Annotated in this window: 49 protein-coding genes, 3 tRNA genes and 1 rRNA gene; 19 read left to right on the top strand and 34 right to left on the bottom strand. The window is 62.4% G+C overall.

The window, feature by feature from the left end; all coding sequences use genetic code 11:
- The 5 genes from MUW49_RS19705 to MUW49_RS19725 all read right to left on the bottom strand — a co-directional run.
- Positions 1 to 90 (bottom strand): 16S ribosomal RNA (locus MUW49_RS19705); the annotation flags it as partial.
- Positions 91 to 492: 402 nt separating this feature from the next.
- Complete coding sequence (gene gmhB / locus MUW49_RS19710) at positions 493 to 1,035, bottom strand: D-glycero-beta-D-manno-heptose 1,7-bisphosphate 7-phosphatase (protein ID WP_113979299.1); 543 nt, start codon at positions 1,033 to 1,035, stop codon at positions 493 to 495.
- Positions 1,036 to 1,148: 113 nt separating this feature from the next.
- Positions 1,149 to 2,333, bottom strand: coding sequence for an elongation factor Tu (tuf, locus tag MUW49_RS19715; RefSeq protein WP_005306325.1), 1,185 nt, complete (start codon positions 2,331 to 2,333; stop codon positions 1,149 to 1,151).
- A gap of 172 nt (positions 2,334 to 2,505) precedes the next feature.
- A tRNA-Gly gene (locus MUW49_RS19720) sits at positions 2,506 to 2,580 on the bottom strand.
- Positions 2,581 to 2,618: 38 nt separating this feature from the next.
- A tRNA-Tyr gene (locus MUW49_RS19725) sits at positions 2,619 to 2,703 on the bottom strand.
- A 263-nt stretch (positions 2,704 to 2,966) separates the two neighbouring features.
- Between MUW49_RS19725 and coaA the strand changes: the two genes are divergently transcribed.
- Positions 2,967 to 3,905 (top strand): type I pantothenate kinase, encoded by a 939-nt coding sequence (gene coaA / locus MUW49_RS19730; RefSeq protein ID WP_029314861.1) that lies wholly within the window; start codon positions 2,967 to 2,969, stop codon positions 3,903 to 3,905.
- 76 nt (positions 3,906 to 3,981) lie between these two features.
- Here the strand turns inward: coaA and birA are convergent, their stop codons facing one another.
- Complete coding sequence (gene birA, locus MUW49_RS19735; RefSeq protein WP_010675963.1) at positions 3,982 to 4,947, bottom strand: bifunctional biotin--[acetyl-CoA-carboxylase] ligase/biotin operon repressor BirA; 966 nt, start codon at positions 4,945 to 4,947, stop codon at positions 3,982 to 3,984.
- Positions 4,944 to 5,981 (bottom strand): UDP-N-acetylmuramate dehydrogenase, encoded by a 1,038-nt coding sequence (gene murB / locus MUW49_RS19740; RefSeq protein WP_109422364.1) that lies wholly within the window; start codon positions 5,979 to 5,981, stop codon positions 4,944 to 4,946. Before murB ends, birA begins: the two co-directional genes overlap by 4 nt.
- Before the next feature lie 125 nt (positions 5,982 to 6,106).
- Between murB and MUW49_RS19745 the strand changes: the two genes are divergently transcribed.
- Both MUW49_RS19745 and MUW49_RS19750 read left to right on the top strand, forming a co-directional pair.
- Entirely contained in the window at positions 6,107 to 6,760 is a 654-nt protein-coding gene (locus tag MUW49_RS19745) for a TrkA family potassium uptake protein (RefSeq protein ID WP_010675965.1), read from the top strand.
- Positions 6,757 to 8,112 carry a TrkH family potassium uptake protein gene (locus MUW49_RS19750; protein ID WP_041211921.1) on the top strand — a complete coding sequence of 452 codons (1,356 nt, stop codon included), beginning with the start codon at positions 6,757 to 6,759 and terminating at the stop codon, positions 8,110 to 8,112. Before MUW49_RS19745 ends, MUW49_RS19750 begins: the two co-directional genes overlap by 4 nt.
- Positions 8,113 to 8,184: 72 nt before the next feature.
- Here MUW49_RS19750 and MUW49_RS19755 read toward each other — a convergent pair whose 3' ends face one another.
- Entirely contained in the window at positions 8,185 to 10,194 is a 2,010-nt protein-coding gene (locus MUW49_RS19755) for a DNA topoisomerase III (RefSeq protein WP_109422365.1), read from the bottom strand.
- A 298-nt stretch (positions 10,195 to 10,492) separates the two neighbouring features.
- Here MUW49_RS19755 and MUW49_RS19760 point away from each other — a divergent pair, with 298 nt between their 5' ends.
- On the top strand, positions 10,493 to 11,623 hold the full coding sequence (locus MUW49_RS19760) for a NapC/NirT family cytochrome c (RefSeq protein WP_109422366.1): 1,131 nt from the start codon (positions 10,493 to 10,495) through the stop codon (positions 11,621 to 11,623).
- Between the two features lie 22 nt (positions 11,624 to 11,645).
- The gene (torA, locus tag MUW49_RS19765) at positions 11,646 to 14,126 is read left to right on the top strand and encodes a trimethylamine-N-oxide reductase TorA (RefSeq protein ID WP_113978510.1); all 2,481 of its coding nucleotides are present in this window, start codon (positions 11,646 to 11,648) and stop codon (positions 14,124 to 14,126) included.
- Between the two features lie 221 nt (positions 14,127 to 14,347).
- Here the strand turns inward: torA and MUW49_RS19770 are convergent, their stop codons facing one another.
- The 4 genes from MUW49_RS19770 to MUW49_RS19785 all read right to left on the bottom strand — a co-directional run bounded on the left by MUW49_RS19770 (position 14,348) and on the right by MUW49_RS19785 (position 17,365).
- The gene (locus MUW49_RS19770; protein ID WP_010675970.1) at positions 14,348 to 14,809 is read right to left on the bottom strand and encodes a hypothetical protein; all 462 of its coding nucleotides are present in this window, start codon (positions 14,807 to 14,809) and stop codon (positions 14,348 to 14,350) included.
- A gap of 101 nt (positions 14,810 to 14,910) precedes the next feature.
- Positions 14,911 to 16,257: a sensor histidine kinase gene (locus tag MUW49_RS19775; RefSeq protein WP_010675971.1), complete on the bottom strand. Its 1,347-nt coding sequence runs from the start codon at positions 16,255 to 16,257 to the stop codon at positions 14,911 to 14,913.
- A gap of 31 nt (positions 16,258 to 16,288) precedes the next feature.
- Positions 16,289 to 16,945: a response regulator transcription factor gene (locus MUW49_RS19780; RefSeq protein WP_005332666.1), complete on the bottom strand. Its 657-nt coding sequence runs from the start codon at positions 16,943 to 16,945 to the stop codon at positions 16,289 to 16,291.
- An 87-nt stretch (positions 16,946 to 17,032) separates the two neighbouring features.
- The gene (locus MUW49_RS19785) at positions 17,033 to 17,365 is read right to left on the bottom strand and encodes a hypothetical protein (protein WP_244813111.1); all 333 of its coding nucleotides are present in this window, start codon (positions 17,363 to 17,365) and stop codon (positions 17,033 to 17,035) included.
- Positions 17,366 to 17,428: 63 nt separating this feature from the next.
- Here MUW49_RS19785 and MUW49_RS19790 point away from each other — a divergent pair, with 63 nt between their 5' ends.
- Positions 17,429 to 17,677: a PepSY domain-containing protein gene (locus MUW49_RS19790; RefSeq protein ID WP_045522788.1), complete on the top strand. Its 249-nt coding sequence runs from the start codon at positions 17,429 to 17,431 to the stop codon at positions 17,675 to 17,677.
- 10 nt (positions 17,678 to 17,687) lie between these two features.
- Here the strand turns inward: MUW49_RS19790 and MUW49_RS19795 are convergent, their stop codons facing one another.
- Together MUW49_RS19795 and msrP are read right to left on the bottom strand one after the other, a co-directional pair.
- On the bottom strand, positions 17,688 to 18,341 hold the full coding sequence (locus MUW49_RS19795) for a protein-methionine-sulfoxide reductase heme-binding subunit MsrQ (RefSeq protein WP_113978506.1): 654 nt from the start codon (positions 18,339 to 18,341) through the stop codon (positions 17,688 to 17,690).
- Positions 18,342 to 18,432: 91 nt separating this feature from the next.
- Entirely contained in the window at positions 18,433 to 19,443 is a 1,011-nt protein-coding gene (gene msrP / locus MUW49_RS19800; RefSeq protein ID WP_069784976.1) for a protein-methionine-sulfoxide reductase catalytic subunit MsrP, read from the bottom strand.
- A 371-nt stretch (positions 19,444 to 19,814) separates the two neighbouring features.
- Here msrP and MUW49_RS19805 point away from each other — a divergent pair, with 371 nt between their 5' ends.
- A complete protein-coding gene (locus MUW49_RS19805; RefSeq protein WP_042014355.1) occupies positions 19,815 to 20,288 on the top strand; it encodes a DUF1097 domain-containing protein in 474 nt (157 codons plus the stop codon).
- 60 nt (positions 20,289 to 20,348) lie between these two features.
- Here MUW49_RS19805 and MUW49_RS19810 read toward each other — a convergent pair whose 3' ends face one another.
- From MUW49_RS19810 to MUW49_RS19825, 4 genes are all read right to left on the bottom strand, one after another.
- Positions 20,349 to 21,629: a sigma 54-interacting transcriptional regulator gene (locus MUW49_RS19810; RefSeq protein WP_010675978.1), complete on the bottom strand. Its 1,281-nt coding sequence runs from the start codon at positions 21,627 to 21,629 to the stop codon at positions 20,349 to 20,351.
- Between the two features lie 54 nt (positions 21,630 to 21,683).
- Complete coding sequence (locus MUW49_RS19815; RefSeq protein WP_039039694.1) at positions 21,684 to 22,193, bottom strand: hypothetical protein; 510 nt, start codon at positions 22,191 to 22,193, stop codon at positions 21,684 to 21,686.
- Positions 22,194 to 22,298: 105 nt separating this feature from the next.
- Complete coding sequence (locus MUW49_RS19820; protein WP_045522797.1) at positions 22,299 to 23,711, bottom strand: HAMP domain-containing sensor histidine kinase; 1,413 nt, start codon at positions 23,709 to 23,711, stop codon at positions 22,299 to 22,301.
- A 102-nt stretch (positions 23,712 to 23,813) separates the two neighbouring features.
- Complete coding sequence (locus MUW49_RS19825) at positions 23,814 to 23,906, bottom strand: YnhF family membrane protein (protein ID WP_010675981.1); 93 nt, start codon at positions 23,904 to 23,906, stop codon at positions 23,814 to 23,816.
- A gap of 125 nt (positions 23,907 to 24,031) precedes the next feature.
- Here MUW49_RS19825 and folK point away from each other — a divergent pair, with 125 nt between their 5' ends.
- Complete coding sequence (gene folK, locus MUW49_RS19830) at positions 24,032 to 24,577, top strand: 2-amino-4-hydroxy-6-hydroxymethyldihydropteridine diphosphokinase (RefSeq protein WP_010675982.1); 546 nt, start codon at positions 24,032 to 24,034, stop codon at positions 24,575 to 24,577.
- Positions 24,578 to 24,635: 58 nt separating this feature from the next.
- Here folK and MUW49_RS19835 read toward each other — a convergent pair whose 3' ends face one another.
- A complete protein-coding gene (locus MUW49_RS19835) occupies positions 24,636 to 25,340 on the bottom strand; it encodes an SDR family oxidoreductase (RefSeq protein ID WP_039039618.1) in 705 nt (234 codons plus the stop codon).
- A 159-nt stretch (positions 25,341 to 25,499) separates the two neighbouring features.
- On the opposite strand from MUW49_RS19835, the gene MUW49_RS19840 reads away from it, so the two are divergent.
- Together MUW49_RS19840 and MUW49_RS19845 are read left to right on the top strand one after the other, a co-directional pair.
- Positions 25,500 to 25,904, top strand: coding sequence for a CBS domain-containing protein (locus MUW49_RS19840; RefSeq protein ID WP_029314862.1), 405 nt, complete (start codon positions 25,500 to 25,502; stop codon positions 25,902 to 25,904).
- Between the two features lie 248 nt (positions 25,905 to 26,152).
- The gene (locus tag MUW49_RS19845; RefSeq protein WP_043153932.1) at positions 26,153 to 26,917 is read left to right on the top strand and encodes a transporter substrate-binding domain-containing protein; all 765 of its coding nucleotides are present in this window, start codon (positions 26,153 to 26,155) and stop codon (positions 26,915 to 26,917) included.
- 101 nt (positions 26,918 to 27,018) lie between these two features.
- Here the strand turns inward: MUW49_RS19845 and asnC are convergent, their stop codons facing one another.
- Complete coding sequence (gene asnC / locus MUW49_RS19850; RefSeq protein ID WP_041214272.1) at positions 27,019 to 27,480, bottom strand: transcriptional regulator AsnC; 462 nt, start codon at positions 27,478 to 27,480, stop codon at positions 27,019 to 27,021.
- A gap of 154 nt (positions 27,481 to 27,634) precedes the next feature.
- Between asnC and asnA the strand changes: the two genes are divergently transcribed.
- Entirely contained in the window at positions 27,635 to 28,627 is a 993-nt protein-coding gene (gene asnA / locus MUW49_RS19855) for an aspartate--ammonia ligase (RefSeq protein WP_113978594.1), read from the top strand.
- A gap of 227 nt (positions 28,628 to 28,854) precedes the next feature.
- Here the strand turns inward: asnA and MUW49_RS19860 are convergent, their stop codons facing one another.
- From MUW49_RS19860 to rluD, 4 genes are all read right to left on the bottom strand, one after another.
- Positions 28,855 to 29,679 carry an MBL fold metallo-hydrolase gene (locus MUW49_RS19860; RefSeq protein WP_052816171.1) on the bottom strand — a complete coding sequence of 275 codons (825 nt, stop codon included), beginning with the start codon at positions 29,677 to 29,679 and terminating at the stop codon, positions 28,855 to 28,857.
- 60 nt (positions 29,680 to 29,739) lie between these two features.
- The gene (clpB, locus tag MUW49_RS19865; protein WP_113978597.1) at positions 29,740 to 32,313 is read right to left on the bottom strand and encodes an ATP-dependent chaperone ClpB; all 2,574 of its coding nucleotides are present in this window, start codon (positions 32,311 to 32,313) and stop codon (positions 29,740 to 29,742) included.
- A 250-nt stretch (positions 32,314 to 32,563) separates the two neighbouring features.
- A complete protein-coding gene (gene pgeF / locus MUW49_RS19870) occupies positions 32,564 to 33,301 on the bottom strand; it encodes a peptidoglycan editing factor PgeF (protein WP_113978599.1) in 738 nt (245 codons plus the stop codon).
- A 119-nt stretch (positions 33,302 to 33,420) separates the two neighbouring features.
- On the bottom strand, positions 33,421 to 34,401 hold the full coding sequence (gene rluD, locus MUW49_RS19875) for a 23S rRNA pseudouridine(1911/1915/1917) synthase RluD (protein WP_113978600.1): 981 nt from the start codon (positions 34,399 to 34,401) through the stop codon (positions 33,421 to 33,423).
- 116 nt (positions 34,402 to 34,517) lie between these two features.
- Here rluD and MUW49_RS19880 point away from each other — a divergent pair, with 116 nt between their 5' ends.
- Positions 34,518 to 35,273, top strand: coding sequence for an outer membrane protein assembly factor BamD (locus MUW49_RS19880; RefSeq protein ID WP_029314864.1), 756 nt, complete (start codon positions 34,518 to 34,520; stop codon positions 35,271 to 35,273).
- A 72-nt stretch (positions 35,274 to 35,345) separates the two neighbouring features.
- Here MUW49_RS19880 and MUW49_RS19885 read toward each other — a convergent pair whose 3' ends face one another.
- The 5 genes from MUW49_RS19885 to yqhD form a co-directional block, all read right to left on the bottom strand.
- Positions 35,346 to 36,653, bottom strand: a complete 1,308-nt coding sequence (locus MUW49_RS19885) for an L-serine ammonia-lyase, iron-sulfur-dependent, subunit alpha (RefSeq protein WP_161957724.1) — start codon at positions 36,651 to 36,653, stop codon at positions 35,346 to 35,348.
- A gap of 26 nt (positions 36,654 to 36,679) precedes the next feature.
- Positions 36,680 to 37,351, bottom strand: coding sequence for a PAS domain-containing protein (locus MUW49_RS19890; RefSeq protein WP_025202524.1), 672 nt, complete (start codon positions 37,349 to 37,351; stop codon positions 36,680 to 36,682).
- A 326-nt stretch (positions 37,352 to 37,677) separates the two neighbouring features.
- The gene (pntB, locus tag MUW49_RS19895; RefSeq protein ID WP_010675995.1) at positions 37,678 to 39,162 is read right to left on the bottom strand and encodes a Re/Si-specific NAD(P)(+) transhydrogenase subunit beta; all 1,485 of its coding nucleotides are present in this window, start codon (positions 39,160 to 39,162) and stop codon (positions 37,678 to 37,680) included.
- Between the two features lie 11 nt (positions 39,163 to 39,173).
- Positions 39,174 to 40,700 carry a Re/Si-specific NAD(P)(+) transhydrogenase subunit alpha gene (locus MUW49_RS19900; RefSeq protein WP_010675996.1) on the bottom strand — a complete coding sequence of 509 codons (1,527 nt, stop codon included), beginning with the start codon at positions 40,698 to 40,700 and terminating at the stop codon, positions 39,174 to 39,176.
- A gap of 506 nt (positions 40,701 to 41,206) precedes the next feature.
- Positions 41,207 to 42,367, bottom strand: coding sequence for an alcohol dehydrogenase (yqhD, locus tag MUW49_RS19905; RefSeq protein ID WP_010675997.1), 1,161 nt, complete (start codon positions 42,365 to 42,367; stop codon positions 41,207 to 41,209).
- 118 nt (positions 42,368 to 42,485) lie between these two features.
- Here yqhD and MUW49_RS19910 point away from each other — a divergent pair, with 118 nt between their 5' ends.
- The 3 genes from MUW49_RS19910 to MUW49_RS19920 are packed head-to-tail and all read left to right on the top strand — an operon-like array spanning position 42,486 to position 44,372.
- A complete protein-coding gene (locus tag MUW49_RS19910; protein WP_113978604.1) occupies positions 42,486 to 43,409 on the top strand; it encodes an AraC family transcriptional regulator in 924 nt (307 codons plus the stop codon).
- A 1-nt stretch (position 43,410) separates the two neighbouring features.
- Positions 43,411 to 43,932: a lipocalin family protein gene (locus MUW49_RS19915; RefSeq protein WP_039039627.1), complete on the top strand. Its 522-nt coding sequence runs from the start codon at positions 43,411 to 43,413 to the stop codon at positions 43,930 to 43,932.
- Positions 43,929 to 44,372 carry a GNAT family N-acetyltransferase gene (locus tag MUW49_RS19920; protein ID WP_042015636.1) on the top strand — a complete coding sequence of 148 codons (444 nt, stop codon included), beginning with the start codon at positions 43,929 to 43,931 and terminating at the stop codon, positions 44,370 to 44,372. The genes MUW49_RS19915 and MUW49_RS19920 overlap by 4 nt, the downstream gene beginning before the upstream one ends.
- Before the next feature lie 141 nt (positions 44,373 to 44,513).
- Here the strand turns inward: MUW49_RS19920 and MUW49_RS19925 are convergent.
- Both MUW49_RS19925 and MUW49_RS19930 read right to left on the bottom strand, forming a co-directional pair.
- Positions 44,514 to 45,367, bottom strand: a protein-coding gene (locus tag MUW49_RS19925) for an IS5 family transposase (RefSeq protein WP_244813112.1) whose coding sequence is annotated in 2 segments (ribosomal slippage) — positions 44,514 to 45,025 and positions 45,025 to 45,367 — 855 coding nt in all. Because the reading frame shifts where the segments join, the coding sequence is not laid out codon by codon here.
- Positions 45,368 to 45,430: 63 nt separating this feature from the next.
- On the bottom strand, positions 45,431 to 47,320 hold the full coding sequence (locus tag MUW49_RS19930) for a methyl-accepting chemotaxis protein (RefSeq protein WP_210538334.1): 1,890 nt from the start codon (positions 47,318 to 47,320) through the stop codon (positions 45,431 to 45,433).
- A 653-nt stretch (positions 47,321 to 47,973) separates the two neighbouring features.
- Between MUW49_RS19930 and MUW49_RS19935 the strand changes: the two genes are divergently transcribed.
- Entirely contained in the window at positions 47,974 to 48,468 is a 495-nt protein-coding gene (locus MUW49_RS19935) for a class IV adenylate cyclase (protein WP_244813113.1), read from the top strand.
- 56 nt (positions 48,469 to 48,524) lie between these two features.
- On the opposite strand, the gene MUW49_RS19940 is transcribed toward MUW49_RS19935, so the two are convergent.
- Positions 48,525 to 49,895 carry a phosphatidylserine decarboxylase family protein gene (locus tag MUW49_RS19940; RefSeq protein WP_210538333.1) on the bottom strand — a complete coding sequence of 457 codons (1,371 nt, stop codon included), beginning with the start codon at positions 49,893 to 49,895 and terminating at the stop codon, positions 48,525 to 48,527.
- A 209-nt stretch (positions 49,896 to 50,104) separates the two neighbouring features.
- A tRNA-Trp gene (locus MUW49_RS19945) sits at positions 50,105 to 50,181 on the bottom strand.
- Between the two features lie 202 nt (positions 50,182 to 50,383).
- Between MUW49_RS19945 and MUW49_RS19950 the strand changes: the two genes are divergently transcribed.
- The 3 genes from MUW49_RS19950 to pyrI all read left to right on the top strand — a co-directional run bounded on the left by MUW49_RS19950 (position 50,384) and on the right by pyrI (position 52,602).
- Positions 50,384 to 50,926, top strand: a complete 543-nt coding sequence (locus tag MUW49_RS19950; protein WP_210538332.1) for a hypothetical protein — start codon at positions 50,384 to 50,386, stop codon at positions 50,924 to 50,926.
- A gap of 274 nt (positions 50,927 to 51,200) precedes the next feature.
- On the top strand, positions 51,201 to 52,121 hold the full coding sequence (gene pyrB, locus MUW49_RS19955) for an aspartate carbamoyltransferase (protein WP_161957725.1): 921 nt from the start codon (positions 51,201 to 51,203) through the stop codon (positions 52,119 to 52,121).
- A 16-nt stretch (positions 52,122 to 52,137) separates the two neighbouring features.
- The gene (gene pyrI, locus MUW49_RS19960) at positions 52,138 to 52,602 is read left to right on the top strand and encodes an aspartate carbamoyltransferase regulatory subunit (protein ID WP_010676006.1); all 465 of its coding nucleotides are present in this window, start codon (positions 52,138 to 52,140) and stop codon (positions 52,600 to 52,602) included.
- A 54-nt stretch (positions 52,603 to 52,656) separates the two neighbouring features.
- Here the strand turns inward: pyrI and MUW49_RS19965 are convergent.
- Positions 52,657 to 52,795: transposase (locus MUW49_RS19965; RefSeq protein WP_210537942.1), on the bottom strand; the 139-nt coding region annotated here is incomplete at its 5' end.

Here is a 52,795-nt window from a genome sequence, read left to right on the forward strand (position 1 = left end):
TAGCAAGCTACTTTCCCGCTGCCGCTCGACTTGCATGTGTTAGGCCTGCCGCCAGCGTTCAATCTGAGCCATGATCAAACTCTTCAATTTAAGTTTGGTTGCCTGTTAAGGCGGCTCAATGAATTGCTGAATTAACTGCTGCAACTAAAAAGTTGCTTTGGTCACTTCATCAGACATTGATATCAAAAATTGTTTTTGATGCTCTATGCTGTGAGTGCCCACACAGATTGCTTGATTCAAATTGTTAAAGAGCGACGCAGCTTTTGGCTGCTGCGGGAGTGGCATTCTACTCAACCGCCTTCTCGAGTCAAGCCTTATTTTACGAGGCTTTTTCGAGGTTACCGACGAGGTTGTTTGCGTTGCCGCTTGCCCTGTCGATGGAGGCGCATTATAGGGAGCAAATTCGTTCTGACAAGGAGATAATTGCAAAAAGATGGCTTTCATCGTTCGATCGCTCACAAAGCCACCAAAAAGCATCTTAATCCAGCGAAATCAGCCTGCGACAGGCGCTGCAACGGCAAAATCATGCAGGTTGTCGTAGATGGCATCGGCCAGTTCAATCCCCGCATCAGTAATCGGCTTACCCGTTCTGACCATTATCTTGTGACCGACCTTGGCATTGATGGCCGCCTTCAAGTCTGAAGGTTTGTCACCCACCATATAAGAGCGGCTCATATCGATACCGAGCTCCCGCTGGGCAAGCAACAACATACCCGGTTCGGGTTTGCGGCAGTCGCAGGGGGCACCGTGGGCCGGGTGATGGGGGCAGAAGTAGATACCATCGAGATCCACATCCCGATCGGCCAATGACCAATCCATCCACTCGGTCAGGTTCATGAAGTCATCTTCAGTGAAGTAACCACGGGCAATGCCGGATTGGTTGGTCACCACGACCAGCAAATAGCCTTTTTTCTTCAGCAATTGCATGGCCTCAATCACCCCGGGCAGAAAATGGAAGTCATCAACCTGGCTGACATAACCCGTGTCTTTGTTGATGACACCATCGCGATCCAGAAAAATGGCGGGTTTACTCACAGCAACTACCTCTATAGATGATTTCGCAAAAGTATCTCACAGGCCATTTAAAGCCCCAAAAGTAAAAGGGGTGGCCGAAGCCACCCCTTTCATGTGTGTATATAAAGTATCGATTAAGCGATAACTTTGGCTACAACACCAGCACCTACGGTACGGCCACCTTCACGGATGGCGAAACGCAGACCGTCGTCCATCGCGATCGGGGCAATCAGGGTAACAACCATCTTGATGTTGTCGCCCGGCATTACCATCTCTACGCCTTCCGGCAGTTCGATGGTACCGGTCACGTCGGTAGTACGGAAGTAGAACTGCGGACGGTAGCCCTTGAAGAACGGAGTGTGACGACCACCTTCTTCTTTGGACAGCACGTACACTTCAGATTCAAACTTGGTGTGCGGCTTGATGGTGCCCGGCTTGGCCAGTACCTGACCACGCTCTACGTCTTCACGCTTCACGCCACGCAGCAGTGCGCCAACGTTCTCACCTGCACGACCTTCGTCCAGCAGTTTGCGGAACATTTCAACGCCGGTACAGGTGGTCTTGGTGGTATCTTTGATACCAACGATTTCCACTTCTTCACCAACCTTGACGATACCGCGCTCTACACGACCGGTTACTACGGTACCACGGCCTGCGATGGAGAATACGTCTTCGATAGGCATCAGGAACGGCTGGTCAATCGCACGCTCCGGCTCCGGAATGTAGGTGTCCAGGTGGCCAGCCAGTTCCAGGATCTTCTCTTCCCACTGAGCTTCGCCTTCCAGCGCTTTCAGTGCGGAACCACGGACTACCGGCAGGTCATCACCCGGGAAGTCGTACTCGGACAGCAGTTCGCGAACTTCCATCTCGACCAGTTCCAGCAGCTCTTCGTCATCTACCATGTCGCACTTGTTCATGAACACGATGATGTACGGAACGCCTACCTGACGACCCAGCAGGATGTGCTCACGAGTCTGCGGCATCGGGCCGTCAGTCGCTGCTACTACCAGGATTGCGCCGTCCATCTGGGCAGCACCGGTGATCATGTTTTTAACGTAGTCGGCGTGACCCGGGCAATCTACGTGGGCGTAGTGGCGAGTTGCAGTGTCGTATTCTACGTGGGAGGTGTTGATGGTGATACCACGCTCACGCTCTTCCGGTGCCTTGTCGATCTGGTCGAAGGCGAAAGCTTTACCACCGAAGTGCTTGGCCAGCACGTTGGTGATGGCGGCGGTCAGGGTGGTTTTACCGTGGTCAACGTGGCCGATGGTACCCACGTTAACGTGCGGTTTATTACGCTCAAATTTTTCTTTAGACATGATCGTCCCTCTAAACTAACGCTGAGTACGCGGTGGCAAGCTAACCACAGAACAGTTTATATGATGGATTTGAATCAAGGGGAGTAGAGAGGTTGGTGCTGACAGGCTGGTTCGATTGCCGAACTCACCCTAAGGTGTGGCTCTCAGAATTACCTGAGCCATATCAGCATCTTGGAGCGGGCAGCGGGAATCGAACCCGCATCATCAGCTTGGAAGGCTGAGGTAATAGCCATTATACGATGCCCGCATTTCTCTAACCCAAAGAACTCAAACCGCAGAGAAATATGGTGGAGGGAGAAGGATTCGAACCTTCGAAGGCAGAGCCGTCAGATTTACAGTCTGATCCCTTTGGCCGCTCGGGAACCCCTCCAGTTGCATAAATGCCACAACGGTAATTCTGCTTGCACCCGTTGTTTTTGTCGCTTTTGCTCGGCAAATAGACGACAGACATCCAAGCGTCGCGCATTTTATGGTAAGGATTTTGGGGATGCAACCATTGCACCTTGCAAAATGTGCATTTATGCCGGGATCCAGGCAAAAAAACGCTCCTTCTCCGTCCCGACCGGACGCGTCCCTTGTCGCTCCCGATCCCTTGGTGTATGGTCGCCCTGCCCAAGAAACAGTGATGACACCATGACGACAGAGCATAACCCCTATTTGCAATTCACCCGCGAACAATGGGCGTTATTGCGCGATGCGGTCCCCCTGACCCTGACCGAGCACGATCTGCAGACCCTGCGCGGGATCAACGAGAAGGTGTCATTGCGGGAAGTGGAAGAGATCTATCTGCCCCTCTCCCGTCTCCTCAATCTCTACGTCAAGGCCAAGCAGCGCCGCAGCCGGGTGTTGGAACAGTTTCTCGGTCAGTCCCGCGGCAAGGGCACCTATATCATCAGTATCGCCGGCAGCGTGGCGGGGGGAAAGAGCACCACGGCCCGTATCCTTCAGGCACTGCTGGAGCGCTGGCCGGAGCACCCCAGGGTGGAGCTGGTCACCACCGACGGCTTCCTGTTTCCCAACAAGGAGCTGGAAGCCCGTGGCCTGATGCGCCGCAAGGGGTTCCCCGAGTCTTATGACATCCGCCATCTGGTGGAGTTTGTCGCCAATATCCGCGCCGGCCACGAGAAGGTCGAGGCCCCCGTCTACTCCCACCTCATCTATGACATCCTGCCCGACGAGAAGAAGGTGGTGGAGCAGCCGGACATCCTGATCCTGGAAGGGCTCAATGTGCTGCAAAGCGGCATGGACTATCCCCAGGACCCTCATCGCGTGTTCGTGTCGGACTTCGTCGACTTTTCCATCTATGTGGATGCCGATGCCGAGCTGCTGCGCACCTGGTACATCGATCGTTTTCTCAAATTCCGCAGCGGCGCCTTCTCGGATCCCGACTCCTATTTCCACCACTACGCCAAGCTGGCCGAGAGCGAGGCGACCGAGATCGCCAACAACATCTGGCAGGATATCAACTACCTGAATCTGCAAGAGAACATCTTGCCGACCCGGGAGCGGGCCAACCTCATCCTCACCAAGGGCAACGAGCACGCCATCGAGCAGATCAAGCTGCGCAAGTGACCACTGTCGCTGTGCATACATGAAAGAGGGGGCCCGCAGGCCCCCTCTTTCATTCAGTCCTCATGAGCGTATGGGCTCAGTCCCCCCGCCGCAAGGAGAGTTCCCCTCCCAGATAGAACTTGAGCCCCTCTTCCGTCTCCAGACGCAGGGCTCCGCGTTCGTCGATCCCCCGGGCAATCCCGCGGATCACCTGCTCTCCCATCAGCAGCTTCACCGGCTGGCCGGCGAAGTGGTCGAGCCGGTTCCAGCTCTCGACGAAACTCGCCAGTCCCGTCTGTTCGAAGGTCTGCATGGCCTGCTGCAGGTGCAGCAGCACGCAGGCGGCCAGCTCGTTGCGATCCACCAGCTCGGGCTGGATATGGCGCAGCTCGGACCAGGCCTGATCGATCTTCTCCCCCTCCCGACTCGGCATCGCCAGATTGAGGCCGACTCCGATCACCAGATGGCAGCTGGCACCCGCACTGCCGCTCATCTCCACCAGGATGCCCGCCAGCTTGCGGCCCTGGTAATAGAGGTCGTTCGGCCACTTGAGCTCCACCCCGGGATAACCGAGGGACTCCAGCGCCTCGACCACCGCCACGCCGACCGCGAGACTCAGCCCCATGGCGGCCGCCATGCCCTGCTCAAGCCGCCAGTACATGCTCAGGATCAGCTGGCAACCGAAGGGAGAAACCCAGGGTTTGCCACGACGTCCCCGCCCGGCGGTCTGGCACTCGGCCAGACAGCTTTCCCCGGAGCTCAGGGTGTTGACCCGCTCCAGCAGGTACTGGTTGGTGGAGTCGATGACTGGGAAGCAGTGCACCGGTGCCATCGGTGCCTCTGCCTGCAGCCGCCCCTCGTCATAGAGGGCCATGGGCACCGCCAGCCGATAGCCCTTGCCGGTCAAGCTGAAGAGATCCAGCCCCAGATCCTTGAGCGCGGCCATGTGCTTGCTCACCGCCGCCCGGCTGATGCCAAGGCGCTCGCCCAGCTGCTCACCGGAATGGAACTGGCCATCGCTCAGCAGGGTGATCAGGGTCTGTCTGACGGGGGTCAGGGTCATGCCAGTACCTCGTCGAGCCAGGTTTCACCACTGCGCCCCATGAAGCGCACCTCATGTTCCAGCACCACACCGAACTGGTGTTCCACGCTGTCGCGGACGTGGGCCGCCAGCGCGATGAGCTCCATGGCGCTGGCGCCCCCCAGATTGACCAGCACCAGCGCCTGCTCCTGATGGACGGCGGCACGACCGATGGCAAACCCCTTGAGACCGCACTGATCGATGAGCCAGCCAGCAGCCAGCTTTGCCTGCCCTTCTGCTGCGGGGTAGCAAGGCATCTGCGGGTATTGCTGTTTCAGGGTCTCGGCCAGGGCAGCGTGCACCACAGGGTTTTTGAAGAAACTGCCCGCGTTGCCCAGCACCGCCGGATCCGGCAGCTTGGCCATGCGGGTGGCACAGACGGTGTCGAAAATGGCCTGTGGCGAAGGGGTATCCCCCAGCGCCGCCAGCGGGCCATAACCGGCGACCGGACGCCATGCCTTGGACAGGCGCAGACCGACGGCGGTGATGAAATGGGAGTCCTGATAGTCGTGCTTGAAGATGCTGTCACGGTAACCGAACCGGCAATCGGCCGCCGCGATGCGCTCAACCTCGCCACTCTGCCAGTTGAACGCCTCCACGTAGGCACAGACGCTGGCCAGCTCGACCCCGTAGGCACCGATGTTCTGTACCGGGGCCGCCCCGACCGTCCCAGGAATGAGTGCCAGGTTCTCCAGCCCGTGCCAGCCCTGTTGCAGGGCGTGGCATACCAGCTCGTGCCAGTTTTCACCTGCCGCCACGTGCAGCAGCCAGTGCTCGGACTCCTCGTGCAGCGTGATCCCTTTCAGGCCGTTGTGGATCACCAGACCGGCAAAGTCATCGCAGAACAGGATGTTGCTTCCTCCTCCCAGCACCAGGCGCGGCAAGGTGGCCAACTCCGGGTTGGTCCGCAGTTGCGCGAGATCATCCGGCCGGGTCACATCGGCCAGCCAGAGGCAGTGTGCATCCAGGCCCAGAGTATTGAGGGTCGACAGGGAGGCGTGGGGGGTGAGTTTCATCTGTGTGTTCCGACAAGGACAAGGGCGCAGTTTACCCCAGATCCCCCGGCACAAAAAACCCGGACACTTTTCGGACTCAGGGCTCTGGAGTAGAGTAACCCCTTCATCCCGCTGAGGAAGCATGCATGAACAATCAATTCGCCGTCATCGGCCTGGGCCTGTTTGGCAGCGCCTTGTGCGAAGAGTTGCAGCGCCAGAATGCCGAGGTACTGGCCATCGACATCGACGAGAGCAAGACCCGCCAGATAGCCACCCTCTGCAACCACGTCATCGTGGCCGATGCCACCGACGAGGCCACGGTCGCCGAACTGGGCCTGGCGAATTTCGACATCGTCTTTGTCGCCATCGGCGACAACCTGGAGACCAGCATCCTGACCACGCTGGTGCTGAAAGAGGCGGGCGTGAAGAAGGTCTGGGTCAAGGCCCGCGACAAGTTCCACGCCAAGATCCTGCAGAAGGTAGGCGCGGACAAGGTGATCAACCCGGAGTGGGACATGGGCCGCCGGGTGGCCCAGAGCATGCTGGACAACCGGCTGTTCGACTACCTGGAGCTGGGTCACGACATGGTGCTGACCGAGTTCGTGATCGGCTTGCAGCAAAACACCCGCACCCTGGCCGACTTACGCCTGCTGCAGCAAAGCGATTTCCAGCTGTTGGCCATCAAGCGGGGTGAGGTGCTGCACAACGTCCTGACCGGCAAGATGGAGCTGCAACTCGGTGACATCCTGATCCTGGCCGGCAACAAGCACGCCATCGATCACTGGCTCGACACCCTATGATCAACTGGCGCAGCAACTACGCCTTCACCCTGCATCGGGAAGATAACTCCCGCTGGAGCGAGGCCAAGCTCATCCTGGGCAGTTTCCTCATCATCCTGCTGGTTGGCACCCTGTTTCTGGTCCAGCCCTCCAGCCACAAGGGTGAGGTCACCGTCATCAACGCCCTGTTCACCGCCACCTCCGCCATCAGCGTGACCGGCCTCGGGGTGGTGGATACCGGCACCGCCTTCACCCTGCAGGGGCAGATCATCCTGTTGATATTGATGGAGATTGGTGGTCTCGGCCAGATGACCATGACACTGCTGCTCATCGCCATGTTCAGCAAGCGGGTCGGGCTGCGCCAGCAGGTGCTGGCCAAGGAGGCACTGGGCCAGGAGGGATCCGTCAACATCGTCCAGCTGGTGAAACGCATCGTCCTGTTCGCCCTGATTGCCCAGCTGATCGGCACCGCCATCATGGCCATTCGCTGGGTGCCCGACATGGGCTGGGGCCACGGCCTCTACGTCAGCTTCTTCCACGCGGTGTCGGCTTTCAACAACGCCGGCTTCTCGCTGTTTGCCAACAACCTCATGGACTACCGGGATGACCCCATCATCAGCCTGACCATACCGGCCCTGCTGATCCTGGGGGGGGTAGGCTTCACCGTCATCGTCGACCTGGTGCGCAACCGCCGCTGGCGCAAGCTGAAACTGCACAGCAAGCTGATGCTGCTGATGACCCCTGCCCTGCTGCTGCTGGGGACCCTGATGTTCTGGCTGCTGGAGCACAACAACCCTGGCACCCTGGGCAACGCCTCCTTCGGGAGCCAGTGGCTGGCAGCCTTCTTCCAGTCGGCCACCGCGCGCACGGCGGGCTTCAACACGGTGGATATCGGCCAGATGGTACCGGCCTCCCTGCTGTTCATGATGATGCTGATGTTCATCGGTGCCGGGGCAACCTCCACCGGGGGCGGTATCAAGGTCACCACCTTTGCCGTCGTCCTGCTGGCGACCCGGGCGTTTCTGACCAAGCGCCCCCATGTCACCGCCTTCGGCCGCACCCTGTCACCCCAGATAGTGACCCGCTCCCTGGCCATCATCATCGTCAGTACCATGGTGCTGATGCTGGCGATGTTCCTGCTGATGCTCACGGAGTCGCAATCATTCGACAAGATCATGTTCGAGACCATCTCGGCCTTTGCCACCGTGGGACTGTCCACCGGCATCACCGCTTCTCTGAGCGAACCGGGCAAACTGATCCTGGTGCTGGTGATGATCTGCGGTCGTCTGGGGCCCCTCACCCTGGCCATCATGCTGGCCCGCCCAGTGGAGACCCGCATCCGTTATCCGGAAGAGAGCGTCTACACGGGGTAAGCCGCTCCATCCATGCAAAGAGGGGCCACTGGCCCCTCTTTCTTTTCTATGTGATCACGGCGCTCGCCAGCCTCAGGCAGCCTTGCCCCTGGTCGTCCCCTTACCAGTGCTCTTTCCAGGGCTCTTCCCCGCACGAGCACTCTTGCCCGTGCTCGTGCGGGGGCGTGCGGCGGTGGACCCAGTCCGCTTGCGGCGGGCAAAGCGTTGCTTGCTGTCACCGGGCGCCGCCTTGGGCAGCGCGCTGAAGCTGGCGCCGGAATCCTGCCGCGCCCCCTCGATCAGGCCGTTGAGCTGCTCGGTGAGCGGCCCCATGAACTGCTGGTAGCTGCCGTGACGTTCGGCGATCTGACCCAGACTCTGCTCCCACAGTGCCGTCATGTCCGGTGTCGTGGCGGTCGTGGGCAGCACCTGGACCAGGGCTCGCCCGGTCGGGGTGGCCTTGATGCTCTTGCCCTGGCGCACCAGGAAGCGGCGCTTGAACAGCAGATCGATGATCCCGGCCCGGGTCGCCTCGGTGCCCAGACCGTCGGTCTCCCGCAGGGTCTTGCGGATCTCGGGATCCTGCACATAACGGGCGATGCCGGTCATGGCGGCCAGCAGGGTGGCATCGGTAAACGGCTTGGGGGGCTGGGTCATCTTCTCCAGCAGCTCCCCCCGCTCGCACAGCAGTTCCTCCCCCTCTTTCAGGGCAGGCAGGGTTCCCGCCTCCTCCTCGTCATCCTCTTCCACTCCGAGCAGCGCCTTCCAGCCCGCCTTGAGGATGCGGCGCGCCTTGGCCTGGAACAGCCCTCCGGCGATGCGCAGCAACACCTTGCTGTCGTTGTACTCGAACGGCGGGTAGAACTGCAGCAGATACTGGCGGGCAATCAGGCCGTACAGCTTCGCCTCGTCGGCCCCCAGGCTCCCCTCGTTCCCCCTCTTCTCGGTGGGAATGATGGCGTGGTGGGCATCCACCTTGCTGTCGTTCCACGCCTTGCTGCGGATCCTGCCATCCGCTTCGGCGACCGCCCTGGCCAGCGCAGGGGCCGTGCTGGCGATGGCCTCCCGCACCTGGCCGGCCCGGTTGAAGTGCTCGCTCGGCAGATGGCGGCTGTCAGATCTGGGATAGGTGATGAGCTTGTGCCGCTCGTAGAGGCTCTGGCAGATATCCAGCACCCGCTTGGCATCCATGCCAAAGCGCTTGGCAGCGTCGATCTGCAGGCTGGAGAGGTTGTAGGGGAGCGGCGCCGCCTGCTTGCGCGCCTGCTCCTCCACCGCCTCCACCCAGGCAGGCTGCCCCTGGATCCGCTCCACCACCTTGGCGGCCAGCGCCCGGTTGAGCACCCGTCCCTCCTCATCCTGCCAGGGCAGGCAGGCCTCCGATGGCAGCCACCTGGCGGTAAAGCGTTCGTTGCCCTGGGTCAGCAGATGGGCCATCACCTCGTAGAACGGCTTGGGGACGAAGGCCTCGATCTCGAGATCCCGGCGCACCACCAGACCGAGTAAGGGGGTCTGTACCCGGCCCACCGACAGCAGCTCGCTGCAACCCCCCTTGCGGCCAAGCAGGGTATAGGCCCGGGTCATGTTGATGCCATAGAGCCAGTCGGCACGGCTACGGGCCAGCGCCGACACCGCCAGCGGCACGAACTCCTTGTTGTCCCTGAGCTTGTCGAGGGCGCGGCGCACGGCGGGGGGATTGAGATCGCTGATGAGGCAGCGCTGAACCGGTTTGGTCTTGGGATAACCGAGAAAGTCGATCACCTCGTCCACCAGCAGTTGCCCTTCCCTGTCCGGGTCACCGGCGTTGACCACGCAGTCCGCCTGCTTGATGAGCCCCTTGATGACGGCCAGCTGGGCCTTGGTCTTGGGTTTGGCCACCAGCTGCCACTGGGTCGGGACAATGGGAAGGGATTCCATGCGCCACTGCTTGTAGGCGGCATCGTAGGCATCGGGCTCGGCCTGCTCCAGCAGGTGGCCGATGCACCAGGTCACCACGTCTCCCTGCGCCGTCTCGATGAAACCATCCCCCTTCTTGTGCGGTTTGGGGAGGACATCGGCGATGGCGCGGCCAAGGCTGGGTTTCTCGGCGATAAAGAGTCGCATGATGGATACACCTGAATACTGTATATGTGAACAGTATACAATCCTCTCGCCACAAACCCCAAGCCCCGGGGTGGCGTACTGCCTCCTCGCCCCGGCTTGGGCATCGCTCTCACCACAGCACATCCCGCTCCCACTGGATGGGTAAAGTGAGATTTAAATTCAAAAAATCATGACAAAACAAATAACAAAACCAAAAATCAATTATATGTCGAAATTAAAACCATGACCGAGGTCAACCCTTTGAATCTTGGGACTACTACTATATTGGTAATACCCGAATTCGAAGGACACCGTCACCATGCTTGGAAAACTGTTGAGAAAGACCTGGTTCTGGCTTCTGCTGCTCGGGGCCCTGCTGGGGATCGCCGCACTGGGCGTCACCGTCACCGTGCTGCACAAGACCAGCTCCACCGAGTTCTGCGTCTCCTGCCACTCCATGCAGACCCCCCTCGCCGAGTATCAGGGCAGTGTCCACTTCCAGAACGTGAAGGGGATCCGCGCCGAGTGCGCCGACTGCCACATCCCCAGTGAACCCGCCGCCTATCTCTGGACCAAGATCCGCGCCGTGAAGGACATCTATCACGAGGCGATCGGCACCCTCGACACCCCGGAGAAATACGAGGCCCACAAGCTGCGCATGGCCCAGACCGTGTGGGATCAGCTCAAGGCCAATGACTCCGCCACCTGTCGCAGTTGCCACAGCTACGCCGCCATGGACATCCTGGCCCAACGCCCCAATGCCCGCGCCGAGCACCCGGTCGCCATCAAGGAGGGTCAGACCTGCATCGACTGTCACCGCGGCGTTGCCCACATCATGCCGGACATGAGCGGCCTGGCCGCCGCCGGTGCCAGCGAACTGGCCGCCGCCGCGGCCCAGACCCCGGCAACCGTCACCACCCGCTATGCCATCGCCACCACCCCGCTCTATCTGGATGCTGGCGCCAAGACTGACGAAGGCACCCTGATGCCCTCTACCCAGGTGGAAGTGCTGGCCAACGACAACGGCCGCGCCCAGGTGCGCATCGACGGCTGGCAGCAGGACGGTGTGAGCGAGGTGTTCTACGCCGCCCCCGGCAAACGGATCCTGAGCGTGCTGGTCGGCGAGGCCGCCAGAAAAGCCCTCGTGACCGGCAAGAGCGAAACCGACAGCGCCACCAACCTCACCTGGCATCAGGTCAGCCTGACCGCCTGGGTCGACCAGAGCCAGCTCATCGGCGACCAGGACAAGCTGTGGCAATACGCCTCCACCCTGATGTCCAACAACTGCACCGGCTGTCACGGCCTCACCGCGCTGGATCACTTCAACGCCAACCAGTGGATCGGCGTCATCAAGGGGATGGAGTCCCGTACCTCCCTCACCCCGGAGCAGGCGCGCATGCTCACCCAATACGTGCAGAAACACGCCAGCGACATGAGCGCGGCCCATTAAGGCAGGAACAGAGGACTCTCCCATGACTTTTTTCAATGACCAACAGACCAACCTCTCCCGCCGTACTCTGCTCAAGGGGCTGGGGGCCTGTGCCGCCCTGCCCCTGCTGGCTGGTCTCTTCCCGAAAAGCGCCCTGGCCAAGGCCGTCAGCACGGCCCTTGAGCAGTTCCCCACCCTGGTGCCCGCCCAGAAAGGCATCCTGACCGGCGCCCACTGGGGAGCCTTCGAGGCCATCGTCTCCGAGGGCCGCATGGTGCGGGTCCAGCCGGTGGCCGACGATCCGGCACCGAATGACCTCATCGACATGGCGCCGTTCCAGGTCCACGCCAAGAACCGCATCAAGTACCCCATGGTGCGCAAGAGCTGGCTGGAGCACGGCCCGGGTACCAGACCGGAGCTGCGCGGTGCCGACGAGTGGGTGCGAGTGAGCTGGGAGAAGGCCATCGAACTGGTAGCCGGCGAGATCCAGCGCGTCCAGTCTGATTTCGGCCCACAGGCGATCCACGCCGGTTCCTACGGCTGGAAGAGTGTCGGCATGTTCCACAACAGCCGCACCCTGCTGCACCGCCTGATGAACCTCTCGGGCGGCTTCACCGGTTATGCCGGTGACTACTCCACCGGCGCGGCTCAGGTGATCATGTCCCACGTGATGGGCTCCATCGAGGTGTACGAGCAGCAGACCGCCTGGCCCAACGTGGTGGAGCACGCCGAACTGGTGGTGCTCTGGGGGGTCAACGCCCAGGTCACCCTGAAGAACAGCTGGAACATGCCGGATCACGAAGGTCAAGCGGGCTTCAAAGCGCTGAAAGAGAAAGGCACCCGGGTCATCAGCATCGACCCCGTCTACAACGAGACCGCCAAGCTGGTCGGCGCCGAGTGGATTGCCCCGAACGCCTATACCGACGTGGCCATGATGTTGGGTGTCGCTCACACCCTCTACAGCGAGAAGAAGCACGATCAGGCCTTCCTCGATCGCTACACCGTGGGCTTCGACACCTTCCTCGCCTATCTGCTCGGCAAGGAGGATGGCCAGCCCAAGAGCGCCGAGTGGGCGAGCAGCGTCTGCGGCGTCGATGCCAAGGTGATCCGCCAACTGGCCCTCGACATGGCCGCCAAGCGCACCATGATCATGGCCGGTTGGGGCATGCAGCGTCAGCACCACGGGGAGCAGCCGAACTGGATGCTGGTCACTCTGGCCTCCATGCTGGGCCAGATCGGCCTGCCGGGCGGCGGCTACGGCTTCAGCTACCACTACTCCTCCGGTGGCAGCCCCAGCGCCAAGGGCGGCATTCTGGCGGGTATCTCCGCCGGCAATGCCCCGAAGAACAGCCCGGCCCCCATCCCGGTGGCCCGCATCGCCGACTGTCTCGCCAACCCGGGCAAGACCATCGACTTCAACGGCCGCAAGGTGACCTATCCGGACATCAAACTGGTCTACGTGGCGGGCGGCAACCCCTTCCACCACCACCAGGACACCAACAACCTGGTCAAGGCGTGGCGCAAACCGCAGACCGTGATCGTTCACGAGCCTTACTGGACCGCTACCGCCAAGCACGCCGATATCGTGCTGCCGGTCACCACCAGCTACGAGCGCAATGATCTGGAGATGGGGGGCGACTACTCCCAGCGCTATGTGTTCCCGATGCACCAGTGCGTGCCGCCCCAGTTTGAAGCCCGCAACGACTTCGACATCTTCAGCGCCATCGCCGCCAAGCTGGGTGTGCAGGAGCAGTACACCGAAGGGAAGGACGAGATGCTGTGGCTCAAGCAGATGTACGACGGCATGGCGGCGCAGGCCCGTGGTGCCCGGGTAGCGCTGCCGCCGTTCAACATGTTCTGGGAGTCCAACAACTACATCCGCTTCCCGATCCCGGAGGCCAACCGCCAGTGGATCCGTCACGCCGATTTTCGCGAGAACCCGCTGCTCAACCCGCTCGGTACCCCGTCCGGCAAGATCGAGATCTTCTCCAACACGGTGGCGGGGATGGGTTATGCCGACTGCGCCGGTCATCCCAAGTGGTATGAGCCCAAGGAGTGGGTGAAGAGCGAGGTGGCGGCGCGCTATCCGCTGTCGCTCAACACCTCCCACCCGACCCAGCGGTTGCACTCCCAGCTCGACAACACCCCGCTGCGGGACAAGTTCGCCATCGCCGATCGGGAGGCGATCCTGATCCATCCGGACGACGCCAAGGCGCGCGGCATCCAGGATGGCGATCTGGTGCGGGCCTTCAACGAGCGCGGCCAGATCCTGGTGGGGGCCCTGATCTCCGCCGATATCCGGCCCGGGGTAGTGCGGGTGTGTGAAGGGGCCTGGTACGATCCGGCCAAGCCGGGCGAAGCGGGCAGCATCTGCAAGAACGGCAACGTCAACTGCCTCACCTTCGACGAGGGCTCGTCCAGTCTGGCCCAGGGCAACTGCGGCCACATGGCCCAATTGCAGATAGAGAAGTATATCGGGCCAGTGCTAGCCAACACGGCGCACGAGGTACCGGCCAACGGCTGAGGCGGTTGCATGTAGACAAAACGGCGCCATAGAGGCGCCGTTTTCTTATCGCAGTTTGTGGTGTGGCTCAGAATCACAAGTCACCCTCAACCATATACTCTTCCGCATACTCCACCCGCCTTGCAGCCAGAGTGGGGACAAGGTGGCTCAGAAGTCTCCTTCCACCATGTACTCTTCGGCACACTCCACCCGCCTTGCAGCCAGAGCGCGGACAAGGTGGCTCAGAAGTCTCCTTCCACCATGTACTCTTCGGCACACTCCACCAGCTGGGGCCAGAGATCTTCCGGCACCCAGGCCTCGGGGTCATCCTCGTCACCGTCATATTGGCTCCAGAAGAAGGCTCGCAGCCCGCTTGCGAAGTCGTCGCTCAACTCCGCCAGTTCGGAGAGGGGCCCCAGCCAGGCAATGCGGCGCAGGCCGGAGGCGAGATCGTTGATAGCATCCATCAGGGTGCGATCATCCAGGCTCTGCTCCACCAGCAGGGTGAAGCGCTCGCGGGCGCTCTCGGTCTGATCCTCGTCCAGCTCGCCCACGTCGGCCAGCAGGTCGACAAAATCCTCCAGCAGGAACTGGATCAGGGCATCCCTGTCCTCGAACCACTGGATCTGGGCCCCCTTGGTGCCCAGCACCGAGGCATCGAACGAATCATCGAGATGGCACAAAGCCCAAGGATCGTCAGTCATTGCTACCCTTCCTACACCTGAAACAAGAGACGTATCTTATGCCGGGTGCCGCACCCTTGCCAGCACGGCGGCACAAAAGGGGCCCCCGACGGGGAGCCCCATCACTCGACCCTGGCCACCTTGGGCAGGGAGAGGGAAGCGGCGAGCCCCCCCAGCTCGGCCCGCCCCATGATGAGGCTGCCGCGATAGGCTTCCGCGAGATCCGAGACGATGTTGAGGCCAAGGCCCGAGCCCGGCACCTTCTCGTCGAGGCGCACCCCCCGCAGCACCGCCTTGGCGATCTGATCCTCGCTCATGCCGGGGCCGTCGTCCTCGATGCGCAGGGTGATCCAGCCCCCCAGCTCGGCACTGGAGATGCGCAGCTCGCTGGCGGACCACTTGAAGGCGTTCTCCAGCAGGTTGCCCACCATCTCGTCGAAGTCCTGCTCCTCCACTCCGACCGCCAGATTGACCGGCACCTGCAAGTCCACCGTCTTGCCGGGATAGAGGCGGGAGAAGGCGCGGCAGATGTACTCCACCCGGGCCCGCACCGGGGTCGACACCCCGAGGATCTTGGCGGCGCCGGTCACCCGCGCCTTGCCGAGGTGGTAGTCGATGTGGCGCTGGATCTGGTCGAGCTGCTCGCCGAGGGCGGCCTGATCCTCCGGCGGCAACTGGGTCACCTGGTTGCGCATGATGCTGAGCGGCGTCTTGAGGGCGTGGGCCAGGTTGCCGGTGTGGGAACGGGCTCGTTGCAGCAGCTCGCCATAGTGGTGCAGCAGGCGGTTGATGTCCTCCACCAGCGGCTGGATCTCCAGGGGGTAGCGCAGCCGGAATCCCTCCTGATGACCCTGATGGACGCGGCTCAGCTCGCGACGCAGCAGGTGCAGCGGGCGCAGGCCGTAGAGGATCTGGAACATGAAGCCGAGCACCAGGCCGGTGGCGGCGAAGCCGAGGCCGAGGAATAGGCTGATGCGGGTCTTCTTCAGGGTCTGGGTCAGGGCGCTGCTGTCCTTGGCCATCACCAGGGTGAAGACCCGATCAGACCCCGGCAGCAGCACGGTACGGGTCATGATGAGCAGGGGCTCCTTGTTGGGCCCCTTGCCGACAAAGAGATCCGGATCGCCGAAGGCCGACTTCAGGCCGTGGGCACTCAAATGGGCATCCCACAGGGAGCGGGAGCGACTGACCACCGTCTCCCCCAGCTCCAGTTGCCAGTAGTAGCCGGAGTAGGGCTGGCGATAACGGGGGTCGGCCATGGGCTCGGTGACCACCGGCATGCCGTCCGGCTGGATCTCGAGGCGGGAGAGCAGATCGTAGAGCTGCAGGCGCAGGCCATCGGCCTCCGCCTCCTGCCAGTAGTTGCGCATCATGGTCTGCAGGCTGAAGCCGGTGGCGAACAGGAAGAGACCGCACCAGACCATGGCGATCACCACCAGCCGACCTCGCAGGGTGCGTACCAGCCTCATTCAACCCACCCCGCCATCGGTTGCGAGGGTGTCATTCGTTGATCCGGTAGCCGAGGCCGCGCACCGTCTCGATGAGATCGGCGTGGGTCTTCTTGCGAATGCGGCCGATGAACACCTCCACGGTGTTGGAATCGCGATCGAAATCCTGGGCATAGATGTGGTCGATCAGCTCGCTGCGGGACACCACCTTGCCCCTGTGCTGCATCAGGTAGCCCAGCACCCGGAACTCGTGGGCGGTGAGCTTGATGGGGGTCCCTTCGTACCATACCTGGGACGCCGCCATGTCGAGACGCACGCCACCGATCTCGAGGATGGAGCTGGCGTTCCCCGCCGCCCGGCGCACCAGGGCCTGCACCCTGGCCACCAGCTCCGCCACCTGGAAGGGCTTGGTGAGGTAGTCATCCGCCCCGGCGTTGAGCCCTTCAATCTTCTCGTGCAACTGGCCACGGGCGGTCAGCACCAGCACCGGAGTGTCCATCCCCTTGCTGCGCCACTCCTTCAGTACGCTCAGGCCGTCGCGACCGGGCAGGCCGAGATCCAGGATGATGGCGTCATAGGGTTCGGTCTCTCCGAGAAAGCCCGCCTCGTTGCCATCGTGGCAGAGATCGGTGACGAAACCGGACAGACGCAGCTGTTCCGCCAGCTGGCCCGCGAGGATCTTTTCATCTTCAACTATCAGAATGCGCATACATGGGTATCCAAAACAGGGTTGTGCCGGCATCGGCAACGGTTGGGGGGACGAACCGGACGGCGGTAGGTTCGCGGACTCACGCCGTTACTCCTCTTCCGGGGGCGGGCGCGGAGCGAACAGGCGCTCCAGATGGTGACCCTTGAACCACACCATCTCCAGATTGTCAGCCCGGTAGCCCACCTTGATGACGCTGTTCTCCTCGTCGATGAGCCTGAGCTCGTAGAGCCAGACGCCATCCTCCTCACCCAGATCGACGCGCAGCACGCGCACCGGCAGGCGGGAGGCCACCTCCATCAACTCATGAAAAGGGCGGACCCGCCCCTCGCTGACCGCCTGTTGCAGCAAGGCCTCGTTCGGCTGGGCCGCCTGAACCAGCATCGGCAGCAGCAATCCAAGCAGGGGCAGCGCGCTATTCATGGGTGATTCATCTCTCAAAACCTAACATAATGCCGTTTATAGTGTGCCAGCCATGAATCCGGAATGAATATGATCCCACGCAGTATCCTGCTGATCTTGTGCCTCTTTTCCACCTTTGGCTGGGCGGCGCAGACACGTCTCGACATGGCCGGACTGGTCAAGTTGTTGCTGGCACAAGGGTATCACGACATTCGGGAAGTGGAGCTGGAAGGGGACAAATTCGAGGTCGATACCCTGAATGCCGACGCTCAGCGCGTCCAGTTGCAGGTCGATGCCAACACCGGCGAGATCACCAAAAAAGAGGCCGAATAGGCCTCTTTTGCTATGGGCGTGACGGCTGTTGCGCCGCCCCCCTCCCGGCCACTTGCGCTCGCCTGCGCCAGGGGCGCAGCAGCTTCTCCCGGCGGGGCCACAGCAGGGCGCAGGCCAGCACCAGATAGATGAGGGGCTCCTGCCACCCGCTCTTGACCGACCACCAGTAGTGTACCGGCACCAGCAGAGCCACCCCGTAGATCCAGTTGTGCAGCTTCTGCCAGGCCGGCCCCATGCGACGCAACAGGGCCGGGATCGAAGTGATACTCAGCGCCAGCAACAGCAGCAGCGCCACCATGCCCACCACTATGTAGCTGCGCTTCACCAGCTCGCCGCCAATCAACCCCCAGTCGAACTGCAGATCCAGCCCCAGCCAGACCATGAAGTGCAGGGACGCCCAGGCGGCGCACCAGAGCCCGAGGGGGCGGCGCAGCTTGATGAGCTGCCCCTGGCGCCAGCGCTTTGCGAGCGGCGACACCAGCAGGGTCAGCAACAGCAGGTGGAGGGCCCCCTTGCCAAGGTAATGGGTCAGCCCCTGGACCGGATCCCCCCCCAGCAGCCCGGCTGGCACGGCATAGCCCAGCCAGAGCAGAAAGCCGAGCGAACCAAGGTGCACCAGCGCCCGCAAGCCGTTGACATGGGCTGTTTTCAGTCTCGGCGTCATATTGCAGTTCCCGTCATGTTTTTCCCGCTTCTCATCCCCTCTCCCACCAGGGGAAAAGGGGGCAAGAGATCAGTCGGACAGCGCGTCAGTCTCAATACCATTTACGCAGATCCATCCCCTGATAGAGGGACGCCACCTCGTCGCCGTAGCCATTGAACATCAGGGTCGGCTGTCGCTTGGCCCCGAAGATGCCCCCCTCGCCGATGAAACGCTCGCTCGCCTGGCTCCAGCGCGGGTGATCCACGTTCGGGTTGACGTTGGCGTAGAAGCCATATTCGTTGGGGGCCAGCAGGTTCCAGGTGGTGGGGGGCATCTCCTCCACCAGGCGGATGGAGACGATGCTCTTGATGCTCTTGAAGCCGTATTTCCAGGGTACCACCAGTCGGATGGGAGCTCCGTTCTGGGCGGGCAGGGTCTTGCCATAGAGCCCCATGGCGAGGAAGGAGAGGGGGTGCATGGCCTCGTCGAGGCGCAAGCCCTCCACATAGGGATAATCGATGCCGCCCCCCAGGGCACGGGAGGCCTGCCCCGGCAACTGTTCCGGATCATAGAGCGTCTCGAAGGCCACGAACTTGGCGCGACTGGTGGGCTCGGCACGGCGGATCAGATCCGCCAGCGCAATGCCGCTCCAGGGCAACACCATGGACCAGGCCTCCACGCAGCGCAGCCGATAGATGCGCTCCTCCAGCGTGCTCTTGTTGATGAGATCCCACACATCCAGGGTGAAGGGTTTGGCCACCTCCCCTTCCACCTTCAGGGTCCAGGGCTCGGGCTTGAGGTAATGGCCGTTGCGGGCCGGATCCCCCTTGTCGGTCCCCAGCTCGTAGAAATTGTTGTGGGTGGTGGCCTTCTCCTCCGGGGTGAGGATCAATCCCTCTGGCCGGGTCGCGGCACGGATGTCGAGGGGTCTGGTGGGGGCCACGGGGGCCGGCTTGTCCGATGCGAAGAGATCCAGCAGGCTGGCCTTCACCGGAAACGCCAGGGTGGCGGCACCGACGCCCAGGCCCAGCCCTTTCAGGATGCGGCGACGATCCTGATAGACGGTTTCCGGCGTGACATCCTGTTCGGTGGGGTGATGAGAAGTACGGCGCTTGATCAACATGAAAAAACTCCCGGGACGATGAGGTTGACAACCATAAGACCCGCCCCGGCCGAGTTTTATTTCACACAGAATTACATGAATTGGTAAAGGGGCAGTGCCTTGGCCATGGTACCGGCCAGGAAGAGCACTACGAACACCAGCAGAGGAACGATCACGTTTGGCACCATCAGACTCACTCCATGAGCAGGACAGGGCCTCTAACTATGGAACAAGGTCTGCGGCGCCTCCAATGAATTTTTTTCGCGAGCGCAAGCGTATTCCAGAGTTGCAAAGAGTGATCGGGATCACACACAATCCGGCCCCCGCTTGCTGCCGCTCTACCGCGGAGTAGGCTGCCTCCTTTTCCGGATTCAACCACTGAGAGTCACGCCATGAGCCCACTGTTCGCCATCGCCATCACGACCGGGATCCTCTCCGCCGTCTGGGGTGGACTGGCCGCCGCACTCGGTCTCATCTCCTGGGTCGGCTTCCTCGGCTGCACCAGCTACTTCGCCTCGAGTGGCGGTTACAAGGCGCTGTTGCAGACCCTGCTGTGCAACACCACCGGCATGCTGTGGGCACTCCTGCTGATCCACGGGGAGACTTGGTGGGGGGCCGGCATGGCGGGTTATCTGATGACAGGGGTGGTGGCCACCCTGATGTGCGTGCAGGCCAGGCAGCAGTGGCTCGCCTACATTCCCGGCACCTTCGCCGGGTGCTGTGCCACCTTCGGCGCCGCAGGCGAGTGGCGGCTCATTCTGCCCTCCCTCATCATCGGCGCCCTGTTTGGCTATCTGATGAAGGCGAGCGGCCTCTGGCTCTCCCAGAAGACCCTCTCCACCGGCGGCGTCAGCGACCCGGCCTGAGGCCGATTCTGTCGGAAACCAGAGGGGCGGCCCGTCATCGACGGGCCGCCCCTCTGTCATTTATCCCTTCGACTTGAAGTTGGCCGCCTCGATGCCGTGCCGATTCAGCAGCTTGTAGAAGTCGGTGCGGTTTCTCCCCGCCATGTTGGCCGCCAGGGTCACATTGCCTTCCGTGGTGCGCAGCAGCCGGATCAGATACTCCTTCTCGAACTCGGCCCGCGCCTCGTTGAACGAGGGAATGCCGCCACCGCCGCCACTCAGGGCCGACTCCACCATGGCCGCGCCTATCACCGGGCTGCAGCAGAGGCTCGCGAGCTGCTCCACCACCCCGCAGAGCTGGCGCACGTTGCCCGGCCAGGCCGCGGCGGCCAGCAGGGCCAGCGCCTCCGGCGAGAAGCCGAGGGCGGCGCAATCGGGGTGACGGTTGCGGTAATCGTCCAGCGCCTGACGGGCCAGCAGGGGGATGTCCTCGCTGCGGGCGCTCAGCGGCGGCAGGGTGATGTTGGCCACGTTGAGGCGGTAGAAGAGATCCTCGCGAAAACGCCCCTCTTCCATGGCAGTCACCAGATCCTGATGGCTGGAGCTGATGACCCGCACCTCGGGGGTACCCTGACCATACTCCGCCAGCACCTGGAGCAACTTGGCCTGGAGTGACTCCGACAGATCCCCTATCTCGTCGAGGAAGAGGGTGCCGCCTTTGGCCTCGGCAAACAGGCCGGACTGGCCATCCTCGCCAAACAGCTGCAAGTCCAGCGCGGGCCAGGGCAGAGCCGCACAGTTGATGGTATGCAGCGGCTTGTCGCGGCGGTGGCTGGCCTGGTGCAGCGCCTGGGTCATCACCCCCTTGCCGGCGCCGGAGGGGCCCAGGATCAGCACGGGCACGTCCATGGTGGCGATGCTGCTCGCCTGGATCAGCAACTGCTCCATCTGCGGGTTGCGGGTCTGGATGAGGGACTGCCACTCCTGCTGCTGCTTCGGACGGGTCAGGCTGAGAGCATGTTCTATGGTGACCAGCAGCTCGTCCTTGTCGATGGGCTTGGTGAGGAAGCTGAACACCCCGGAGCGGGTCGCCTGGATGGCGTCGGGAATGGTGCCGTGGGCGGTCATGATGATCACCGGCATGCCGAGCCACTGGGACTGGATCCGCTCGAACAGCGCCAGCCCGTCCATGCCCCCCATGCGCAGATCGCTCAGCACCAGGTCGGCCCGTTGCTGGCGCAGCCTGTCCAGCGCTCCTTCGGCGCTGTCGGCGGTATCCACCTCGTAACCCTGGCTGCGCAGGCGCATGCTCATCAGCTTGAGCAGGCTGGCATCATCGTCCACCAGCAGAATACGGCTCATGCTCTCACCCCCTCTTGGCGAAAAACGCGGTCATTGCGGCGCGGTCCGGAGCTGTCATGGCTGACCTCCCCCATTGAGCTTACGCTGGTTGAGCTGCTCGTCGATGGCGGAGAGCTGCTCTATCTGCTGGCGTAGACGCTTCACCTCCTGACTCTGATCGTCGCGGCGGCTGTCTCGCACCAGCAGCTCCTCCCCGAGGGCGATCCAGCTGCGCAGGAAGGCCTGGGCATCGAGACCGAGCTCCGGCAACAGAGCCTTCAGCTGATCCAGCCCGGCCCGGCGGCTGGCCACCGATTCGGACGGGTGGGTGTTGACCATGGCCAGGCTGACCCGGCTCTCGAGGTCGGTGGCGCCGGCCAGTCGCTGGCGCTCCTGCATCCGCTGCTGGGGATGGCTGGCCAGCAGCCAGTCCGAGTATTGCAGGCGCACCTGCATCTCCTTGTTGGCAAACTCCATCCGCCTGGCGATCGCCTCCTGGGAAGGCTCGGTGAGGCTGGTAGAAGGCAGCAGGGAACAGCCAGCGAGCAGGCCTATCATCAATACGGGAATCACAAATCGTTTCATCTTGAATGTCACTTCAGATCCTGGTGGGGAACAGGCACCTGCCCGCTCCTCTCAATATTCGGTGTCAAGGCGCCACCCGCACCTGCGGGGTCGCCGCCACGCCCGTCAGCTCGGGCGCACGTTCAAATCCAGCCGGAAACAGACATCCGCCTGGGCATCCTCGATGAGTCTGAGCTCGCCGCCCAGGCTCATGGCAGACTCACGGGCAATGGAGAGGCCCATGCCGGAGCCTTTCAGCAATCCCTGGCGCACTATGCTGCCCTGTTCAAAGGGCTCGAAGATGCGCTCCCGCTCGTCTGGCGGGATGACAGGCCCTTCGTTGGCCACCTCCAGCCAGCCGCCGCCTGCCCCCGCCCCGGCGCGGATCCAGATCTGTCCGCCCCTGGCGCCATAGCTGACCGCGTTGGAAAAGAGATTGTCGAGGATGAGTCGCAGGCGGTAGGGCTCTGCCCGCAGGCTGATGGGCTCGGGCGGCAAGTGTACACTGATTTGCTTGGATTCCAGCGCGAGCCGGTACTCTTCGGACAAGTCTGACAACAAGGGCGCCAGGGGCACCTCGGACAGGGTGAACACCTCCTGCTGGCTGAGGCGATTGAAGTCGAGCAGCCGCTCGATCAGGGTCTGCAGACGGCGGCTGTTCTCCTCCAGCATCTGGCAGATCTCCTGCTGATCCCCGTTGAGGGGCCCCACCAGCTGCTCCGAAAGCAGATCAGCCCCCTCCCGCAGCACGGCAAGGGGGGTTTTCAGCTCGTGGGATACGTGGCGCAGGAACTGGTATTTCTGCTGTTCCAGCTCCTTGAGCTTGTCGTGCAGCCAGCTGATCCTCTCCCCCAGCAGCACCAGTTCGGCCGGGCCGTCCACCGGGCGCTGATCCGGCTCGACGCCTGCGCCCAGACTCAGGATCCGCGACTCAATCTGACGTACCGGGTGGATGATGAGGTAGGTAAAGAGCAACACCAGCAGCAGGCTGAGCCCGACCACGAAGCCGCTGACCCACCAGATCTGCTGTTTCAGCTCCACGATGGCGCCCCGCATGCGGGTCACGTGATCATCCACCTGGCTGCGGGTGACCACTTCCAGTTGCTGGTTCAGTTCGTTGAAGTCGGTGAAACGGGGGCTGGTCGCCTCCTGCCTGGCCTTGCGCAGATCCTGCAGGCCGTCGAGCCAGACCAGCGTCGCCTCGAGATCTCCGTAGACCTCGGCATCCGGAATGGAGTCCTGATGGGTCGCGAGCAGTTCCCGGTAGCGCACCAGCTGCTGCCGATAGCTGGCCAGGATGCGGTCATCACCCAGGACCGCATAGCGGCGCAGGGTGCGCTCCAGATCGATGGCCTGGGTGGAGAGCAGCGTCGCCCGGCGAGTGTCCCGCACCGCACGTTCCATCTCGTCGCTGGTGAGCTGGCCCAGGTGGGAGAGCGCCTGACTGTCGTGCCAGATCATGCCCCCCAGGGGCATCAGCACCAGCACGAAGCCCATCAGTACTACCTGGAGCAGGGAGCGGGGCCGAACCTTGGTCATCTTCTGCGGTCTCGATTCGTCATGGGGGAGCCAGCATATCCGCACTGCCCCAAAAAGCAAAACCGGCCATAAAGCCGGTTTGATTGCTCACCGAGGCCGGATTCACGCCAGGCCGACGGACGCCACACAGATGACAATGATCATGGCAAGGGCCCCTGACGCGGCCAACAGTGCCCATTTCATTTCTACGCTCATGCAAACCTCCTTTCTGCCAATCAGCGTTGGATCACAACAGATAACGACATGTTAATTCATAGTGAATCCCATAACCGTGAGCTGCGTATATATTTCAGACGAGCCCAACCCAAGGAATGGAAAGCATGTTTTACCTCTGTAGCATTGGATCCAATCTCGACCCCGCCCTGCACGTCAGTCAGGTCGTCGCCGAATTGCTGGCCCGCTTTGGTCGCCTTCACCTGAGTTCCGTCATCCAGACCAAACCCGTGGGCATGCATTCGCGCCACGACTTCCTCAACTGCCTGTTCGTCGTCCAGAGCGACCTCTCCCCCGTCCAGCTCAAGGCCGAGTTTGTCACCATGGAGCTGGCCCATGGCCGGGATCGCAGCAACCCCCTGTGCAAGGTGGCGGACAGGCCACTGGACATCGACATACTGGCCTGCGGCGAACGGGATGACTTCGCCGAGGCCGGGGTGGATGCCTACCTGGGGGATCTGCTGGCGGAGATGTATCAGGGCGGCAGTGTGGACTCCGGCAAGGTGACCCTCGGCCTGCCGGGCAGCAAGGTGTTTGCGAAGCAGCGCATCGGCCAGGCCCCCATCCATCTCTGCCAGCAAGACGAGGCCCTGCTTCCCGGCAATGGCCACCCCGGCCCCCCTTCCCGGCACGCCGCCATCCGGCACCCTTGAGCCGTTCACACACATGAGGCGCCCAAAGGCGCCTCATGTCATGGCGGCCCGCCTTGCCCTAGATGACGGCGAGGGCGCGCCCCCCGTCCACCCGGATGCTGGCCCCGGTCATGTAGTCGTTCTTCATCAGCATCTGTACCGCCTGCCAGATGGGCTCCAGACCCCCTTCCCGCGCCAGCGGCGTCTTCGCCAGCACCTGCTGGCGCCAGTCATCCCCGTGCTCGTCGAGAAACAGGATGGGGCCAGGCTCTATGGTGTTGACCCGCACGGCAGGCGCCAGTTCGCGGGCAAAGCTCATGGCCAGGGAATGGGCTCCCGCCTTGGTGGCCACGTAGGCGGCAAACTGGGGCGCCGGGGCATGGATGTAGATATCGGTGATGTGGATGATGCCCCCGTTGGGCTGGCGGGCAAGGGCGGGGGCCAGCGCCCGGTTGAGCTGGAAGGGAGCCGCCATGTGTACCCGGTAGAACTGATCAAACTGGGCCAGCTGCACCGCAGGATCCGCCGCCTGGGGCTCGAAGGCGGAGGCATTGTGGATGATCAGGGCAAGATCCTCATGGGCCGCCAGCGCCGTCACCACGGCGCCAACCTCCTCTTCCCGGGTAAAGTCCGCCTGTACCAGTTCGACGCCCACGTCTCGCAGACGATCCAGCTCGGGCCGTTCGCTGCGATAGCTGCCCGTCACCTGCCAGCCAGCGGCCACCAGCTGCTCGCACAGATAGAATCCCAGGCGACGGCCACAGCCCGTTACCAATGCACGCATACACTCTCCTTGTGGTTGTCGCCCTCCCCGATCCATGCAGGATCGCACGGAGGGCCCATTCATCGGCCATGACCTATCGATGTCCGAGGCAAAACCCATTGGCCCCGTGTCACAGCTACCGGGCATAGTGGCCCCATCGACCCCCATGGAGCCACCATCATGCTACAAATTCGCGATCATATGCAGCCATTGACCCACTCACTGCACCCCGGCCTCGGTCTGGCCGAGGCGCTGGACAGACTCCATCGGGCAAACCTGGGGGGCCTGCCGGTACTGGATGACCATCAGCACCTCGTCGGATTTCTCTCCGAGCAGGATTGCATTCCCGCCCTGCTCACGGGCAGCTATCACTGCGACACCCGTACTCTGGTCGAAGATCTGATGAGCCGGACCCCGCTGTTCGTCTCTCCTGATGACAACATCGTGGATCTCGCCCGCCAGATGGCCGGGGCCAGACCCAAGGTCTATCCGGTAATGGAGGGAGGCAAGGTGACGGGCATCATCAGCCGTCGTCAGGTGATGCAGGCCCTCAACACCCAGATGAAACAGTGTCAGGCAACCTGAGGCAGGCCACCTCGCACACGTTTCATGCCGACTACCCTCCCGCTCACAGCCGGCGAGTGGCTGGTCCATCCCGCCCGACTCTGCCACGGGGCGGCCTGTCGAGGCAGCCCGCCCCCCTCCCACCGGCACCGTTCGTTTGTCCCCTCCCCATTTCAGGGTTTGCCATCCGTGGTCGTCTCTAGTTAGATAGGTATCGGTCACAGTCCCTGCCGGATGCGACCCCGTCCCCAATGCTCAGGAGATGTAACGTGCGACGCTTGCTCGTATTCTGCTTTCTGCTGCCCTGCTGGCTGTCAGCCAGGGAGTTGGTCATTGGTGGCATCCAGGAGCCCCCTCTCAAGTGGCTGGATGCACAGGGACACCCTCGCGGGCTGGATGTGGATCTCGTCACCGCCATCTTCGGCACGCTCCATACCCCCATCAGGATTGAGCTCATCGATTCGGGAGCCAGGCTCACCCGCAATGCCGAAAGCGGCTTCTATGATCTGCTGCTGGCCCACTCCTACAAACCGGAGCGGGAGGCCTATCTGCTCTACCCCAAACAGGCCCATATGCTCCATAGCTGGCACTTCTTCATACGCAAGGAGTCCGCAGGCCTGATCCACTATGACCATCTGACGGATCTCAAACCCTGGCGTATCGGTGTCACCCGGGATTTCTCCTATACCCCCGAGCTCGCGGCAGCCATGACAGACCCGAGCTATCACTTCCAGGAGATCCCCATCAACCAGCTGCAACTGCGAAAACTCATTGCCGGTCGTATCGACGTGGTGCCCATGTCCCTGGTCACCGCCTTCACCCAGATAAGAGAGGAGGGACTGGAAGGCAAGCTCGACTACCTGCCAAAACCCCTCAAGACCAGCCCCTACTTCAATGCCTGGACCCGTTCCCGGGCCGATGCCGACACCCCGGCCCTGATGGCCGCCTATGATGCCGAATTGCTGCACATGAAGCGGGACGGCCGGCTCAAGGCCCTCTACGACAAATACGGCATCCCCTATATCGAACCCTGACCCACCAGTCAGGGTGTCATCTCCCACAGGGTCGAATTCTGCAGCGCGGACAGGGTCTATCACGGGAGAGGGGTCTCTACGCCCCCCTCAGACCACCCGACTCAAGGCTTCACATCCCGCAGGATCGGGTTTTGCAGCGAAATCAGCGTCTCGGTGGACTGGATCTCGTCGATGGTCTGGATCTTGTGGATCAGTACCGTCTGCAACTCGTCGATGGAACGGGTCATCACCTTCATGAAGATGCTGTAGTGGCCCGTGGTGTAGTAGGCCTCCACCACCTCGTCCAGCGCCTGCAGTTTGGCCAGGGCCGACGGGTAATCCTTGGCGCTCTTGAGGTTGATCCCGATGAAGCAGCAGACGTCGTAGCCCAGCTTCTTGGGGTTCACCTGCACCCGCGTTCCCTCGATGATGCCCGCCTGCTTCATCTTCTCTACCCGCACGTGGATGGTGCCCGGGCTCACCAGCAGTTGTTTGGCCAGCTCGGCGTAAGGCAGGCGCGCATTCTCCATCAGGGCGGAGAGGATGGCCTGATCGAGATTATCGATCCGATAATTTTCTGACACTTTTTTGCGCTCCTTTTAATGATTCATCATTAATTGATGGCTTATTTTGAATAAAAAAACAAACAAAGCCTATTTCAATTATCGAATATTGAATTTAGTTGGGATTCTGTTGAAGAATCACCGCATTCAACGGATTCACGACAGGTAATTCAGCATGAAACAGCACTACATCCGCAGCCAACAGCAGATCAGCTTCGTCAAAGAGATGTTCTCCCGCCAACTCGCACTGCAACTCGGCCTGATGGAGGTACAAGCCCCCATTCTGAGCCGGGTCGGTGACGGCACCCAGGACAACCTCTCCGGCTGCGAGCATGCAGTGCAGGTCAAGGTGAAAACCCTGCCGGAGCACAGCTATGAAGTGGTCCACTCCCTGGCCAAGTGGAAGCGCCAGACTCTGGGTCGCTTCGGTTTCGGCCCGGGTGAAGGCATCTACACCCACATGAAGGCACTGCGTCCGGACGAGGAACGTCTCAGCCCCATTCACTCCGTCTACGTCGACCAGTGGGACTGGGAGAAGGTGATGCCGGGCGAGCGCCGGGATCTGACCTATCTGCAGGAGACGGTGCGCGGCATCTGGGTCGCCATCAAGGCCACCGAGCGCGCGGTCTGTGCCGAGCACGACCTGACCCCCTTCCTGCCGGCGGATATTCAGTTCCTGCACAGTGAAGAGCTGCTGACCCGCTACCCGGACCTCGATGCCAAGGGACGCGAGCGCGCCATCGCCAAAGAGCTGGGAGCGGTCTTCCTCATCGGTATCGGTGGCGCCCTCTCCCACGGCGAACGCCACGACGTCCGTGCCCCGGACTACGACGACTGGAGCAGCGAGAGCGAGCTGGGGCTGGCGGGTCTGAATGGTGACATTCTGGTGTGGAACCCGGTACTGCAGGACAGCTTCGAGATCTCCTCCATGGGGATCCGGGTCGACGCCGAGGCGCTGCGCCGCCAGCTGGCCATCACCGGCGACGAGGATCGCCTGCAGTACGACTGGCACCAGGATCTGCTGGCTGCACGGATGCCGCAGACCATCGGCGGTGGCATCGGCCAATCCCGTCTGGCCATGCTGCTGCTGCAAAAAGAGCACATAGGTCAGGTCCAGGTCGGCGTCTGGCCATCTGAAATGAAGGCTGCCATCCCAGACATGCTGTAACGAATTGATTTGATTGCATCTGTCCTCCTATCGCGGCAACACGGCGCGGGACAGACGCGATAGCGAAGCTGGTCAGCCGGGGTGGAGAGCGTATCCCGACTGACTGTAAGGCGGGCATGGTCGCTGACTGTGCCTGCCGACCCTGGGGCTTGCCCCTGCGATCCGCTCAACCCACGTCAGATCGCATCGAATACATTCCTCCCGGCGATCTTCGGATTGCCGTTTTTTTATGCAGGAAATCGGTACTCGAAACCGGCCCCGATCTGGCGCTGCCGCGGCAGCACTGCCTTCCGTTTGCCGGTGCAATGACAGGCAAACAGCTTCTCTACCGCCTCCTCCTGCAGATAAGTGCCGAGCGCCACCGCCCGCTGCGGGCCGGAAAACTTCAGATGCAGGCCGCCGATAACGGCGTGGATCCGCTCATCGCCACACACCTCCTTGGCCCGCGCGATGATGTTCTCGGCCCCGGCGTGACCACAGCCGATGAAGACTATCAGACCCTGCTCGCTCTTGTAGACCAGCGCCGAATCATCGCTGATAAGGTCTTTCTCCACTCGCCCGCCCCGCACCATGTAACCAAGCAAGGAGGGTTTGGCCTGCTCCCGTCGCAGTATGGATCCCAGGAACACCAGCCGCTCGGACAGCCAGACCGGCTCAGCTGAACAGTGAGGGAGCAGCCCTCTCGTCGCCAGTTGTCGCGGATCCAGGTCGCCCGAGAGGCGGTAGAGGTTGTAGCGTCGGGGCAGCAACGGCAGGAAGTAGCCCCGCTCATTGAACACATCCGGACAAGCGATCAATGGAATGGGATCGGAATAGACGGGCAGGGAGCCGATGCCTCCCACATGGTCGTAATGACCGTGGGACAGCACCACATGGGTGAGAGAGCCAAGATCTACCCCCATCACCTCGGCATTGTGCCGCAGCGCCCGGCCCCGACCACTGTCGAACAGCACCTTGAGTCCATCGCACTCCAACAGCAACGACAGTCCCTTTTCAGGCAGGCAGCCGGGTAGATGAACATCATCATCCACCAAAACGGAAAACGTCAGCATCTCAATCACCCTGAAAACAAAACGCAGGCACGAGGCCTGCGCTTTTCATCGACAATCCCATTACTGGGTCATGGTGAGGCCGTTGCTGTCGGCCCCCAGCCGCAGTGTCTTGCCAGGGATGACCCGACCGCTGAGCAGGGCCTGGGCCAGCGGGTTCTCCACCTTCTGCTGGATCGCCCGCTTGAGGGGGCGCGCCCCGTAGACGGGATCGAACCCGGCATGAACCAGCTTGGTCAGCAGCTCCTCGCTCACCTCCACCTCGAAGCCCTGGGACTCCAGACGGCTCATCAGGCTCTTGAGCTGGATGCGGGCAATGGACTTGATGTGCTCCTCACCGAGGGGGTGGAACACCACGGTCTCGTCGATCCGGTTGATGAACTCCGGCCGGAAGCTGCGGCTCAGCACCTCCATCAGCATGACCTTCATCTCGTCGTAATCCTTCTCGGAGTGGTGCTCCTGGATGAGATCAGACCCGAGGTTGGAGGTCATGATCACCACGGTGTTGCGGAAGTCCACGGTACGCCCCTGACCGTCGGTCAGGCGGCCATCGTCCAGCACCTGCAACAGGATGTTGAAGACATCGGGATGCGCCTTCTCCACCTCGTCCAGCAGGATCACCGAATAGGGGCGACGGCGCACCGCCTCGGTGAGATACCCCCCTTCCTCGTAACCCACGTATCCCGGAGGCGCCCCCACCAGACGGGCCACGCTGTGTTTCTCCATGAACTCGGACATGTCGATCCGCACCATGGCATCCTGGGTATCGAACAGGAACTCCGCCAGCGCCTTGCACAGCTCGGTCTTGCCCACCCCGGTGGGGCCGAGGAAGAGGAAGGAGCCGATGGGGCGGTTCGGGTCGGACAGCCCGGCACGAGAGCGGCGAATGGCGTTGGAGACGGCGTCCACCGCCTCTTCTTGGCCGATCACCCGGCTGTGCAGCTGATCTTCCATCCGCAGCAGCTTCTCCCGTTCCCCTTCCAGCATGCGGGCCACCGGAATGCCGGTCCAGCGGGCCAGGACGTCGGCGATCTCCACGTCGGTGACCCGGTTGCGCAACAGGCTGGTCTCCTGCATCTCAGCCTGGGTGGCGAGATCCAGCTGTTTCTCCAGCTCCGGGATGCGGCCGTACTGCAACTCGGACATGCGGCCCAAGTCCCCTGCGCGGCGCGCCACATCGAGATCCTGACGGGCCTGCTCCAGTGCAGCCTTGATGTGCTGGGTCCCGGCGAGGGCAGCCTTCTCGGCCTTCCACACCTCTTCCAGCTCGTTGTATTCCCGCTCTTTTTCCGTCAGCTCCTGATTGAGCAGATCGAGGCGCTTGCGGCTGGCGTCATCGTCCTCCTTCATCAGCGCCTGCTGCTCCAGCTTGAGCTGGATGATGCGCCGCTCGAGCCTGTCCAGGGATTCCGGCTTGGAGTCGATCTGGAGCCGGATGCTGGCCGCCGCCTCGTCGATGAGGTCGATGGCCTTGTCAGGCAGCTGGCGATCCGCGATGTAGCGGTGGGATAGCTGGGCCGCCGCGACGATGGCGGGGTCGGTGATCTGCACATGGTGGTGCAGCTCGTAGCGCTCCTTCAGGCCACGCAGGATGGCGATGGTGTCCTCCACCGAGGGCTCCTCCACCAGCACCTTCTGGAAACGGCGCTCCAGCGCGGCATCCTTCTCCACATACTGCCTGTACTCATCGAGGGTGGTGGCCCCGACGCAGTGCAGCTCGCCGCGGGCCAGGGCGGGCTTGAGCATGTTGCCCGCATCCATGGCACCCTCGCCCTTGCCGGCGCCGACCATGGTGTGCAGCTCGTCCACGAAGAGGATGACGCTGCCCTCTTCCTTGGCCAGATCGTTCAGGACCGCCTTGAGCCGCTCCTCGAACTCGCCGCGATACTTGGCACCGGCCACCAGGGCCCCCATGTCCAGAGAGAGCACCCGCTTGTTCTTGAGTCCTTCCGGCACTTCGCCATTGATGATGCGCTGGGCCAGCCCCTCGACGATGGCGGTCTTGCCGACGCCGGGGGCACCGATCAGCACCGGGTTGTTCTTGGTGCGGCGTTGCAGCACCTGGATGGTGCGGCGAATTTCGTCATCCCGGCCGATCACCGGGTCGAGCTTGCCGAGTTCTGCCCGCTCGGTGAGATCGATGGTGTACTTCTCCAGCGCCTGGCGATTCTCCTCGGCGTTGGCATCCTCCACCTTCTTGCCGCCACGTACCTTGTCGATGGCTGCCTCGAGTTTTTCCTTGGTCAGCCCCTGGGCACGCAGCAGCTCGCCCAGCGTCCCCTTCTCGTCCAGGGCCGCCAGCACGAACAGCTCGGACGAGATGAACTGATCCTTGCGCTGCTGGGCCAGCTTGTCGCAGACGTTGAGCAGGCGGCCGAGGCCGTTGGAGAGCTGTACGTCTCCTTCCACCCCGCTGACGCGGGGCAGGCGATCCAGCTCCTCGCCGAGGCGCGAGCGCAGGGTATTGATGTCGAGCCCGGTCAGGGTGAGCAGCGGACGAATGGATCCGCCGTCCTGATTGAGCAAGGCGCTCATCAGATGGACGGGTTCAATGAATTGGTGGTCACGACCCAGTGCAAGAGACTGGGCATCGGAAATGGCAATCTGGAATTTGCTGGTCAGGCGATCGAGGCGCATTGCACTCCCCCTTCAAGACAGACGCCGCATGCGCGGCAACAACATCGCTTTCTGACAAGGAAGATGTGGTCTTGAAGGGCAATTTCAAGGGGTGGCTGTTTATTTTTTCCTCAATAGCAATGACCGAGGGAAAACGACCTCGCAATGGCAGCCTGTACCCTGAGCCTGCTCGGCAGCAAGACATGGCCGCCAAAGGGCCATCACCAGGGAGTGAAGAGGCGCTTGCGGCCACTCGCGAGCGCCTCTTCGGCTATTTTTCCAGCCACACAAGGGAGGCCATGCGACCAGTCTGCCCGTCGCGGCGATAGGAGTAGAAGCACTCGCTGTCGCTGAAGGTGCAGTATTCGCCGCCATAGATGGCGGTGACGCCGGCGCGGGCGAGGCGCAGTCGGGCCAGCTGATAGATATCCGCCAGCCATTTCCCTTCGTTGAGGGATGGCACGAATGCAGTCGCCGCTTCCGCCTGCTCCGCCATGAAGGCATCGCGCACCTCGCCACCCACTTCGAACGCGGCGGGACCGATGGCCGGGCCCAGCCAGGCCAGGATCTCGCCAGGCTCGCAGCCCATGGCGGCGATGCTTGCCTCCAATACGCCCCCCTGCAGTCCGCGCCAGCCGGCATGGGCCGCCGCCACTACGGTGCCTGCCCGATCGCAGAACAGCACCGGCAGGCAGTCGGCAGTCATCACGATGCAGGCCTGCCCCGCCTCACGGGCACAGGCGGCATCGGCATCCGGTACGCGCTCATAACGGTCGCTCACCGGATGGACGGCGATGCCATGTACCTGGTTGAGCCAGTTGAGAGTGCCGGGGATCCCCGCCACCTGCTGCAGTCGGGCGCGGTTGGCCTCGACCCTGGCCGGTGCATCGCCCACATGGGCCCCGAGGTTCAGACCAGCAAAGACCCCTTCGCTGATGCCGCCGTCCCGGGTGGTCGAGAGAGCCCTGACATTGCCCGGTGCAGGCCAGTCGGGTGCGATCCAGTTCATCTGTGGCTCCTTTCGTTCATATGAAAACGGGGCCCCTTGGCTGCAACCAGTCAAGGGGCCCCGCATCAGATCATGGAGGGCAGGTTACGGCAGGAATCGTCGCAAGGCCGCCCCCGGGATCAGTTCCAGACCAGATCGTCCGGATTGGCCAGGGTATCCGCCCGCAGCACTTCCATCAGCGCCACCATGTCCTGCGGCGTGGTGGAGTGCCACTCCATCACTTCACCCGTGATGGGGTGCGCCAGCTTCAGCATGGTGGCGTGCAGCGCCTGACGGTGGAAACCGCGCAGGGCCTCGGTCAGTTCGGGGGTGGCGTTGCGCAGCAGACGCAGACGACCGCCGTAGGCGGGATCCCCCACCAGCGGATGCTTGATGTGGGCCATGTGGACACGGATCTGGTGGGTACGGCCGGTCTCCAGCCGCAACCGCAGACGGGTGTGCCCACGGAACTTCTCGTGCACCCGGTAGTGGGTGACGGACTCGCGCCCGTTGGGCACCACGGCCATGTGGGTACGCTGGGTCGGGTGACGACCGATGGGGGCATCGACGGTGCCGCCGGCGGTCATGTGACCGATGGCAATCGCCTCGTACTCACGGGTGATCTGGCGTGCCTGCAGGGCTTCCACCAGGTGGGTCTGGGCGGGAATGGTCTTGGCCACCACCATCAACCCCGTGGTGTCTTTGTCCAGACGGTGCACGATACCGGCGCGGGGGACCTCGGCGATGCCGGGGTAGCGGTGCAGCAGGGCGTTGAGCACGGTGCCGTCCGGCGTACCGGCGCCTGGGTGAACCACCAGGCCGGCCGGCTTGTCGATCACCAGGATGTGTTCATCTTCATAGACGATGTTCAGCTCGATGTTCTGGGCATCCCAGCGGGTGTCGTCTGCCAGTTCCACATTCACATGTACCTGCTGCCCGGCCACCACTTTCTCGCGCGGGGTATTGGCAACCTGACCGTCCAGGGTCACTCTGTCCTGTAAAATCCACTCCTTGATGCGGGTCCGGGAGTAGTCGGGAAACAATTCGGCCAGGGCCTGGTCGAGTCGTTGCCCGAATTGGTGATCCTGAAATTCGCCTGTCAGTTCAATATGCTGGCTCATGTATGGTCTCTTGAGCGGGGGTATCAATTCGAAATAATCCGGGTATTCTAGCTTTTCTTTTAGCCAAGCATAACGGATACTTTGCCAATTTCGTGGAAATGGACCGGATGTTGTTGATGGGAAAGAAGTCTCACCTGCTGATGTCGCTCGCCTTGGTCGCTACCCTGATCACTGGCTGTTCCAGCACCAAACCCAAGGTTCCCGACGAACCGCCGGAAGTTCTGTACCAGAAAGCCCGCATCAAACTGGATACCGGCAACTACCTCAATGCCATCGAACTGCTGGAAGCGCTGGACTCTCGTTACCCGTTCGGTGCCTACTCAAACCAGGTTCAGCTCGATCTCATCTATGCCTACTACAAGCAGGATGATACCGCCCAGGCGATCGCCAACATCGACCGTTTTATCCGCCTGAACCCGGCGCACAAGAACATCGATTACGTCTTCTATATGCGCGGCCTGACCAACATGGCGGCGGATTACAACTTCTTCCAGGATTTCCTCGGCATCAATCGGGATGACAAGGACCCCTCCTACGCCCGTCAGGCCTTCCAGGACTTCAAGACCCTGCTGCAGAACTACCCCAACAGCAGCTATGCAGCCGATGCCCGTGCCCGCATGATCGGCCTGAAGAACCGTCTTGCCCGCTATGACCTGGGGGTAGCCGAGTACTACGTCAAGCGTGACGCCCTGATCGCCGCCGCCAACCGCGCCAAGCTGATCGTCGAGACCTATCCTGACACGATGGAAACCGAGAAGGCGCTGGAGATCATGGTCAACGCCTATGACACCCTGAAGATGCCGACCCTGGCCCAGCATGCCCGAGAAGTGCTGGCCAAAAACTACCCGGACAACCGTCTCGGTCGCGGCTGAGTAGCGAACGGACAATGAAAAACCGGAGCCACTGGCTCCGGTTTTTTTATGGCCGACGGCGGCACTCCGGGGTCACTGGTGCTTACCCTGCTGCTTGGCCCGCATGATGTTGATGATCTCGATGTCGGTATCCAGCATCCCCTCCCTGGAGAGGCGACCCAGGTTGGCGATGGTCTGGTCCACATCGTCCGAGACGATCCCCTCGCTCTGGGGCACGCGCAGATTGTTGATGGCCATCAGCGAGGATTTCACCGCCGCCGAGGTTGAGGTGGAGACCTTCATGGAGCAGGCGCTGCCGGCGCCGTCGCAGATGATGCCGGAAACATCCCCAATCATGTTGTTGATGCAGTGGCTGATCTGCTCGAACTGGCCCCCCAGCAGCCAGGTGATGGCGGCCCCCGATCCCATGGCGGCAGTGCTGGCTGCACACAGGGCGGAGAGTTTGTTCTGGTAAGCCTTGATGTAGATGGCCACCAGGTGGCTCATCACCAGGGCACGGGCCAGCTGCTCGTCATCGGCCTTGAGGAAGCGGGCGGCGGCGACCACCGGCATGGTGGCGGCAATGCCCTGGTTGCCGGAACCGGAGTTGGACATGGCGGGCAGCATGGCGCCATCCATCCGCGCATCGGAGGCGGCAGACGACAGGCGCATGGCCAGGGTCATCAGATCGTCGGAAAGCAGCTTGCGTTCCACCTGGTCGGTGAGGATCTTGCCGATGCGCAGGCCATAGCCCTGCAGCCCTTCGTCCGCCAGCGCCTGGTTCATGGTGGCCGCCTCGCGGATGAAGTCGATCTCGGCCAGCGGCACCTCCAGGGCGAAGGCCACGATCTCCTTCAGGGTCATGGCGGGCTTGTCGGCCTTGGCTGGCTGGATCTGCACCCCGGGGGCGCTGTCCTGCACCATCAACACCTCGCGATCCTTCTCCATCAGCACGATGCGGGTATGGTCGGTACAGATCACCACCCGGGCGCTGTGCCCCTCCACTTCGGCCAGCACCTCGGCGTAGAGCACGTCGGGCACATCCTTCACATCCACCTCTATGGTGGGCAGCAGCCCCTTGGCCGCCTCGACCTGATCCGGCGTGAGGCTCTTGAGCACCTCCAGCCCGGCATCCGGGTTGCCACCGGTGATGCCGACGGCGGCGGCCACCGGCAGGCCGATCATGCCGGTACCCGGCACCCCGACCCCCATGCCGTTCTTGAACAGATTGCCGCTGACCCAGACGCGGGTGCGAGTCGGTACCAGCCCCAGCAGCTTGCGGCAGTTGGCCGCCGCCAAGGCGACCGACATGGGCTCGGTGCAGCCGAGGGCCGGCACCACTTCACGCTTGAGCAGGGTAATAAAGTCGGTCCATTGTGCGTTCATTGCGATGTGTCTCATGTTCATGACGCCCGCGTGCGGGCTCGTCATTGTTGTTCGGCCAGTTCCGCCTTGTGATTGCGAATATGCAGGTAAACGGTATGGCGGGAGATGCCGAGCAGCTCGGCCACCAGTTGGGCGGCATCCTTGATCTCGAAGATGCCCATGTCGTAGAGCCGGTGCACGATCGCCTTGTTGCGCACGCTGCTGCCCAGCCCGGGATCCCTGTCCACCTTGGCGATCACCTGCGCCACCAGATCATCCACCGAGCTGGCGAAGGTCTCGGTGCCGTGGGCAGGGGGCACTGCGGGCGGGGCAAAGGTGTCGAGCAGGCTGCCAAGGGGCGTGTCCAGGCTGAAATTCACGCACAGCATACCGATGGGTTTGCCCTCGCGGTTGCTGATGGTGATGGACGAAGACTTCAGCAGGGTGCCCTCCCGGGAGCGGGAGAAATAGCTGCTCCACTGGCTGCCGGCGGCACTGTGCAACTTGTCGAGCGCAAAATCGGTGACCGGCGCTCCCTCCTGGCGGCCGGTGATGTGGCCGTTGGCAATCTTGATGACGGAGGCGTGCAGACTGTCAAAGGCGTGCAGCACCACCTCGCAGCCCGGGCCAAACAGGGCGGACAGCGCCGCCACCGCAGGCTCGAAGCTGGCGATCAGATGGCGCTCTTCATCGGTCAGTGTGCTGGCGTCGCGCAAGGGAGCTACCTCGGTCATGGGGTCATCCGGTCAACGTTGGGTAAGGATATTCACAGCGGACTCAAATAAAATTGAGCAAATCCGCTTTTTGCGCGGGCATTATGCCCGACTGGTGAGACAACACCACAAAATGTGAGCAAAATCACGACTGAAATGACAAAAAGGCCCCATGAGAGGCCTTTAAGGTGGTTTTTTGGTGCTTTGGCTCAACTTTAATTGAGCCAGGGCTCGTCAGTCAGTCCGGACAGGCAGGCACCACCGCCTGTCTGTTCCCTGCCACGGTCATCCACCCTGGTCATAAAAAAGGGGGCCGAAGCCCCCTTTTTGTCTCATCCGGTCAACGCTTACAGCGCCTTCAGGATGGCCTCGACGCTGGCCTTGGCATCGCCAAACAGCATCTGGGTGTTCTCCTTGAAGAACAGCGGGTTCTGGACACCGGCGTAGCCAGTGTTCATGGAGCGCTTGAAGCCGATGACGTTCTGCGCCTTCCACACTTCCAGCACCGGCATGCCGGCGATGGGGCTGCCCGGATCTTCCATGGCGGCCGGGTTGACGGTGTCGTTGGCACCGATCACCAGCACCACGTCGGTGTCGGCGAAGTCATCGTTGATCTCGTCCATTTCCAGCACGATGTCATAGGGGACTTTCGCTTCCGCCAGCAGCACGTTCATGTGACCAGGCAGACGACCGGCCACCGGGTGGATGCCGAAGCGCACCTTGACGCCGCGATCACGCAGCTTCTGGGTGATCTCGGCCACCGGGTACTGGGCCTGCGCCACCGCCATGCCGTAGCCCGGGGTGATGATGACGGAGCTGGCGTTTTTCAGCATGTCGGCCACGTCTTCGGCGTTGGTCTCGCGGTATTCGCCCAGCTCCTGCTCGGCGGTGGAGGCCACGCCGTCGGAGCCGAAGCCACCGGCGATCACGGAGATGAAGGAGCGGTTCATCGCCTTGCACATGATGTAGGAAAGGATGGCACCGGAGGAACCCACCAGGGCACCGGTGACGATCAGCAGGTCATTGGAAAGCATGAAGCCCGCCGCCGCCGCCGCCCAACCGGAGTAGGAGTTCAGCATGGAGACCACCACCGGCATGTCCGCACCACCGATGGAGGCGACCAGGTGCCAGCCGAAGGCGAAGGCGATCAGGGTCATCACCAGCAGGGCGAAGGTGGAGCCACCGGCATTGACGAAGTGGATCATCAGCGCGATGGAGACCACCACTGCCAGCAGGTTCAGCTTGTGGCGGTGCGGCAGCATCAGCGGCTTGGAAGAGATGAGGCCACGCAGCTTGCCGAACGCCACCACGGAACCGGTGAAGGTCACGGCACCGATGAAGACGCCCAGGAACACTTCCACCAGGTGGATGTTCAGCATGGCGCCGGAGAGGTGCTCGACCTGGGCGACGCTTGCCGCCTGCTCGAACGCCGCCCGGGCGGCTGCCAGGGTCGCATCCAGGTTGGAACCGACGGAGACCACCACTTCAGCGGGGGCGGAGGGGTGCAGATCGATGAAGCTGTTGAAGCCCACCAGCACCGCTGCCATGCCCACGAAGCTGTGCAGCACGGCCACCAGCTCCGGCATCTCGGTCATCTCGACCTTGAGGGCCAGACGCACGCCGATGGCGCCACCGATGGCCATGGCCAGGATGATCCAGTGGACGCCACTGGTTTCCGGGTTGAAGACGGTGGCGAGCAGGGCGATGGCCATCCCCGCGATACCGAACAGGTTGCCATGCTTGGCCGTTTCTTGCTTCGACAGTCCCGCGAGACTGAGGATGAAGAGCACGGCGGCAACGATATAGGATGCTGTTACCAGTCCTTGAGACACGTTAAACCCCCTTAATCCTTACGGAACATCTTCAGCATGCGCTGAGTGACGGTGAAGCCACCGAAGATGTTGATACTGGCAATCAGCACGGCGACAAAGGCCAGCACGGTGACCAGGGTCGACCCTTGTCCAATCTGCAACAGCGCACCGACCACGATGATGCCGGAGATGGCATTGGTGACCGACATCAGCGGCGTGTGCAGGGCGTGAGAGACGTTCCACACCACGTAGTAACCGACCACGCAGGCCAGGATGAAGACGGTGAAGTGGGAGAGGAAGGCGGCAGGCGCCACGGCGGCCACCCAACCGAAGGCGGCGATGCCGAGGGCACCGAACACGAACTTCTTGTTGGAGGGCTTGGCCTCTTCCTTCTTGGCGGCCGGTTTGGCGGCAGCGGGTTTCTGCGGGGCGGCAGAGACGGAGATGGCGGGGGGCGGGAAGGTCACTTCACCGGCCTGGACCACCGTCATGTTGCGCTGTACCACGTCTTCGAAGTCGATGGCGACGTTGCCGTCCTTCTCCTTGCACATCAGCTTCATCAGGTTCACCAGGTTGGTGCCGTAGAGCTGGGAGGATTGGGCAGGCAGGCGGCCCGGCAGATCGGTGTAACCGATCACCTTGACGCCGTTGTCAGTGACATGCAGTTCACCCGGTACCGTGTATTCGCAGTTGCCGCCGGCCTGGGCCGCCATGTCCACGATGACGGAGCCCGGCTTCATGCTGTCCACCATTTCCTTGGTGATGAGCTTGGGTGCCGGCTTGCCCGGGATCAGGGCGGTAGTGATGATGATGTCCACTTCCTTGGCCTGCTGGGCGAACAGCTCCATCTCGGCCTTGATGAACTCTTCGCTCATCACCTTGGCGTAACCGTCGCTGGAAGCGCCATCTTCGCCGCCGAAGTCCAGCTTGAGGAATTCCCCACCCATGGACTCGATCTGCTCGGCCACTTCCAGACGGGTATCGAAGGCACGCACGATGGCACCGAGGGAACCGGCGGTCCCGATGGCGGCCAGACCGGCCACACCGGCACCGATGACCAGCACCTTGGCGGGCGGTACTTTACCGGCGGCGGTGATCTGGCCGGTGAAGAAGCGACCGAACTGGTGCGCGGCTTCCACGACGGCGCGATAGCCACCGATGTTGGCCATGGAAGAGAGGGCGTCGAGGGACTGGGCACGGGAGATCCGCGGCACCATGTCCATCGCCATCACATTGATGTTGCGCTCGGAAAGCTTCTTGACCAGCTCGGGGTTCTGGGCGGGCCAGATGAAGCTCACCAGGGTGGCACCATCCTTAATTTGTGCGATTTCGGCCTCGGTCGGCGCGTTGACCTTGAAGACAAGGTCGGCTTGCCAGACGTTCGGTACCACGCTGGCACCGGCAGCCTCGAAGGCGGCATCATCGAAGCTGGCTCGCAGGCCGGCACCGGCCTCGATGGCAACCTCGAAGCCGAGCTTTTTCAGCTGCTCGACAGTGGCCGGGGTCGCTGCGACCCGGGTCTCACCGGCGAGACTCTCTCTCGGTATTCCAATCTGCATGACTATTCCCTGATGGTTAATAAACAATCATCGCCAAGTCTCTCATGTCTGAGGGGACAAGGCATGATCAAAGTGCAGGTCACGGGCCCTTTGTTATGAAAATCAGCAGGCTTCACCTCGACCTCCTGTCACGGTCAGGCCCCCGCTTTTCAGGCGCGAGGGTGATTAGTATCAAATTTTGGAGTTTTATTACAACCACGGCCCCGGGCGGGCGGGTACAGAATTCAGCCCATCCCGGACCATGATTAAAAAAAACAAACCAAATTAGGGGCTTATACCAGCAAAAAGCGCTAAAAAAAGTGATCCAACCAGTCAAAAAAAATGTTTAACCCGGCCTCTACCTTAGCGTTTTTTGTTCTTACGAAATCTGCCGTTGGCTCATCTGATGAGATGAAAAGGGAAAAAGTAACCATTTTGCAACGATCAGGGGGCCGCGTCCCCGCCTGCTGGCGGGCTCGGGCCCCCTGGTGCAACCGGGCCTTGGGCCCGGTTCAGGCGTGCTCTGCTTACCAGGCCGCCTCATAAATATGCCGGCTCTGGGCCAGGTCGATGTCGCCGTGCTCACCCAGGGCGGTCATGCCGTGCTCTTCGAGCTTGGCCAGCAGGGCGTCGATCCGGGCGTCGGCCACGTAATCCCGCAGCCGGGTCTTGATCCCCATCCGCTCGAAGAAGTCGCGGGTGGCGGCGATGGCACCGTCGATACGCGCCTCGTCACTGCCGCTGCGCAGATCCCAGACCCGCTCGGCGTATTGCAGCAGCTTGGCGCGCTTCTGCTCGCGCTTGGCCTGCAGCAGGGCGGGCAGCACCACCGCCAGGGTCTGGGCGTGGTCCAGACCGTGCAGGGCGGTGATCTCATGACCCAGCATGTGGGTGGCCCAGTCCTGGGGCACACCGGCTCCGATCAGGCCGTTCAGCGCCAGGGTGGCGCTCCACATGATGTTGGCACGCACGTCGTAGTTTTCCGGCTCCACCAGCGCCTTGGGCCCCTCTTCCGCCAGGGTCAGCAGCAGCCCTTCTGCGAAGCGATCCTGCACCTTGGCATCCACCGGGTAGGTGAGGTACTGCTCCAGGGTGTGGATGAAGGCATCCACTACCCCATTGGCCACCTGACGGGCGGGCAGGGTGTAGGTGAGCACGGGGTCGAGCACGGCGAAGCGCGGCATCACGAAGGGCGAGAAGAAGTGCTGCTTGTCCCCAGTGCTCTTGCGGGTGATGACGGCGCCCATGTTCATCTCGGAACCGGTGGCCGGCAGGGTCAGCACGCTGCCCAGAGGAATGGCGGAGGCCACCTCGCCCCCGACGGTCTCGAGGATGTGCCAGGGATCCCTGGCCGGATCGTAGTGAGCGGCCGCGGCGATGAACTTGGAGCCGTCCAGCACGGAGCCGCCACCCACTGCCAGCAGGAAGTCGATCTTCTCGGCGCGGGCCAGTTCGACGGCACCCATCAGGGTCTCGTAGGTGGGGTTGGGCTCGATGCCGCCAAATTCAAACAGGGTCAGGCCGGCCAGCTCGCTGCGGATCTGGTCCAGCAGGCCGCTGCGCACCACGCTGCCACCGCCGTAGGTGACGAGGATACGGGCGTCGCTGGGGATCTGGCCGCGCAGCTGGGCCACCTGGCCCTTGCCGAACAGCACCTTGGTGGGGGTGTGCAGGATGAAGTTGTTCATGGGATCTCCCGGGGTGGTCGTAGTCGGTAAGGTATGGGTTGCATTTTTCTCTTATAACCACCTACCATCAAGGGAACTTTCTGCCGATTTCTTGCCTATTTCTACTGAGCCTAGATAAATGAGTACAAATCAGCCCATCGCGGCGACCCACCAGTCCGCCCTCGCCAGCCGACTCGCCGCCCTGGCCCCCCACCCGGGGATCACCGCCGCCCCCGTGCCCGGCGTGCACCTCATCTACACCACGGAGCATCACGACCGCATCCCGGTGCTCTACCGCCCGCGCATGATCATCATCCTGCAGGGGCACAAGGTGGGCTATCTCTCGGACTTCACCTTCCGCTACGACCCCGAGCACTACCTGATGATGACCCTGCCGCTGCCCTGCGAGTGCGAGTGCTTCGCCTCCCCCGAATCCCCCCTGGTGGGGCTCTCGGTGGAGATCGACGTGGCGGCGCTGCAGGCCCTGCTGCTGGAGATGGGGGACGCGGCCCCCGCCCCGGCGGAGCAGGGTCGCGGCGTGGTCTCAGTGCCCCTCTCCGAGACCATGCTCTGCGCGGTGGAGCGCCTCATCGACGTGATGGACAAACCGCTCCACGCCCGGGTGCTGGGGCCCCAGACCGTTCGCGAGATCCTGTTCCACGCCCTGCACGAAGGGGGGGCCCCCGCCCTGCTGGCCATGGCCAGCCGTCACAGCCAGGTGAGCCAGATAGCCCGGGTGCTGCGTATCATGGAGCAGCGCTTTACCGAGAACCTGACGGTGGAGGAGCTGGCCCGGGAGGCAAACATGAGCATCTCGGCCTTCCACCACCACTTCAAGGCGGCCACCGCCACCTCGCCCCTGCAGTACATCAAGACCCTGCGCCTGCACCGGGCGCGGCTGATGATGCTGCACGACGGCCTCAAGGCCGGGGTGGCGGCGGACAAGGTAGGCTACGAGAGCTGCTCCCAGTTCAGCCGCGAATACAAACGCTTCTTTGGCAACACCCCGAGCGAACACGCGGCACGCTTCCGCTCGGGACAACTGCGTATCGTGGAGGGATGACATGCGCACACTGATCCTGCTCGTTCTGACCCTGCTGGCCACCGCCTGCACCGGCATTCCGCCGGGGCACCAGGTGGTCAAGCCCTTCCAGCTCGACCGCTACCTGGGCACCTGGTACGAGGTGGCCCGCCTCGATCACGGTTTCGAGCGCGGCCTGAACCGGGTCACCGCCACCTACAGCCTGCGGGATGACGGCGGTGTCAGGGTGATCAACCGGGGGCAGGACGAACAGGGGGAATGGCGCGAGGCCGAGGGGCGCGCCTACTTCGTGGGCGACAGCGACGAGGGGCGCCTCAAGGTGAGCTTCTTCGGCCCCTTCTACGGCAGCTACAACGTACTGGCGACGGACTATGACCTCTCTCTGGTGAGCAGTTACAACCTCCAGTACCTCTGGATCCTCTCCCGCACGCCCCATCCCCCCAAAGAGAAGGTAGAGGCCCTGGTCGAGCGAGCCCGGGGGCTCGGCTTTGCCACCGACCGGCTGATCTGGGTCAGCCAGGATCCGGCGGGGAACGCCCCATGAGGATCTTCCAGGCCACCCCCGGGGACATTCCCCGGGTCACCCCCCTGTTCGTGGAATACCGGGCGTTCTACCGGCTGCCTGCCCGGCCCGAGGCCGCCGAAGCCTTCCTGCTGGAGCGCTGCACCGCCGGGGAGTCGGTGCTCTTCGTGGCCCAGAGCGAGGCGGGAGAGGTGCTGGGATTTGCACACCTCTATCCCCTGTTCTGCTCCCTCGCCCTGAAGCCCATCTGGCTGCTGTACGATCTGTTCGTGGCGCCGGCGGCCCGCCAGCAGGGGGTGGCCCAGGCGCTGCTGGCGCGGGCCGATCGCCACGGCCAGGAGACGGGCGCCGCCTTCCTGATGCTGAGCACCGCCACCGACAACCGGCAGGCTCAGGCCCTCTACGAAGGGCACGGCTACCAGCGGGACAACGAGTTCTACAGCTACATCAAGCCCCTCTGAGCCCCTGGCCTGGCCGATTGCCGGGCCAGGACCCGGCATTATTCAGCGGGTGCGTGGCGAAATAATATCCATACACAGGATGAATAAAGGCGACCCCGGGGTCGCCTTTGTCACATCCGGGTCGCAGCCTAGGCTGTGTTCTCAAAATGCTGGTTTTCTGTCCACACATAACTCGCGCAAGTAGCGAAGGCAGAAAGCCAGTTTGATAAAGGCTGCAAAACTCTTGGCTAGCTTTTCATATCTCGTTGAAAACCGGCGAAACTTCTTCAACCAACCGAAGCACCGCTCCACGACATTGCGCCTGCGGTAATGCACCTTGTCCAGTACCAATGGACGCCCCTTATGGCGCCGTTGCTGGTCGCTGCGTTGCGGAATAACCGCTTTTATCCTTCTCCGCCGTAGCTCGGCTCGAAAGGCTTTGCTGCTATAGGCCTTGTCTGCGGCAAGATGCGCTGGCCGTGTTCGGTAGCGACCTGATGACGTTGGTATCCTCGCCATGGCCAACGCGCTTGTTGCATAGCTGATTTCTGCTGATTGCCCCGGTGACAGGCAGAAGCTCAGTAGTAAGCCATGACCGTCCGTGACCAAGTGAATTTTGCTGCCGAAACCTCCCCGCGAACGGCCAAGGGCTTGATTCATTGAGGTGTTTTTTTACGTGCACCGGCAGCATCTTTGGATGCTCTGACATTGGAGCCGTCCAGGCACCACAGGTCGAAATCGAAGAGCCCTTCTTCATTGAGCTTGAGTTGCAGCGCTTCCAGAATGGCATCAATCCGGCCTGCATCCTGCCAACGCCGGAAGGTGTTGTAGACCGAATTCCATGGTCCGAAACGTTCTGGAAGGTCTCGCCAAGGAGCTCCGGTGTGGAGTATCCAGAGAATGCCATCGAGCACTTGGCGCGGTTCACGGGTAGGGCGCCCGATCAGGCTTCGAGAAGGAAACTGGGGCTCGATAAGCCCCCATTGTGCATCAGTCAGCTGATAACGGCGGGACACGGAATGGATCTTAAGCTGTTGAGAAGATGTGAGATTATATCCTCATCACTTTAAGAACACAGCCTAGAGCCGGAAGCGCCCGATCTCCTGCTCCAGCCGCTCGGTGAGAGACTTGAGCTGGGCCGCCTGGGCGGCCTCTTCGCCGGCCTGGGCCGCCAGCGCCTGGGAGACGTGGCGGATATTCTCGGTGTTGCGGCTGATCTCGCCGGTCACCGAGGTCTGCTCCTCGGCCGCCGCCGCGATCTGGGTCGCCATGTCGCTGATGGCGCCGATGGCCTCGTTGATCCTGCCCAGGCTGAGATTCGCCGCTTCGGCGTCCTCCACGCTGGTGCCCGCCAGCTGGCGACTGGTCTCCATGCCGCCCACCGCCTTGCGGGTGGTCTGCTGCAACGCCTCGATCATCTGCTGGATCTCGGCGGTGGAGTCGTGGGTGCGGCGCGACAGCACCCGCACCTCGTCCGCCACCACGGCAAAGCCGCGCCCCTGCTCCCCGGCCCGGGCCGCCTCGATGGCGGCGTTCAGGGCCAGCAGATTGGTCTGCTCGGCGATGCCGCTGATGGTGGCCAGAATGCCGCTGATCTGCTGGGCGTGACCATCCAGCTCGTGGATGGTCTGGCTGGCGTCGGAGACCTCCCCCGCCAGCCCCGTGATGCTGCGCTGGCTCTGGCCGACCTGGGACTGGCCGGCCACCGCGAGGCGCACCGCATCGCCGGCGGTGTTGGCGGCAAACTCGGCGTTGCCAGCGATCTCCTGGGTGGCGGAGGCCATCTCGGTTACCGCGGTCGCCACCATGACGATCTCGTCCTGCTGCTGGCGCACCCGCTGGCTGCGGGCCTCGGCCCCCGCCGCCTGGGTGCGGGACTGGGCCGCCAGCTCGACGGTGACGCCCCGCAACCGGCTGACGATGCCGTGCAGTCGCGCCACGAACTGGTTGAAGTTCTGGGCCAGCTGCCCCACCTCATCCTGGCTGCGGGTGGCGATCTGCACCGTGAGATCCCCCTCCCCGTGGGCGATGTCGGCGAGCGCCCTGGAGACCCGTCCCAGATCCGCGAACAGGTAGTTGAACATGGCGATGAGCAGGGCACCGAACACCAGCAGCAGTACCAGGGTCAGCCCCACCAGTTGCCACAACAGGGAGGCGAGCGGCGCCTCCAGCACCTCCTTGTACATCACCATGGCGAGCAGCCAGTCGGTGCCGGGCACGCCTTGCACCGAAAGCAGCACCTCGCGCCCGTTCAGGTTGGCGCCGTGCAGTTCACCGTCGCGGCTCCACGCATCCAGCGCCGCTCCGGTGAGACCGGGATCCAGCTCCGCCACCTGCTTGAGCGCCAGCTCCTTGTTCGGGTGGCCGACGATGAGGCCGGTGCGGTCGAGCAGCATGGCGTAGCCCTCTCCCTGCACCTTCATGGCCAGCACCTCGTCGATGAGGGCGTCGAGGGAGAGATCCGCCCCGGCCACCCCGATCACCCGGCCCTGGTGGCTCACCGGCTCGGCCAGGGTCACCACCATCTGCTGCATGGTCACGCTGACATAGGGCGGCGTGACGATGAGCTTGCCCGCCTTGTCGGCGTTCTGGTACCAGGGGCGGGCCCTGGGGTCATAGTTGGCGGTGTTGAGGGCGGGATCGTGGCGGGTCATCTCCCCCTGCGCCGAACCAAAATAGGTGAGGCCGAAACCGCCGGAGGTGCGGGTCTGCAACAGGTGGGGCACCAGGGCCGTGTCGGGGTCGCGCGCAATGACAGCGGCCAGGGCGTCGACCGCGTGCTTGCGATCCTCAAGCCAGTTGCCGATGGCCACCGAGTGGGCGTGGCCGTAGTTGACCGCCTCGCTCTGGATGGCGTCAAGGGTGCGGGATTTGAGGGTGTGGAAGGCGACAATACCGAGCAGGGCTGCCATCAGCAGCACTACCCCCAGGCTGGCCGCGAGCAGCTTGCCGCGCAACGAGAGAGTCATGACAACGAATCCTTGTGGTAGCCGGGGGCCGGGAATACCCCCATCTTGGTAGTTCTATCGGCACAATGATGAACGGTCTTTAGTGAATCCTGATATTTTTTCATCTATCAACAACAGAACGCACTACCAGCAACAGACTGTTCACTATTCCATGCTGACACCCGCAGGCACCACAAGGCCGCCCGAAGGCGGCCATGAGGTCAGGTCGCGGATGACGGGCAGGCACCGGCAGAGCAGGTCAGCGCCCGCTGACCTGTCTCTTGAGGGCGGTTTCAGGTGCCTGCAAAGAGGGTTGGCGGGCAGGGTTGAGCATCCATCAGGAACCGAGCTGGTACTCCCCCTGTTGCCCCCCTCTCGACAACGTGGGCTGTGCTAGATTGGGTATCCCGTTTTCAAGGAGAGCCCGCTGCCATGCCACGAAATATCGAGATCAAAGCCCGCTTAGCCGGGCAATGCTGTTCACTTAAGAGAATTTGAGTTCCAGTCTACGTAGTATCAGGACAAAAAACCGAGGGAGGCATGATGCCTCCCTCTTTCTATTGCAAGCCCCGCTGGATAAAGGCTGGAGGAAGATCGACTGGACACAGCCTTGCCCCCTCAACTCAAATCCAATTTATGAATAATCAGTCAAAAAAGTGCTTATCTGAACAGCATTGCGCTTAGCCGGGGTCGATGACCTTATCCCCAGAGCCGCGGCCATCGCCGACAAGGGCCCCGTCGACATCGCCCAGGACGATACCTTCTTTCGCTGTGAATCGGGCCGCTTCAAATTGCGGACGCTCTCCCCTTCGGCAGGCCAGCTCATCTTCTACCGCAGGCCTGATCAACAGGGTCCGAAGGAGAGCTACTACCACATCACGCCAACGAACGAGCCGGACAAGCTGCGGGAAACGCTCACCCTGGCTTGCGGCCAGATTGGCAGAGTGCGAAAACAGCGGACCCTGTTTCTGGTGGGCAGAACCCGGATCCATCTCGACCGGGTTGAAGGGCTGGGTCACTTCCTCGAACTGGAAGTGGTGCTGGAAGATGACGAACCGCGCGAGGTGGGGATGCAGGAAGCTCACGACATCATGGCGCGTCTCAGTATCGAGCACTCCCGGTTGATCGAAGGCGCCTATCTGGATCTCCTGCTGCAACGACGACCCTGAGGGATTCACAACAGCGAGGCCGCCCGAAGGCGGCCTCGTACCATCAGGGAGCAGGGTTATGTCACCCGCGCCAGCGCCGTGTTGATCCTCAGGTTGGTCGCCTCCAGCCCCGGCTGCTGGCCGTAAAAGTCGAACGCCAGCTCGACCCCGGGGCGAAACAGCAGGCAGTGGGTGGAGCCGCCGAAGTGGAACATGCCGAGCTGCTCCCCCTTCGCGATCCGCTGCCCCGGCTGCACCGTCACCTCGCAGCTCGACACCTCCGCCATGCCCACCGGCACCACGCACATCAGGCCGATTTTGGGGTTGTCCGCCTCGATGAAGATGAGTGCCCGGGTCGCCACCGCGGTGAGGAAGGGCTGGGACTGGTTCGGGGCGCTGGGGTCGGGCCCCGCCGGGCTGTCGAAACCCTGGTGGCGGTTGGCCAGGTAGTAGCTGCCGTTGACCACCTTGACCGAGCGCACCGTGCCGCTCACCGGGCTGTGCCAGCGGTGATAGCTGAGGGCGCTGAGGAAGGCCTGATAGAGGGTGCCCCCCTCGAACGCGGCGGCGCGCGGGTCGAAGTCCAGCAGGTTGTCCAGAGAATAGGGCTGCCCCTTGAGCCAGAAGGCGTCCTGCCGCCTTACCCCTGTCACCACCTGCAGCGGGGCCGACTCGCAGGCGTTGGCGATCACGCTGTCATCGTCCGGGGCCGTCACCGGCCGCACGCCGGGGCAGAAGCGGCGGGTGAAGAAGTCGTCCCAGCTGGCGAAGCCCTCGTATTCCTCTCCCGGCGCGGTGTGGAAGATCCCCTCGAAGCGCTCTGGGGTGGGGTTGTCGCCGGCCCCGAGCGCCCCCTGCGCCACCTTGACCATCTCCCGTTTCGCCACCTCCCCGAGCCAGGGGACGATCAGGGTCTGGCGATCCAGGGGGCTCACCGACTCGGTCAGCACATAGCGGGACGCGGGACCTTGCAGGAAATCGGCCCAGTAGCCGAGGATCTTGCGCAGTTGCTGGTTCACCAGCGCATTGGCGAAGAAGTCGTACCCGGCGGCCGTCGCCATGGGCCAGTTGAGCAGGGCATTGATGGGGAATCCGATCAGCCCGGCGGGCTCCTGGGTCTGCACATTCTGATAGGCTTCCGGGGCCGTGGTCATGATGCCGTTGAGCAGCTGCAGGAACTCATCGAAGCTGCGCACCTGGACCTGACCGAGCGGCGTGCTGTGCTCATGCTGCCACGCCTCGTCAAACATCCCCTGGGCCTGCTGATGCAGGAGGGGATCCTGCTCCACCAGCGCCTTCAATCCGGCGATCGGGGCCACCAGCGGGCGAGGCTGGCGGGTGACCGCCTGACGCAGCCGCTGTACCCAGCGCGCCACATGGGCCTGATCCCGGGGGACCCAGCCACCGGCATGGGCATGGGGGTGACGCGTATCCACTGCCTTGTTCATCGCTCTCTCCTTGTTGAAGCGCCTTGGGCCCGCCGGATGCGATGCGCCTGAAGGCGCCATCTGGCAGGAAGCAAGATGTAGCACAGGGGAAAAGCGGCCTCCATTGACAGAAATGGCAGCGGCGAAGCGGAGAAAAAGAGGCTAACGGAGGCGGTGGCAAACGCCGCAAATGCGAAAGGCCAGCTCAATGAGCTGGCCTTTCTGAAAAATGGCAGGGGCGGCAGGACTCGAACCCGCAACCATCGGTTTTGGAGACCGCTGTTCTACCAATTGGAACTACGCCCCTGCAACAAACGAGGCGTAGTATACAAAGCGGAGGTCAAAGGTAAAGGCTTTTTTTCTCACTTTCGATGCGATCGAACAAATGACGAGCAGATCCCCGCAATTCCAACAAGGAGCGGGGGTAAGCTGCTGTATTTGCAGCCCCGACGGGGTAGGAATGGGACACAAATGGGGGTAGGGTGAAACCAGGCTCAGGGAGGCTGCCCATGCTCAATTACCGACTGCTGCAACAGCTTGCGCCCCTCAACTTCCGGGATGAGCGCAAGACGGAGACCCTGGACGACTATCTGGACAGAGTCTCTCCCCTGGTGCCCTCCATACCCTCCAATGTGCTCGCCCAGTGGATTTACCGCCATTGGCGCGGTTTTGAATCCAACTGGAGCTTTATCGATCTCGCCAGCCACCAGTTCGAGTGCGAGCACTGGCCCACCGCGCAGATTATCGAGCAGATAGACTCCCGCCACATGGAGGTGATCGATCGCTGGGGCGAGATGCTGCGCAGCAACCGCTACGTGCGCCGCTCCTGGCTCGGCGATGACATGCTGCACCGGGGAACCTGGTCCGAGCCTGTCATCGTCCTCGCCACCGCCCCGGGCACCTGCTACCCGGACGGTCACCCCCTGCCCCATCCCTACTGCCTGCTGGAGGGGCACCACAGACTCGGCTACCTGCGCAGCATGGCCGCCGATAGCGCTCCCTTGCAGGCGCAGCACGCACTCTGGATTTGTCGACCCGTTCGCGACACTTAAACGTTTTTCTGGCCAAATCCTGCCTCTGAAATAAATTTTTGACAATTCAAAAACCAGCCCTATAATCGGTGCGGTTTTGAAAAAGGTCGGGACAGGACAATGCCGTTTTTGATGAAAAAAGCAGCCTTGCAGACGGGTGGAGCGCACCAGAGCGGCCCCGTTGTTTCCGGTTCCCGTCCCACAGATCCCCCGTTTTTTTTGAAAAGAGCCCCTGTTTCAGGGGCTTTTTTTTGTGCCGGAAAAACCTTCATTGATGCCAAAGGGAATGCAGACGATGACCAATCCACTCTATAACAAACACGTCATCTCCATCTCGGATCTGACCCGGTCCGACATGGAACTGGTGGTCGCCACCGCACAGCGGTTGAAGGCCGAACCCGACAGCCGCCTGCTGAAAGACAAGCTGGTCGCCAGTTGCTTCTTCGAAGCCTCCACCCGCACCCGTCTCTCCTTCGAGACCGCGGTCCAGCGCCTGGGCGGCAACATCATCGGCTTCGCCGACGGCGGCAACACCAGCGCCAAGAAGGGCGAGACTCTGGCCGACTCCATCAAGATCATCAGCTCCTACACCGATGCGGTGGTGATGCGCCACCCGAAGGAAGGGGCAGCCCGTCTGGCCTCCGAGTTCTCCCGGGTGCCGGTCATCAACGGCGGTGACGGCTCCAACCAGCATCCCACCCAGACCCTGCTCGACCTCTTCTCCATCCACGAGACCCAAGGCAAGCTGGACGGCCTCAACGTCGCCTTCGTCGGTGACCTGAAGTACGGCCGCACCGTCCACTCCCTGGCCCAGGCCCTGAGCCTGTTCAACTGCCGCTTCTTCTTCATCTCCCCTGAGGCGCTGGCCATGCCGGACTACCTCTGCGAGGAGCTGGAAGAGAAGGGCATCCGCTTCAGCGTGCACGAGACCATGGAAGAGGTGATGCCGGAGCTCGACATCCTCTACATGACCCGCGTCCAGAAGGAGCGCTTCGACGAGACCGAGTACAAGCACATGGCCGCCAAGTTCGTGCTGGAGCTGGCGACCCTGGAAGGGGCCAAGCCCACCATGAAGATCCTCCATCCCCTGCCCCGGGTTGACGAGATCGAGGTCGCCGTCGACAAGACCCACCACGCCTACTACTTCCAGCAGGCGGAGAACGGGGTCTATGCCCGCCAGGCACTGCTGGCACTGGTACTGAACGAAACCGTATAAGGGAAAGGGGAACATCATGTCCGAGAAGAACCAACTGCAAGTCGAAGCCATCCGCCACGGCTCCGTCATCGACCACGTCCCCGCCGGCCAGGGCATCAAGATCCTCAAGCTGTTCCAGCTGATCGAGACCCAGGAGCGGATCACCGTCGGCTTCAACCTCAAATCCGGCGCCCTCGGCAAGAAGGATCTCATCAAGATCGAGAACACCCGTCTGACCGAGCAGCAGGCCAACCAGCTCGCCCTGTTCGCCCCCAAGGCCACCGTCAACATCATCGAAGACTTCGTGGTGGTGAAGAAGCACCAGCTGGCGCTGCCGGAGTTCATCGAAGGGGTCTTCCACTGCCCCAACTCCAACTGCATCTCCCACAACGAACCGGTGGAGAGCTACTTCCGGGTGCGCGAGGTGAAAGGGGCGGTGCGGATGAAGTGCAAATACTGCGAGAAGTCCTTCACCCAGGACATCGTCAGCGAACGCTACTGATTTCCTGCCGACAAAGGATATCCATGTGGGCCCCGTCGGGCCCATTTTTGAGGTTCATCGCGGCTTTCCGGGGAAGGCCGCCTTGATTTTCAGAAAAAAGTATTCTGAGTCCCTAAATCCATATGCCATACGCTTTATCACTTTGATCTTGTTGTTCACCCCTTCCAGCACACTCGTGTGCATCGGGTAGTTT

The sequence above is a fragment of the Aeromonas sp. LsrichE-8G genome, assembly GCF_022869435.1.
GTDB classification, from domain to species: domain Bacteria; phylum Pseudomonadota; class Gammaproteobacteria; order Enterobacterales; family Aeromonadaceae; genus Aeromonas; species Aeromonas caviae.

What these genes read in the sequence shown, in the direction of transcription:
- tuf (WP_005306325.1), bottom strand. Translation starts at nt 2,333, where the DNA reads ATGTCTAAAGAAAAATTTGAGCGTAATAAACCGCACGTTAACGTGGGT.
- coaA (WP_029314861.1), top strand. Translation starts at nt 2,967, where the DNA reads ATGACGACAGAGCATAACCCCTATTTGCAATTCACCCGCGAACAATGG.
- birA (WP_010675963.1), bottom strand. Translation starts at nt 4,947, where the DNA reads ATGACCCTGACCCCCGTCAGACAGACCCTGATCACCCTGCTGAGCGAT.
- murB (WP_109422364.1), bottom strand. Translation starts at nt 5,981, where the DNA reads ATGAAACTCACCCCCCACGCCTCCCTGTCGACCCTCAATACTCTGGGC.
- MUW49_RS19745 (WP_010675965.1), top strand. Translation starts at nt 6,107, where the DNA reads ATGAACAATCAATTCGCCGTCATCGGCCTGGGCCTGTTTGGCAGCGCC.
- MUW49_RS19750 (WP_041211921.1), top strand. Translation starts at nt 6,757, where the DNA reads ATGATCAACTGGCGCAGCAACTACGCCTTCACCCTGCATCGGGAAGAT.
- MUW49_RS19755 (WP_109422365.1), bottom strand. Translation starts at nt 10,194, where the DNA reads ATGCGACTCTTTATCGCCGAGAAACCCAGCCTTGGCCGCGCCATCGCC.
- MUW49_RS19760 (WP_109422366.1), top strand. Translation starts at nt 10,493, where the DNA reads ATGCTTGGAAAACTGTTGAGAAAGACCTGGTTCTGGCTTCTGCTGCTC.
- torA (WP_113978510.1), top strand. Translation starts at nt 11,646, where the DNA reads ATGACTTTTTTCAATGACCAACAGACCAACCTCTCCCGCCGTACTCTG.
- MUW49_RS19770 (WP_010675970.1), bottom strand. Translation starts at nt 14,809, where the DNA reads ATGACTGACGATCCTTGGGCTTTGTGCCATCTCGATGATTCGTTCGAT.
- MUW49_RS19775 (WP_010675971.1), bottom strand. Translation starts at nt 16,257, where the DNA reads ATGAGGCTGGTACGCACCCTGCGAGGTCGGCTGGTGGTGATCGCCATG.
- MUW49_RS19780 (WP_005332666.1), bottom strand. Translation starts at nt 16,945, where the DNA reads ATGCGCATTCTGATAGTTGAAGATGAAAAGATCCTCGCGGGCCAGCTG.
- MUW49_RS19785 (WP_244813111.1), bottom strand. Translation starts at nt 17,365, where the DNA reads ATGAATAGCGCGCTGCCCCTGCTTGGATTGCTGCTGCCGATGCTGGTT.
- MUW49_RS19790 (WP_045522788.1), top strand. Translation starts at nt 17,429, where the DNA reads ATGAATATGATCCCACGCAGTATCCTGCTGATCTTGTGCCTCTTTTCC.
- MUW49_RS19795 (WP_113978506.1), bottom strand. Translation starts at nt 18,341, where the DNA reads ATGACGCCGAGACTGAAAACAGCCCATGTCAACGGCTTGCGGGCGCTG.
- msrP (WP_069784976.1), bottom strand. Translation starts at nt 19,443, where the DNA reads ATGTTGATCAAGCGCCGTACTTCTCATCACCCCACCGAACAGGATGTC.
- MUW49_RS19805 (WP_042014355.1), top strand. Translation starts at nt 19,815, where the DNA reads ATGAGCCCACTGTTCGCCATCGCCATCACGACCGGGATCCTCTCCGCC.
- MUW49_RS19810 (WP_010675978.1), bottom strand. Translation starts at nt 21,629, where the DNA reads ATGAGCCGTATTCTGCTGGTGGACGATGATGCCAGCCTGCTCAAGCTG.
- MUW49_RS19815 (WP_039039694.1), bottom strand. Translation starts at nt 22,193, where the DNA reads ATGAAACGATTTGTGATTCCCGTATTGATGATAGGCCTGCTCGCTGGC.
- MUW49_RS19820 (WP_045522797.1), bottom strand. Translation starts at nt 23,711, where the DNA reads ATGACCAAGGTTCGGCCCCGCTCCCTGCTCCAGGTAGTACTGATGGGC.
- MUW49_RS19825 (WP_010675981.1), bottom strand. Translation starts at nt 23,906, where the DNA reads ATGAGCGTAGAAATGAAATGGGCACTGTTGGCCGCGTCAGGGGCCCTT.
- folK (WP_010675982.1), top strand. Translation starts at nt 24,032, where the DNA reads ATGTTTTACCTCTGTAGCATTGGATCCAATCTCGACCCCGCCCTGCAC.
- MUW49_RS19835 (WP_039039618.1), bottom strand. Translation starts at nt 25,340, where the DNA reads ATGCGTGCATTGGTAACGGGCTGTGGCCGTCGCCTGGGATTCTATCTG.
- MUW49_RS19840 (WP_029314862.1), top strand. Translation starts at nt 25,500, where the DNA reads ATGCTACAAATTCGCGATCATATGCAGCCATTGACCCACTCACTGCAC.
- asnA (WP_113978594.1), top strand. Translation starts at nt 27,635, where the DNA reads ATGAAACAGCACTACATCCGCAGCCAACAGCAGATCAGCTTCGTCAAA.
- MUW49_RS19860 (WP_052816171.1), bottom strand. Translation starts at nt 29,679, where the DNA reads ATGCTGACGTTTTCCGTTTTGGTGGATGATGATGTTCATCTACCCGGC.
- clpB (WP_113978597.1), bottom strand. Translation starts at nt 32,313, where the DNA reads ATGCGCCTCGATCGCCTGACCAGCAAATTCCAGATTGCCATTTCCGAT.
- pgeF (WP_113978599.1), bottom strand. Translation starts at nt 33,301, where the DNA reads ATGAACTGGATCGCACCCGACTGGCCTGCACCGGGCAATGTCAGGGCT.
- rluD (WP_113978600.1), bottom strand. Translation starts at nt 34,401, where the DNA reads ATGAGCCAGCATATTGAACTGACAGGCGAATTTCAGGATCACCAATTC.
- MUW49_RS19880 (WP_029314864.1), top strand. Translation starts at nt 34,518, where the DNA reads ATGGGAAAGAAGTCTCACCTGCTGATGTCGCTCGCCTTGGTCGCTACC.
- MUW49_RS19885 (WP_161957724.1), bottom strand. Translation starts at nt 36,653, where the DNA reads ATGAGACACATCGCAATGAACGCACAATGGACCGACTTTATTACCCTG.
- MUW49_RS19890 (WP_025202524.1), bottom strand. Translation starts at nt 37,351, where the DNA reads ATGACCGAGGTAGCTCCCTTGCGCGACGCCAGCACACTGACCGATGAA.
- MUW49_RS19900 (WP_010675996.1), bottom strand. Translation starts at nt 40,700, where the DNA reads ATGCAGATTGGAATACCGAGAGAGAGTCTCGCCGGTGAGACCCGGGTC.
- yqhD (WP_010675997.1), bottom strand. Translation starts at nt 42,367, where the DNA reads ATGAACAACTTCATCCTGCACACCCCCACCAAGGTGCTGTTCGGCAAG.
- MUW49_RS19910 (WP_113978604.1), top strand. Translation starts at nt 42,486, where the DNA reads ATGAGTACAAATCAGCCCATCGCGGCGACCCACCAGTCCGCCCTCGCC.
- MUW49_RS19915 (WP_039039627.1), top strand. Translation starts at nt 43,411, where the DNA reads ATGCGCACACTGATCCTGCTCGTTCTGACCCTGCTGGCCACCGCCTGC.
- MUW49_RS19920 (WP_042015636.1), top strand. Translation starts at nt 43,929, where the DNA reads ATGAGGATCTTCCAGGCCACCCCCGGGGACATTCCCCGGGTCACCCCC.
- MUW49_RS19930 (WP_210538334.1), bottom strand. Translation starts at nt 47,320, where the DNA reads ATGACTCTCTCGTTGCGCGGCAAGCTGCTCGCGGCCAGCCTGGGGGTA.
- MUW49_RS19940 (WP_210538333.1), bottom strand. Translation starts at nt 49,895, where the DNA reads ATGAACAAGGCAGTGGATACGCGTCACCCCCATGCCCATGCCGGTGGC.
- MUW49_RS19950 (WP_210538332.1), top strand. Translation starts at nt 50,384, where the DNA reads ATGCTCAATTACCGACTGCTGCAACAGCTTGCGCCCCTCAACTTCCGG.
- pyrB (WP_161957725.1), top strand. Translation starts at nt 51,201, where the DNA reads ATGACCAATCCACTCTATAACAAACACGTCATCTCCATCTCGGATCTG.
- pyrI (WP_010676006.1), top strand. Translation starts at nt 52,138, where the DNA reads ATGTCCGAGAAGAACCAACTGCAAGTCGAAGCCATCCGCCACGGCTCC.